The 56,924-nt window shown below is 70.8% G+C and carries 48 protein-coding genes and 3 pseudogenes (1 of these 51 only partly in view); 22 read left to right on the plus strand and 29 right to left on the minus strand.

The annotated features are described in order from the left end of the window. From ABT078_RS01755 to ABT078_RS01765, 3 genes are all read left to right on the plus strand, one after another. Positions 1-807, plus strand: partial view of a TIGR03842 family LLM class F420-dependent oxidoreductase gene (locus tag ABT078_RS01755; protein ID WP_351222659.1) — the 3' portion only. The gene continues 192 nt to the left of window position 1, outside the view; only the last 807 of its 999 coding nucleotides appear in the window; the start codon falls outside the window, past its left edge; it ends in the stop codon at positions 805-807. Positions 808-1,249: 442 nt separating this feature from the next. Beyond that, a complete protein-coding gene (locus tag ABT078_RS01760) occupies positions 1,250-2,791 on the plus strand; it encodes an NCS1 family nucleobase:cation symporter-1 (protein ID WP_351222661.1) in 1,542 nt (513 codons plus the stop codon). Positions 2,792-2,860: 69 nt separating this feature from the next. After that, on the plus strand, positions 2,861-3,613 hold the full coding sequence (locus ABT078_RS01765) for a FadR/GntR family transcriptional regulator (protein WP_351222663.1): 753 nt from the start codon (positions 2,861-2,863) through the stop codon (positions 3,611-3,613). A gap of 614 nt (positions 3,614-4,227) precedes the next feature. On the opposite strand, the gene ABT078_RS01770 is transcribed toward ABT078_RS01765, so the two are convergent. Then, positions 4,228-5,022 (minus strand): SDR family NAD(P)-dependent oxidoreductase, encoded by a 795-nt coding sequence (locus tag ABT078_RS01770; RefSeq protein WP_351222665.1) that lies wholly within the window; start codon positions 5,020-5,022, stop codon positions 4,228-4,230. 50 nt (positions 5,023-5,072) lie between these two features. Here ABT078_RS01770 and ABT078_RS01775 point away from each other — a divergent pair, with 50 nt between their 5' ends. The 3 genes from ABT078_RS01775 to ABT078_RS01785 all read left to right on the plus strand — a co-directional run bounded on the left by ABT078_RS01775 (position 5,073) and on the right by ABT078_RS01785 (position 8,429). Continuing rightward, entirely contained in the window at positions 5,073-6,506 is a 1,434-nt protein-coding gene (locus ABT078_RS01775; protein WP_351222667.1) for an amidase, read from the plus strand. Between the two features lie 5 nt (positions 6,507-6,511). Beyond that, positions 6,512-7,111: a TetR/AcrR family transcriptional regulator gene (locus tag ABT078_RS01780; RefSeq protein ID WP_351222669.1), complete on the plus strand. Its 600-nt coding sequence runs from the start codon at positions 6,512-6,514 to the stop codon at positions 7,109-7,111. 97 nt (positions 7,112-7,208) lie between these two features. Then, positions 7,209-8,429, plus strand: coding sequence for a serine hydrolase domain-containing protein (locus tag ABT078_RS01785; protein ID WP_351222671.1), 1,221 nt, complete (start codon positions 7,209-7,211; stop codon positions 8,427-8,429). Between the two features lie 384 nt (positions 8,430-8,813). On the opposite strand, the gene ABT078_RS01790 is transcribed toward ABT078_RS01785, so the two are convergent. The 3 genes from ABT078_RS01790 to ABT078_RS01800 form a co-directional block, all read right to left on the minus strand. Continuing rightward, a complete protein-coding gene (locus ABT078_RS01790) occupies positions 8,814-10,061 on the minus strand; it encodes a PP2C family protein-serine/threonine phosphatase (RefSeq protein WP_351222673.1) in 1,248 nt (415 codons plus the stop codon). Positions 10,062-11,363: 1,302 nt separating this feature from the next. Further along, positions 11,364-11,984, minus strand: a complete 621-nt coding sequence (locus ABT078_RS01795; protein WP_351222675.1) for a hypothetical protein — start codon at positions 11,982-11,984, stop codon at positions 11,364-11,366. After that, the gene (locus ABT078_RS01800) at positions 11,981-12,547 is read right to left on the minus strand and encodes a hypothetical protein (RefSeq protein ID WP_351222677.1); all 567 of its coding nucleotides are present in this window, start codon (positions 12,545-12,547) and stop codon (positions 11,981-11,983) included. The genes ABT078_RS01795 and ABT078_RS01800 overlap by 4 nt, the downstream gene beginning before the upstream one ends. 878 nt (positions 12,548-13,425) lie before the next feature. Between ABT078_RS01800 and ABT078_RS01805 the strand changes: the two are divergent. Then, positions 13,426-13,692, plus strand: a pseudogene (locus ABT078_RS01805) (Tn3 family transposase); the annotation flags it as partial. Between the two features lie 22 nt (positions 13,693-13,714). On the opposite strand, the gene ABT078_RS01810 reads toward ABT078_RS01805, so the two are convergent. Beyond that, a complete protein-coding gene (locus ABT078_RS01810) occupies positions 13,715-14,701 on the minus strand; it encodes a HEAT repeat domain-containing protein (protein ID WP_351222679.1) in 987 nt (328 codons plus the stop codon). Between the two features lie 246 nt (positions 14,702-14,947). Between ABT078_RS01810 and ABT078_RS01815 the strand changes: the two genes are divergently transcribed. The 3 genes from ABT078_RS01815 to ABT078_RS01825 all read left to right on the plus strand — a co-directional run bounded on the left by ABT078_RS01815 (position 14,948) and on the right by ABT078_RS01825 (position 18,147). Further along, positions 14,948-15,550 (plus strand): recombinase family protein, encoded by a 603-nt coding sequence (locus ABT078_RS01815; protein ID WP_351222681.1) that lies wholly within the window; start codon positions 14,948-14,950, stop codon positions 15,548-15,550. Next, positions 15,501-17,057, plus strand: coding sequence for a S1 RNA-binding domain-containing protein (locus ABT078_RS01820; protein ID WP_351222683.1), 1,557 nt, complete (start codon positions 15,501-15,503; stop codon positions 17,055-17,057). Before ABT078_RS01815 ends, ABT078_RS01820 begins: the two co-directional genes overlap by 50 nt. 160 nt (positions 17,058-17,217) lie before the next feature. Beyond that, the gene (locus ABT078_RS01825) at positions 17,218-18,147 is read left to right on the plus strand and encodes a hypothetical protein (RefSeq protein ID WP_351222685.1); all 930 of its coding nucleotides are present in this window, start codon (positions 17,218-17,220) and stop codon (positions 18,145-18,147) included. Between the two features lie 131 nt (positions 18,148-18,278). Here the strand turns inward: ABT078_RS01825 and ABT078_RS01830 are convergent, their stop codons facing one another. Beyond that, a complete protein-coding gene (locus ABT078_RS01830; RefSeq protein WP_351222687.1) occupies positions 18,279-19,808 on the minus strand; it encodes a hypothetical protein in 1,530 nt (509 codons plus the stop codon). An 891-nt stretch (positions 19,809-20,699) separates the two neighbouring features. On the opposite strand from ABT078_RS01830, the gene ABT078_RS01835 reads away from it, so the two are divergent. Both ABT078_RS01835 and ABT078_RS01840 read left to right on the plus strand, forming a co-directional pair. Further along, complete coding sequence (locus tag ABT078_RS01835; protein ID WP_351222689.1) at positions 20,700-22,484, plus strand: gamma-glutamyltransferase family protein; 1,785 nt, start codon at positions 20,700-20,702, stop codon at positions 22,482-22,484. Positions 22,485-22,591: 107 nt separating this feature from the next. After that, on the plus strand, positions 22,592-23,452 hold the full coding sequence (locus ABT078_RS01840; protein ID WP_351222691.1) for an inositol monophosphatase family protein: 861 nt from the start codon (positions 22,592-22,594) through the stop codon (positions 23,450-23,452). A 560-nt stretch (positions 23,453-24,012) separates the two neighbouring features. On the opposite strand, the gene ABT078_RS01845 is transcribed toward ABT078_RS01840, so the two are convergent. Next, the gene (locus tag ABT078_RS01845; RefSeq protein ID WP_351222693.1) at positions 24,013-24,819 is read right to left on the minus strand and encodes a nucleotidyltransferase family protein; all 807 of its coding nucleotides are present in this window, start codon (positions 24,817-24,819) and stop codon (positions 24,013-24,015) included. A gap of 86 nt (positions 24,820-24,905) precedes the next feature. Between ABT078_RS01845 and ABT078_RS01850 the strand changes: the two genes are divergently transcribed. From ABT078_RS01850 to ABT078_RS01860, 3 genes are all read left to right on the plus strand, one after another. Beyond that, complete coding sequence (locus ABT078_RS01850) at positions 24,906-26,321, plus strand: phytoene desaturase family protein (RefSeq protein WP_351222695.1); 1,416 nt, start codon at positions 24,906-24,908, stop codon at positions 26,319-26,321. Positions 26,322-26,346: 25 nt separating this feature from the next. Next, the gene (locus ABT078_RS01855) at positions 26,347-26,868 is read left to right on the plus strand and encodes an O-acetyl-ADP-ribose deacetylase (protein ID WP_351222697.1); all 522 of its coding nucleotides are present in this window, start codon (positions 26,347-26,349) and stop codon (positions 26,866-26,868) included. 107 nt (positions 26,869-26,975) lie between these two features. Further along, positions 26,976-27,227, plus strand: a complete 252-nt coding sequence (locus ABT078_RS01860) for a DUF6158 family protein (RefSeq protein ID WP_351222699.1) — start codon at positions 26,976-26,978, stop codon at positions 27,225-27,227. A 38-nt stretch (positions 27,228-27,265) separates the two neighbouring features. On the opposite strand, the gene ABT078_RS01865 is transcribed toward ABT078_RS01860, so the two are convergent. Continuing rightward, positions 27,266-27,670 carry a hypothetical protein gene (locus ABT078_RS01865; RefSeq protein ID WP_351222701.1) on the minus strand — a complete coding sequence of 135 codons (405 nt, stop codon included), beginning with the start codon at positions 27,668-27,670 and terminating at the stop codon, positions 27,266-27,268. 187 nt (positions 27,671-27,857) lie between these two features. On the opposite strand from ABT078_RS01865, the gene ABT078_RS01870 reads away from it, so the two are divergent. Next, a complete protein-coding gene (locus tag ABT078_RS01870) occupies positions 27,858-29,336 on the plus strand; it encodes an AlkA N-terminal domain-containing protein (RefSeq protein ID WP_351222703.1) in 1,479 nt (492 codons plus the stop codon). A gap of 12 nt (positions 29,337-29,348) precedes the next feature. Further along, positions 29,349-29,873 carry a methylated-DNA--[protein]-cysteine S-methyltransferase gene (locus tag ABT078_RS01875; RefSeq protein WP_351222705.1) on the plus strand — a complete coding sequence of 175 codons (525 nt, stop codon included), beginning with the start codon at positions 29,349-29,351 and terminating at the stop codon, positions 29,871-29,873. A gap of 116 nt (positions 29,874-29,989) precedes the next feature. Here ABT078_RS01875 and ABT078_RS01880 read toward each other — a convergent pair whose 3' ends face one another. The 4 genes from ABT078_RS01880 to ABT078_RS01895 are packed head-to-tail and all read right to left on the minus strand — an operon-like array spanning position 29,990 to position 32,797. Then, entirely contained in the window at positions 29,990-30,721 is a 732-nt protein-coding gene (locus ABT078_RS01880) for an SIR2 family NAD-dependent protein deacylase (RefSeq protein WP_351222707.1), read from the minus strand. Between the two features lie 41 nt (positions 30,722-30,762). Beyond that, positions 30,763-31,257 (minus strand): NUDIX domain-containing protein, encoded by a 495-nt coding sequence (locus ABT078_RS01885; protein WP_351222709.1) that lies wholly within the window; start codon positions 31,255-31,257, stop codon positions 30,763-30,765. 43 nt (positions 31,258-31,300) lie between these two features. Further along, a complete protein-coding gene (locus ABT078_RS01890) occupies positions 31,301-32,368 on the minus strand; it encodes an ADP-ribosylglycohydrolase family protein (RefSeq protein WP_351222711.1) in 1,068 nt (355 codons plus the stop codon). A gap of 24 nt (positions 32,369-32,392) precedes the next feature. Continuing rightward, entirely contained in the window at positions 32,393-32,797 is a 405-nt protein-coding gene (locus tag ABT078_RS01895; RefSeq protein WP_351222713.1) for a VOC family protein, read from the minus strand. Positions 32,798-33,064: 267 nt separating this feature from the next. Between ABT078_RS01895 and ABT078_RS01900 the strand changes: the two genes are divergently transcribed. Further along, positions 33,065-34,201 carry a glycerate kinase gene (locus tag ABT078_RS01900; protein WP_351222715.1) on the plus strand — a complete coding sequence of 379 codons (1,137 nt, stop codon included), beginning with the start codon at positions 33,065-33,067 and terminating at the stop codon, positions 34,199-34,201. Positions 34,202-34,270: 69 nt separating this feature from the next. On the opposite strand, the gene ABT078_RS01905 is transcribed toward ABT078_RS01900, so the two are convergent. From ABT078_RS01905 to ccrA, 9 genes are all read right to left on the minus strand, one after another. Further along, positions 34,271-34,807, minus strand: a complete 537-nt coding sequence (locus tag ABT078_RS01905) for an HPP family protein (RefSeq protein ID WP_351222717.1) — start codon at positions 34,805-34,807, stop codon at positions 34,271-34,273. A gap of 694 nt (positions 34,808-35,501) precedes the next feature. Beyond that, on the minus strand, positions 35,502-36,077 hold the full coding sequence (locus ABT078_RS01910; protein ID WP_351222718.1) for a CGNR zinc finger domain-containing protein: 576 nt from the start codon (positions 36,075-36,077) through the stop codon (positions 35,502-35,504). 162 nt (positions 36,078-36,239) lie between these two features. Further along, entirely contained in the window at positions 36,240-37,124 is an 885-nt protein-coding gene (gene pssA / locus ABT078_RS01915; RefSeq protein ID WP_351222720.1) for a CDP-diacylglycerol--serine O-phosphatidyltransferase, read from the minus strand. Beyond that, positions 37,111-37,767, minus strand: coding sequence for a phosphatidylserine decarboxylase (locus tag ABT078_RS01920; RefSeq protein ID WP_351222722.1), 657 nt, complete (start codon positions 37,765-37,767; stop codon positions 37,111-37,113). Before ABT078_RS01920 ends, pssA begins: the two co-directional genes overlap by 14 nt. 170 nt (positions 37,768-37,937) lie before the next feature. Then, positions 37,938-39,143: an acyl-CoA dehydrogenase family protein gene (locus ABT078_RS01925; protein WP_351222724.1), complete on the minus strand. Its 1,206-nt coding sequence runs from the start codon at positions 39,141-39,143 to the stop codon at positions 37,938-37,940. A 2-nt stretch (positions 39,144-39,145) separates the two neighbouring features. Then, positions 39,146-39,670, minus strand: a complete 525-nt coding sequence (locus ABT078_RS01930) for a MaoC family dehydratase (RefSeq protein WP_351222726.1) — start codon at positions 39,668-39,670, stop codon at positions 39,146-39,148. Between the two features lie 5 nt (positions 39,671-39,675). Then, positions 39,676-40,647: an HpcH/HpaI aldolase/citrate lyase family protein gene (locus ABT078_RS01935; RefSeq protein ID WP_351222728.1), complete on the minus strand. Its 972-nt coding sequence runs from the start codon at positions 40,645-40,647 to the stop codon at positions 39,676-39,678. Then, positions 40,644-42,665, minus strand: coding sequence for an ethylmalonyl-CoA mutase (locus tag ABT078_RS01940; protein WP_351222730.1), 2,022 nt, complete (start codon positions 42,663-42,665; stop codon positions 40,644-40,646). The genes ABT078_RS01935 and ABT078_RS01940 overlap by 4 nt, the downstream gene beginning before the upstream one ends. Positions 42,666-42,681: 16 nt before the next feature. Continuing rightward, complete coding sequence (gene ccrA / locus ABT078_RS01945) at positions 42,682-44,019, minus strand: crotonyl-CoA carboxylase/reductase (RefSeq protein ID WP_351222732.1); 1,338 nt, start codon at positions 44,017-44,019, stop codon at positions 42,682-42,684. A 430-nt stretch (positions 44,020-44,449) separates the two neighbouring features. On the opposite strand from ccrA, the gene ABT078_RS01950 reads away from it, so the two are divergent. Beyond that, positions 44,450-45,310, plus strand: coding sequence for an endonuclease/exonuclease/phosphatase family protein (locus ABT078_RS01950; protein ID WP_351222734.1), 861 nt, complete (start codon positions 44,450-44,452; stop codon positions 45,308-45,310). Between the two features lie 41 nt (positions 45,311-45,351). Here the strand turns inward: ABT078_RS01950 and ABT078_RS01955 are convergent, their stop codons facing one another. Then, positions 45,352-46,164 (minus strand): TetR family transcriptional regulator, encoded by an 813-nt coding sequence (locus ABT078_RS01955; RefSeq protein WP_351222736.1) that lies wholly within the window; start codon positions 46,162-46,164, stop codon positions 45,352-45,354. Positions 46,165-46,255: 91 nt separating this feature from the next. Further along, entirely contained in the window at positions 46,256-48,037 is a 1,782-nt protein-coding gene (locus tag ABT078_RS01960) for a 3-hydroxyacyl-CoA dehydrogenase family protein (protein ID WP_351222738.1), read from the minus strand. 333 nt (positions 48,038-48,370) lie between these two features. On the opposite strand from ABT078_RS01960, the gene ABT078_RS01965 reads away from it, so the two are divergent. Then, complete coding sequence (locus tag ABT078_RS01965) at positions 48,371-48,946, plus strand: HEAT repeat domain-containing protein (RefSeq protein ID WP_351222740.1); 576 nt, start codon at positions 48,371-48,373, stop codon at positions 48,944-48,946. Here ABT078_RS01965 and ABT078_RS42585 read toward each other — a convergent pair. The 6 genes and pseudogenes from ABT078_RS42585 to ABT078_RS01990 all read right to left on the minus strand — a co-directional run. Next, positions 48,895-49,034: pseudogene (locus ABT078_RS42585) on the minus strand (GNAT family N-acetyltransferase); the annotation flags it as partial. The gene ABT078_RS01965 and the pseudogene ABT078_RS42585 overlap by 52 nt on opposite strands. Position 49,035: 1 nt before the next feature. Further along, a pseudogene (locus ABT078_RS01970) lies at positions 49,036-49,199 on the minus strand (RidA family protein); the annotation flags it as partial. Between the two features lie 38 nt (positions 49,200-49,237). Further along, positions 49,238-50,830: an alpha/beta hydrolase gene (locus ABT078_RS01975; protein WP_351222742.1), complete on the minus strand. Its 1,593-nt coding sequence runs from the start codon at positions 50,828-50,830 to the stop codon at positions 49,238-49,240. Between the two features lie 134 nt (positions 50,831-50,964). Further along, on the minus strand, positions 50,965-51,984 hold the full coding sequence (locus tag ABT078_RS01980) for an Rv2578c family radical SAM protein (RefSeq protein ID WP_502981135.1): 1,020 nt from the start codon (positions 51,982-51,984) through the stop codon (positions 50,965-50,967). Between the two features lie 528 nt (positions 51,985-52,512). Beyond that, entirely contained in the window at positions 52,513-53,043 is a 531-nt protein-coding gene (locus ABT078_RS01985; protein ID WP_351222746.1) for a MarR family winged helix-turn-helix transcriptional regulator, read from the minus strand. Continuing rightward, positions 53,040-54,737: an FUSC family protein gene (locus ABT078_RS01990; protein ID WP_351222748.1), complete on the minus strand. Its 1,698-nt coding sequence runs from the start codon at positions 54,735-54,737 to the stop codon at positions 53,040-53,042. The genes ABT078_RS01985 and ABT078_RS01990 overlap by 4 nt, the downstream gene beginning before the upstream one ends. Before the next feature lie 208 nt (positions 54,738-54,945). On the opposite strand from ABT078_RS01990, the gene ABT078_RS01995 reads away from it, so the two are divergent. Both ABT078_RS01995 and ABT078_RS02000 read left to right on the plus strand, forming a co-directional pair. Next, positions 54,946-55,431 carry an RrF2 family transcriptional regulator gene (locus tag ABT078_RS01995; protein WP_351222750.1) on the plus strand — a complete coding sequence of 162 codons (486 nt, stop codon included), beginning with the start codon at positions 54,946-54,948 and terminating at the stop codon, positions 55,429-55,431. Positions 55,432-55,482: 51 nt separating this feature from the next. Next, on the plus strand, positions 55,483-56,700 hold the full coding sequence (locus tag ABT078_RS02000; protein ID WP_351222751.1) for an NAD(P)/FAD-dependent oxidoreductase: 1,218 nt from the start codon (positions 55,483-55,485) through the stop codon (positions 56,698-56,700). Positions 56,701-56,924 lie beyond the last annotated feature (224 nt).

Here is a 56,924-nt window from a genome sequence, read left to right on the forward strand (position 1 = left end):
AACCCCGGGACCCGGACGTGGGAGGTGACCGCATCGACCTTCGCCACGCTCAACGAGATGTTCGGCAACCGGACGGTGTGCGGCATCGGGCGCGGCGACTCCGCGATGCGCGTCGCCGGCCGCAGGCCCAACACCCTGGCGCGCCTCGGCGAGGCGATCCCCGCCATCCGTGACCTCGCGGAGGGCCGGGAGGCGGTCATTGACGGGCAGACGGTCCGCATCCCGTGGGTGCGGAACGGAAAGCTGCCCGTGTGGATGGCCGCCTACGGCCCGAAGGCCCTGGCACTCGCCGGGCAGAAGGCCGACGGGTTCATCCTGCAGCTCGCCGACCTCTACCTCACCGAGTGGATGGTCAAGGCGGTGCGCGATGCCGCGGCTCAGGCCGGCCGCGACCCGGACTCGATCACGATCTGCGTCGCGGCGCCCGCGTACGTCGGCGACGATCTGGCGCACGCGCGGGATCAGTGCCGCTGGTTCGGCGGGATGGTCGGCAACCATGTCGCCGACCTCGTCGCGCGGTACGGCGAGCACTCGGACATGGTGCCCGAGGCGCTCACGGCGTACATCAAGGAACGGCACGCCTACGACTACGGCCACCACGGGCGCGCGGGCAACCCGTCGACGGACTTCGTGCCCGACGAGATCGTGGACCACTTCTGCCTGCTCGGGCCCGTGTCCGCGCACATCGAGAAGCTGACGGCGCTGCGGGACCTGGGCGTCGATCAGTTCGCGGTGTACGCGATGCACGACGCCCGGGAGGCCGTGATCGACGCGTACGGCGAGCACGTCATCCCCGCGCTGGGCTGACCCGGGGGCCCCGCCCCGGACCCCTGCGCCCGAGGCGGGGGCTCGTCCCTCCCCGACCCCTGCGTCCCACGCCCTGTGGGCGTGGGGACCCGATTCCCGAACTGGGGGCGGGCCCCAGGACCCCGTTGCGGGCCCTGCCCCCCTGGACCCGCTTCCCCTGCGCCATTCGGGCATGGGGGAACGCCCCGCCGCCATCGTCGGCGGGGCGTGACATCGGAGCTTCCCCCGGGCCCCTGCCCCATTCGGCAGAGGGGCTCCTTCGGAGCCCGTCCGCGTGCGAGGCCGGACACCGGGCCCAGCGCCCGGTACCGGCACGTCCGTGGGCCAGGGACGGAGCCCCCGTTCGGGAAGTGGGGGTCCCCCACGCCCGCAGGGCGTAGGGGGAGGGCAAGGAGAAGGCCCGCCGCAGGCGACGCCCACACCACTCATCGAAAGGCCGCTCATGACCGGTACCGCCGCCATACCGCCGACCCCCACCCCCGATCCCACCGCCCCCCTCGACGGCCGCGTCGAGCTCGCACCCGGTGCCGTCCCCACCGGCGGCCGGTTCGTCAACGCCGACCTGCTGCCCGTCCCCGTCGCCCGTCGGCACTGGACGACGTACAACTTCGCCGCGCTCTGGGTGGGCATGGCCCACAACATCCCGTCCTGGCTGCTCGCCTCCGGGCTCGTCACGCTGGGCATGGACTGGAAGCAGGCCGTCTTCACGATCGCCCTCGCCAATGTGATCGTGCTGCTTCCGATGCTGCTCACGGGGCATGCCGGGCCCAAGTACGGCATCCCCTTCCCGGTGCTCGCCCGCGCCTCCTTCGGGCTGCGCGGCGCCAACCTCCCGGCGCTCATCAGGGCCGGCGTCGCCTGCGCCTGGTTCGGCATCCAGACCTGGATCGGCGGGCAGGGGATCTTCGTCCTGCTCGGCACGATCTTCGGCGGCTGGGCGGACGTGGCGGAGGTGGGCGGCCAGCCATGGACGCTCTGGCTCTGCTTCGTGGTCTTCTGGGTGCTCGAACTGGCCATCATCTACCGGGGGATGGAGACCCTGCGCCGCTTCGAGAACTGGGCGGCGCCCTTCGTCATCGTCGGCGCGCTGGTGCTGCTCGTGTGGATCGCGATCAAGGCGGGCGGCTTCGGCCCGCTGCTCGACCAGCCGTCCAAGCTGGGCTGGGGAGCCGACTTCTGGCCGGTCTTCTTCCCCTCCCTCATGGGCATGATCGCCTTCTGGTCCACGCTCTCGCTGAACATCCCCGACTTCACCCGATTCGGCGCCGGGCAGCGCGCCCAGGTCTGGGGCCAGACGCTCGGGCTGCCGACGACCATGACGCTCTTCGCGCTGCTGTCCGTGTTCGTCACCTCGGGATCCCAGGCGGTGTACGGGGCGCCGATCTGGGACCCGGTCCAGCTCGCCGCCAAGACCGACAACGTCTTCGGGCTGCTGTTCGCCCTGGTGACCGTGCTGATCGCGACGATCTCGGTGAACATCGCGGCGAACGTCGTCTCGCCCGCGTACGACCTCGCGAACCTCGCCCCGCGGCTCATCAACTTCCGTACGGGCGCGCTGATCACGGGAGTCGTCGGCGTCCTCATAATGCCGTGGAAGCTGACCGAGACCCCCGAGCTCTACATCTTCACGTGGCTGGGTCTGGTCGGCGGCCTCCTCGGCACGGTAGCGGGCATCCTCATCGCCGACTACTGGATCGTCCGCCGCACCCGCCTGGAGCTGGCGGAGCTCTACCAGCCGGGCGGCCGCTACTGGTACTCGTCCGGCTGGAACTGGCGGGCCGTGGCCGCCTTCGCGGTCGGCGGGGTGCTGGCCGTGGGCGGCTCCCACTCCCAGCCGGGCAAGGGGCCGTTCCCCGAGGACGGCCTGATCCCCTTCCTGAAGCCGCTCGCGGACTACGGCTGGGCGGTGGGGCTCGCGGCCGCGCTGCTGCTGTACACGCTGCTGATGAGGACGAGGAAGGACGCACAGCCCGACGCCGGCTGACCGTGCGACACCGACAGGTCCGCTCCCCCGATGGCCCGGGGGAGCGGACCTGTCGGCCTTCCGCCCTGTGTGACGGACGGTCCCGTCCGGCTCGCGGATCAGGTCGCCACGATCCTCGCGGAGGAGATCGAGTCCGGGCGGCTGGCCGCGGGCGACAAGCTGCCGACCGAGGTCGCGCTGGTCAAGCAGCTGGGCGTCAGCCGCACCGTGGTGCGCGAGGCCGTGTCGCGGCTCCGCAACGCGGGCCTGGTCGAACCGCGCCAGGGTCTCGGCGTGTTCGTCATGCCCCGGCGCACACGGCCGCTCGACCTCGAGGCCGACACCGGCGGCACCACCGACACCAAGTCCAAGGTCCTGCAGATCGTGGAGGTTCGCCGCGCCATGGAGGGCGAGGCCGCCGGCCTCGCCGCCGCCCGCGCCACGCAGGACGGCCTCGCCCGGATGCGCCAGGCCCTGGACGCGATCGACGCATCGGTCGCGTCCGGCGGTGACGGCGTGGACGAGGACCTCGCCTTCCACCGGTCCATCACCGAGTCGACCGGCAACGAGGTGATGGTCTCGACGGTGCGGTACCTGGGCGAGGTGCTGCGCAGCGGCATCCGCGTGACGCGCGCGAACGAGGCGCGACGGGGCGACTTCATCGAGGCGGTCCGGCAGGAGCACCACGCCATCCTGGCCGCCATCGAGGCAGGCGACGCCGAGGCGGCACGCACCGCCGCGCGTCTCCATCTGAAGCACGCCGCCTCTCGGCTCCAGGACGCGGACGAGGGGTTCTGGACCGAGGCCGAGGACCTCGACGTGGATCTCGAAGCCGCTCCCTGACGCGCCGACCCCATAGTCGGCGGCGTCCTCGCCGCGCCGTGGACGCTCGTGCCCTGGAAACTGCGGTGGACGCCGCCGATGCCGCCCGAGCGCAGTGCCGTCACCGCCCGCCGAACACCGGCCCGAGCGCCCGGACCAGCCGTTCCCGCAGCCGGCCCCGGTCGCCCGCGCAGGACGCGCCGTCGACCCGCCGGCCCCGGACCGCGCCGGGCCGAAGTCCGCCGGGTGCTCGCCGAGCACCCGGCGCAGCAGGCGCGGGGTGAGACGGCTCCCGGGGCACTCGGCGAGCAGGGCTGCGTCCGCGAAGCCGGCCTCGCCCAGCTGCCGGGCCGTGCGGCCGGCCGGCTGATCGCCGAGCCCGCCGCTGCCCGTGCGGGTGAGCATCGGCCGGTCGGGCGCCGCGCCCCGGTCGAGGACGCTGCGGGTCAGCTTCGGACGTGGTCGGCGGCCCATGCGCCGAGCCGCTCGTCCTCGGCCGGTGTCCGGGGCGGACGCACGGTCGGATGCGTCTCGAAGGTCCCCGGCGAATTCCCGTCCTGCGAACAGGCGGCCGACCGTGGCAAGGGCCACCGACAGTCCCACGGGCCTCCCCGGGACGGCGAGGGCGACCGGGTTCAGCGGCTGTCGCGCTGGGCGTCCACGATGCTGCGGATCGTACGGTCGGCCCCGCTCGCGCGGCGCTGGACGCGCTCGGAGAACCCGGGGAACTGCCCGCCGATCGCGGTGAGGACCTTCATCTCGGCGGGGGCGATGTTGACCTCGGCCCGGTCGCGCTCGATGGCGCGGACGACGCCTGCGACGACCTGGCGGGGCGAGACCGTGCGCAGACCGGCCGGGGCCTCGGCGCCCGTCGCCGCGAACATGCCCGCGTCGCGCACGAAGCCGGGCTGGACGACGGAGACCCCGACGCCGTGCTCGTGGAGGTCCTGCCGCAGCGCGAGCGCGAAGCCCCGCAGACCGAACTTGGTGGCGTTGTACAGGGCGGAGTACTTGGTCGCCGTCTTGCCGGAGATCGAGCCGACGAAAGCCAGATGGCCGCGGCGCGCCTCGACCATGGCGGGGGCGAGCAGGCGGGCCAGGACCGCGGGGGCACGGAGGTTGACCGCCAGGGCACGGTCGATCTGGTCCGGGGTGTAGTCGAGGAGCTCCCCGCTGGAGGGCAGGGCGGCGTTCGCGACGAGGATCTCGGTGCCGGCCGCCTCGTGGGCGAGCCGCTCGACGTCGTCGGGGTCGGCCAGGTCGGCGACGATGCCACGTGCGTCGTAGCGCGCCACGAGGGGTTCGAGGGCCTCGGCGCGTCGCCCGGTGAGGATCAACTTTGCGCCGCGCGCAGCGAGTTCGGCGGCCAGGGCCGCACCGATACCTCCGGTGACACCGGTGAGCAGAACGGTTGATCCGGTGATGCGCATCTGGTTACCCTCCAGTTCTGTTCGTTCGAACGAACAATAAGGAGCGCAGGGTGGACATGTCCACAGCAGATTTCTCGGGACTCGTGGAGCAGGCAGGGAAGTTGAGGGAGGGCCAGGTCGGCGCGCGCGAGCTCGTCGCCGCGTCGCTCGCGCGGATCGAGTCGAGCCGCACGGTGCTCAACGCCTTCCGGCACGTACGCGCCGAGGCCGCGCTCGCCGAGGCCGAGGACGCCGACCGGCGCCTTGCCGCGGGTGAGCGACTGCCCCTGCTCGGCGTCCCCCTCGCCGTCAAGGACGACACCGATGTGGCCGGGCTGCCCACGCTGTTCGGCTGCCGCGGCGAGCTCGCCCCGGCGCCCGCCGACGGCGAGGTCGTACGCCGGCTGCGCGCGGCCGGAGCCGTCATCGTCGGCAAGACCAACGCCTGCGAGCTGGGCCAGTGGCCGTTCACCGAGGGACCCGCCTTCGGAGCCACCCGCAACCCCTGGTCGCCCGGACACACACCGGGCGGCTCGTCCGGCGGCTCGGCGGCCGCCGTCGCCGCCGGGCTCGTGCCCGCCGCGCTCGGCTCCGACGGAGCAGGCTCCATCCGGATCCCCGCCGCCTGGACCCACCTCGTCGGCATCAAGCCCCAGCGCGGCCGGGTCTCGCTCCACCCGCACACCGACGCCTTCCACGGCCTCGCCGTCAACGGCCCCCTCGCCCGCACCGTCGCCGACGCCGCCCTCCTCCTCGACGTCGTCCAGGGAGCGCATCCGGAGGACCTCCACCGGCCCGACGCCATCGACGCCTCCGCCGCCGCCCGTCGCGATCCCGGCCGGCTGCGCATCGCCCTCGCCTGGCGGCCCCCGCTCACCCTCACCGGAGCCAGGCCCCACCCGGACGTACGCCGCGCCGTGACCGAGCTCGCCGAGGCACTCGCCCGCCTCGGCCACCACGTCGAGGAGGCCAGGCCGCGTTACGGCCTCATCGGCCTCGGCTTCGTCCCCCGCGGCACGGCAGGCGTCGCCGAGATCGCCGCCCTGCACCCCGAGCCCACACTGCTCGACCCGCGTACGCGCACCGCCATGCGCAACGGCCGCCTCCTCGGCGGCCGGATCGTGCGTGCCGCCCGCGCCCGCGAGGCCCGCCAGCACCTGCGCATCGGCGCCATCTTCGACACGTACGACGTCGTCCTCACCCCGACCACCGCCGCGCCCCCGCCCGCCATCGGCACCTTCGACGGACTCAGCACCTGGCGCACCAACGCCACGATGGCCGCCGCCTGTCCGTACGCCTGGCCCTGGAACGTCCTCGGCTGGCCCGGCGTCAGCGTGCCCGCCGGGTTCACCGCCGACGGACTGCCCGTCGGCGCACAGCTCCTCGGCCCCGCGGGCGGTGAGGAGCGGCTGATCTCCCTGGCAGCGCAGCTCGAGGCCGACCGCCGCTGGTACGAGAAGTGCCCCGACCCCCTGATCACCTGGAGCGCGCCGGTGGAACAATGACGCGCATGTCCAGCGAGCCCGCCGCGCCCGTCATATCCCCGCCCGTCACCTCCACGCCCCCGACCCGGCAGCGCATCATCGGTGCCGTCCTGCGCATCATCGGCCGGGACGGCATCGCCGCGGTCACCAACCGGCGGATCGCCAAAGAGGCCGGGGTCTCGCTCGGTTCGGTCACCTACCACTTCACCAGCCAGCACGAGCTGCTGCGGGAATCGCTGCTCCACTTCGTCCGCGAGGAGACCCGGCGGCTGACCGAACTCGCCGACGCGGGCCGCGCCGAGGGCGTCGACATCGACGGCGCGGCCGCCCTCGCGGCCCAGGTCGCGGACGGAACCACCTTCGACAGCGAACACATCGCGCCCTTCGAGCTGTACGTCCAGGCGGGCCGCGACGAACGGCTGCGCGAGGCCGCGGCGGAGTGTTTCGCGGCGTACGACCGCCTCGCCGTACAGATCCTCACGGCCCTCGGCGTCCCGGACGCCGACCGCCTCGCCGCGACCACCGTCGCCCTCGTCACGGGCCTCCAACTCCGCCGCCTGGCGACGGGTTCCCCGGCGGAGGACCTCACGGACGCACTGCTGCTCCTGGTGCGCGGGGCCGGCTGAGCACAGGTCCGGCCGGCGGCGGCCAGGCTGCCCGAACGGGTCAGCGCCGGGCCCCGTCGCGCCGCCGCACGTGCACCCGCGACGTACGTTCTGCTCCATGGCACGCCTCCCCTCCGCAACCGCGGCCGTGGCACTCACCGCCGCGGGGCTGCTGACCGTCACGGCGTGCACCGCCGCGCCGACCTCCGCCCCGCAGGCGGCGGCGCTGCCGACACCCTCGCCCAGCGGCCCGGTCCGCGCGCTGACGCCCGCCGTCTCGGCGCAGCTCGACAAGGCAATCACCCGGACGCTGCGTCAGGCCGGCGTCCCCGGCGTCATCGTGGGGCTGTGGATCCCGGGCAAGGGCAGCTACGTCCGCGCGTTCGGCGTCGCCGACAAGAGGAGCGGCACCGCCATGTCGGACGGGCTGCGCATGCGGATCGGCAGCGAGACCAAGACCTTCACCGTGACCGCCTTGCTGCAGTTGGTGGACGCGGGGAAGACCGGTCTCGACGACCCGGTGTCGGACTACGTCCGGGGCGTCCCGGGCGGCGACCGGATCACTCTGCGCCAGCTCGCCGAGATGCGCAGCGGTCTCTACTCCTACACCGAGGATCCCGACTTCGAGAAGGCCTTTCTTGCGGACCCCGACCGGCCGTTCACGCCACAGCAACTGCTCGACTACGCCTTCAGGCACCCGCCGAACGCCGAGCCCGGCAAGACGTTCGAATACTCCAACACGAACGCGATCCTGCTCGGCCTGGTCGTGGAGAAGGTGAGCGGCGAGCGCCTTGCCGACTACCTGAAGAAGCACGTCCTCGAACCGAGCGGCCTGGACCACACGCTCCTCCCCGAAGGGGCCGAGTTCCCGGAGCCGCACGCACATGGCTACACCGAGCAGACAGCGGACGGCGAGGTCGCGGACGCCACGAACTGGAATCCGTCCTGGGGCTGGGCCGCCGGGGCGATGATCTCGGACCTGTCCGACCTCCGTGCGTGGGCGCGTATCGTCGCGACGGGCACCCTGCTCAAGCCCGCCACCCAGGCACAGCGACTGCGCACCCTTCCCACCGGCTATCCCGGTACCGGATACGGCCTCGGCATCTTCACCAACCACGGCTGGATCGGGCACAACGGTTCACTGCCCGGCTATCAGTCCGTGGTGGTCCATCTGCCCTCGGCGCAGGCGACGCTGGTCACGCTCAGCAACACGGACACCGCATACCAGGGCAGCGACCCCAGCACGCTCTTCGCCAAGGCCATCACCTCTCTCGTGACCCCCGGCAACGTCTACGACCTGCCGCCCGCACCGCCCGCCCCGGTGTCCCCTTCGGGCTGACGGGAACCCGCCACGCCCTGACGCCATCCCCATCGGAGGCCAACCGAGGGCGGGGCGGGCGACGGACGGGACGGCGAGGGCCACGGCACCGGCCGCGGCCGTAGGTGCGGCCGACCGCTCCAGATCGAGATCGGTGCTCATGGTCCGACCGTACGGAGGCACAGGTCGGGCCATGACGGGGCAGGCAACCGGATCGGGGGTTCGGTTCTTCCGAACCCGTGCGTGCGGGTGGGCCCGGGCGGACGTGCGAGCCGGCAGACGACTGCCGAGGGCATCCGCGCGGGGGCGGGCGCCCCATGCAGGAGTCGTACGGATCCGAGGCGCGAGCGGGCGGCCCGACAGCTCGTCGTCCGGGTGTGCCGGCGGGCACGGCCGACGACGCCGTCAGAGGCGGACGACGACCAGGGCGATGTCGTCGCGAGCGCCGGCGCTGACGCCGAGAGTGGCCAGCGCGACGTCCGCGAGGTGCTCAGGGCCGAGGCCGTTGTGCTGGGCGAGGGTGTCGGTCAGGCGGGCGAGGCCGACGTCGACGTCCTCGCCGCGGCGTTCGATCAGGCCGTCGCTGTAGAGCACGAGGGTGTCTCCGGGGGTGTAGCTCACACCGGCCTCGGGACGGGGGACGTGATCGGGACGGGCACCCAGCGGTGGGTCGGTCGCGTGGTCCAGGAGCTCGTAGGTGGCATCGCTGTGCAGCAGGATGGGCGGCGGGTGGCCGGCGCAGCTGTAGGAGATCCGGCGGGAACGGGTGTCGACCATCGCCAGGACCGCGGTCGTGGCGAGCGCGCCGTCGACCGAGCGGGCGTACAGGCCGAGTACCTCGAGCGCCTTGGCCGGACCGCCCGAGGTGCGGGCGGCGGCGCTCAGCGCACTGCGGAGCATGCCCATCACGGTGGCGGCTTCGAGCCCGTGGCCCACGACGTCGCCGACCGCCACGGCGAAGCGACCGGCCGACAGGTTCACCACGTCGTACCAGTCCCCGCACACGTTCAGCGATCCGATGGCGGGCAGGTAGCGCACCGCGATGTTGGGGTGTCGTGCCAGGTCCGGTGAGTGGAGCATGGCCTCCTGGAGCGTGAGGGCCACCTGTCGTTCACGGGCGTGGGCCTGGCGCAGCTCCTCGTTCAGCCGCTGCAGCTCCCTCGACCTCGCGTACAGCTCGGCTTCCATCGCCTCTTCCCGCTCGCTCAGCTCGCTGCCCCGGCCCCGGTCGCGGATTCGGCGGGAACGGACGAATGCCGTCACGTCCTCCACGCGGTGGATGATCCACGCCACCGTCCCGTCCGGCCCGAACACGGGAGTGTTGATCGGAGACCACCACCGCTCCTCGAACGTCCCCGGCCGTGCCACGACGGGGATGTCGTACTGCTGCATGGCCATCGTGTCCGGCACGCGGGAGGTGAGGACCCGGTGCAGCGAGGCACTCAGATTCCGCACGCCGTCGGCCCCGGGGTCTGCCGGGTTGTCCGGGAAGGCGTCGAAGATGTACTGCCCGACCAGATCGTCGAAGGTCCGATTGGTGGCCTGGAGATAGGCATCGTTGACGTCGACGATCACCAGGTCGGCGTCGAGGACCAGGTAAGGGGTCGGCGTGGCCGCGAAGAGCGCCGCGTAATCGATCTCCGGTGTCTCCATTGCGCTCCCTGAGGACCCCTGGCCTGCGGATCTGCCCCAGCTCAAATCTATGAGGCATCCAGGGGTCGTGCCTGTCCTCGCTCTCCGGGCCGCCCCGGCTGCTCCGGTTGTCCTCCGGAGCAGGTCGGCGCGCTGCCCGGCCTGTGGCGTGTGGCGGAGGATTGTTCATCGGGCATGTCGGGCGTCGGTGCGTCAACGGCGTCACACGGTGTGGTGGAGCCCGATCGGGGCCGTCGGTGCCCATGGTCGTGAGGGCCGGTCCGTCCATCGGTACGGATCAGGATGTACGGCTGCCCGCTCGGCCCTTTCAGGCCACGCCTGGTGCCCGCGGATAGTGCACGGGGCAAGGATGACGACGGCCAACCGCCGAGGCGGAGCCCTCCCCTTGCGCCCGACCCCTGGTGAATCGTGCAGTGCCGCGACGGGCGTTGAGCATTCCGATCGGCCGGGAGCCCACGCCGCAGCGAGTCAGCCTCCGAGGGCCTTGCCGACCTACGCCGCCGCCGGTCGGCGTCTTGCGCCTCCCGCGTACGCTGCCTTGATGGAGCAGCCACAGATGTTCACCACCCGACCGACCCTCCAGGGCACCTTCGGCATGGGGGCCCCGGGGTCGGGTCGCTGACCTGCGCTTCTGTTACCCGTTGAGTCCATGACCTGCGGAAACGTGTCTTTCACCGTCTTTCGGCGGGGTACCGGCTTATGCCGCTCGAACTCCCCAGAGCCTCCCCCAACGACGAGAAACTCCCCAGCCGCTCCCCAGGGTGAGCGGCTGGGAAGGACGCAGCAGAAGGCCGCTCGCCTGCGGCTTCGGGGTGTCGTGGAGTGGCCCAAGGACGGAGCCCGTGGGGCCACGGCAGAACCAGATGGCCACGGCGGACTTGCCGGTAGGCCAGTGATGAAGCCGCCAGCAGGTTCTTGGTCTGCTGGTGGTACAACCTGGATTGCGGTCTGACCAGGCAGAACGAGCGTCGGTTCCGCGGCAGGCGGAGGGTTGGTCCGTGTATGGTCCGGATCTTGGTTCAGAACGGGGGAGCAGGCGCAGCAGCCCGAGACGGCGGCAGAATGGCGGCCGCCTCGTCTGTTGGCTTGACGGTTGATCGCAACATCCCCGGCGTCGGGCACGGGGACTGAACCGCTGGCTTGTATGGGGGTAGCGGGACGCGGTCGGGTGGGCCGCTCGTAGCGTGCCGTAGGGTGCCGGGCCGGGTGACTCGTGGACCGTCTGCTGCCACGGTTCCAGGGTCGGTCTGCGCAGCGTCGCTGAGGGCTGACTGTGACCGCTCCCGCAGGTCATTGCGCCCGTCAGCGCGTCCCAACCCACACGCCCGCAAGGAAAAGAACGGCAGGTACGGCGACGTACTTGATGAGTCGCCGACGGGCGGTTCCGTCAGGGGCGAACCCCTTCGCAACGACGACGTCCGGCAGGGCGGAAGTCGCCGTGAGCCCGTGCACCCGAGGCCACTGGTTATCCATGAGGACCGTTAGGAAGATCGTGTGGCGACTGGGCACGAGCCCTCGGCCGAGCTTCAGCGACGTCCCATCGACTGTCACTGGTGGAAGCGCTCGCCCTCCGGGTTGGCCGCTTACGTCCAACAGTGCGACGACCCCATCCCCCAGAGCTAGTGAGAACGACTGGTCGTCCGGTATGACGATGTCCTTCCGCCCGAGGTTGGTCAGCTCGATGCGAAGGACGTGCCCGTTCCTCAGGGTGCGCGAGCCGTGCGTGACGGAGAAGTTTTCCCGGGCAATCCCCCCAGTGGCGAGGAGAGGTGTGGGCTTCATGAGTCCGTACAGAAGCCGGTGGCGCGGATGCACCGCTCTCCATGCCGCTCGCGCCCCGATGAGGGTACCGACGAAGGCCAGAATGCCCACGGCGACGACCCACAAGTTCTCGTTGTCCAGCCAAGATGCTGCACTCGTCATGTCGGGATTAAAGCGCTCACACGCCTCGCAGGTAGCAAAACTGCCGAGCCAACTTGTAGACGTGCAGCGCCTCCGCCGGCACCGCACAGGAATGGTCGACGCTCAGGCTGAGGTCTGGGCGGGAGCGCAGGCTTCGGCCGAGGAGCCACCCCGTCAATACTCCTGACGGTAGGTATGGCCAGGGGAAGGTCGGCTCCTGTGTCGAGCCTGTAAGCCTCCTGGGCTTTCTGGCTAGCCTGACGATCGCCGATCTTCATCAGGTGCGACCGCGCGTGGTTTGGGGAACGGGCTTGGCGTTCCTGCTCCTCGGGGGCGGGAGCGGGGAACGGCGCGTCGGTCTCGATGTCCTCGTGGACGTACTGCTCCGTGGCCTGCTCCTTGGCGAGACTGACAGCCAAGCCAGTCGCGAAGACCACGGTGGCGATGATGGCCTTCTTGTTGTTCTTGAAGAGGCCCTTCACCTTCTCGGTGACGGAGGTGGTCTGGCCGTCCTCGGAGGTGGACTGGCTGGGCCCGGTGGCGGTCTGGTTGTTGACCTCGGGGGTCTCGGCGGGGTCATCCAACCGCACAGACCTACCGGACCCGCGCCTCGCCTGTCAGGCAATTGCCCGACATTGCCCAATCAAGTTCAGTAGCGCTCGCCAGGCTGAAGTACGTCTGTACGTCTCCGCGGCTTCCTGATGACCGACCTCCGGGCGGCTCTGCGACCGCGAACCTGGGGAGTAACGGCGGCGCTCGCCACCCTGACGAACGCCGGGCAGGCGGGCACGGGACGACCCTCGACGACGAGGCTTGTTACCTCCTCCCCTACTCGGTAGCGATCCGGGAGGGCCGGAGCCCGAGCCCGCGGGCGCCCGCACCAGGTCCCCCGCTTCGTGGTGGGGTGAGTACCTCCCGGACATCCGGCAGTGGGAGGACGTGACCGGCCGCGCCGCTCCCGCGCCTACCGAGGTGGGCCGCAAGGGCGGCCTCCGGGTGACGGTCGAGTGGGTTGAGTGGCGGATCTGACCGGCGCGAGAGGTTGCCGACGGACTGGCCGCGCATTCGGCTTCGCGTCCTTCGGCGGGACGGACACCGCTGCACTCACCGTGATGAGTACGGGGAGCGTTGCGAGGAGCCCGCTACGGACGTGGATCACATCGTGCCTGGTGATGACCATCGAGAGACCAACCTTCGAGCACTCTGCGGGTTTCATCACCAGGCGAAGTCGGCTCGCGAGGGCGGCCTCGCACAGGCCGCCCGGGGGCGCCGGATCAGTCAGCGTTCCGAAACTCATCCCGGCCTGACTTAGCAGGGCCCACGGATCGTGTCCGTGAGCCCCCACACTAGGCGTGATTCTTCTTGAACCAGAACCGGACACTGAAGCCGGTCGAGCCCATCAGGAAGAACATGACTTCCTGGCTGAAGTTCCACTTGGCCCCAAGGGCCGTGATGGTCAGCAAGCTTGCTCGCCCTGCACCTCCTCCAGTCGGCCCTGGTCCACGTCAACACGCTCCTGGTCCAAGAGGTCCTGGCCGAGCCCAAGTGGGCGGACAAGCTCACCGAGGCAGACCGGCGCGGCCTCTCACCGCTTTTCTGGACCCACGTGAATCCCTACGGCAGGTTCGAGCTCGACATGAACCGCCACCTGCACCTCGGCCCGCTCCTCCCACGGCAGCGAACGACCCAGGACGGTGCCGTTTCCTCCGGCACGGCACCGGTTGGATGAGCGACGCCCCTCCGGTCCCGGATCACTGGTGCCCGCAGGACGTCCATCCAGCACGGCCGAGAAGGTCTGCTGCAGCCATCCGAACGTTCGGGTTCTCGTCCTGCAGAAGCTCGCGGGCTGCCGACCCGTAGGTGGTCTGGTCGTCGCTGACCTGGAGCAGGTAGACCAGGGCTCGACGTCGAACCCAGTGGTCCGGATCCTTGAGCGCCGATGCCAGCACCTGGGCGGCGTCGCTGTCGAGCTCGGCCAGGGTCCGTGCCGCGTCCATCCTCACTCCCCGGTCGGGGTCGTCGGCCAGGGCCTGGACCAGCGCGTCCCGGGCACGATCGGTAAGGGGCTGACGCCCGCCCAGGGTGTAGGCCGCGACTCGTCGTTCGCCAGGGGAACCCGAGGCGGTCAGGATGTCGATGAGCTCCTCGGAACTGCCGCGCCTCTGGTCGCGAAAGCCGGGGACGAGCTCACCCTCCGGCAGCGTGTCGAGCCAATGCTCGTACCAGGTCAGGAAGTCTGGCTGGGGATGGAAGACCGGAGGTGCGGCAAGGTCTCCGAGGTTGGCATCGAGGAGTCGGCCTCGGGCGGGGCCCGAGATGACCAGCAGCGTCATCTCCAGGCAGCCGCGATGGACGACAGTGTGAGTCCCGGCGTACGAGTTGTCCTGCACGTCGCGGAGCCGCGCCCAATCAGCGGCGACGGAGTCAGTCGGCTCCAGCGCGAAGACGCGCCCAAGTTGCTGACTGGCGGTGGGGATGTCGTGGGCGGACCAACGCGTCAGAGAGAGTAGTCCGTAGTCGGGTCCAACGCCCCCGTTGCCGATCTCGCGCAGGAACGTGCGATAGCTACGGGGAAGACAGATGCCGTGAGCTGCCTCGTAGGCGACCACTCGTTCTTCGCTGAGGGGGGCGCCCAAGCGCTGACCGCCAGGCGCCCGCACGAAGGTCCGCGGGCGAGGAACGGGTTCCGTACAGGCAGCGGCCAGTTTGGATCGGATGCGGGCGACGATGTCGTCCATGGGTGCTTCTTCCAAGGGGCGGCGTCACCTTATGGGAAGCCGCGTTCGCCGACATCCTATGCAAGGGAACTCCCCGGGCAAGATCCAACCGTCCTTTCGCGGCCCCTTGGTCGTGTCCGTTTGAGGAACCCCCAACGAACAATCGTGATCTCGCTCGGCGGGAGAGATCGACCTGCGCTGATGGTGTCTCATTTAGGGTGTCCGGTGATCTGTACGCTGAGCGGGGGCTTACCGTACGCTCCGGGCGTGAGTGAACGCGTCGGCTACGCGAGATGCAGTCTGGACAAGCAGGACCTCACCGCCCAGCGCGAGATCCTGCTCAGCCTGGACGTCCCGGAGGACCGGATCTACCTGGACCACGGACTGACCGGAACCAACCGCGACCGGCCCGGCCTGGCCCAGGCCCTGGCGGCGGTGCGCGCCGACGACACCCTCGTCGTCCCCAAGCTCGCCCGACTCGCACGCTCGGTACCCGACGCCCGCGACATCGGCGACTCGCTGACCGCCCGCGGCGTCAAGCTCTCGCTCGGCGGCACCCTCTACGACCCCGCCGACCCGATGGGCAAGATGTTCTTCAACATCCTGGCCACTTTCGCCGAGTTCGAGGTCGACCTCCTGCGCATGCGGACCCGCGAAGGCATGGCGGTGGCGCGGGCCAAGGGCAAGCTCAAGGGGAAGCAGCCCAAGCTCACCGCCCGCCAGCAGGCCCACTTGGTCCAGCAGCACCAGTCCGGCGAGCACACCATCGCCGACCTCGCTGAGCTCTTCTCCGTCAGCCGTGCCACCGTCTACCGCGTCCTTGAACGCCACCAGAACACACCTGCGCCTTCGACCTCCGGCGGGCAGTGACGTGCTGCCCTACGTCTACCAGGTCACCAAGTACGACCCCGCCGACCGCGATCAGCACGGCCACTACGCCGGCGCCGAGCCCGCGACCAGCGACCACGGACCGGTCGAAGCCGCCTACCTGCAGGCCATCGCCGCCTTCGCCGAGGACACCGGCGTCGATCAGCTGGCCATCCGCGAGCCGCAGATCGGCGGCTTCGCCCACTTCGGCCTGGAGCCACCAGTCGACGGCTACGGCCTGGCCGACCTGTTCCCGGCTGGCCTCGCCGGGTTCCACGACGGTGCGCTGGTGCCGGTCGCCGTCGGCCTGGAGCTCGTCCGGGCCATGCTCCGCGACAACGGCGCCTGGTGCCGCTTGGAGGTCGAGGGATCGTTCGCGGTGCACGTCGGCTGGGACCAGTACCTCTACGTGGGCAGCAGCCGGCCTTGCGAAGCGGCGCTGACCCGCGCCCGCGCGCTCGGGCTGTTCCCGGAACGCTTGGACGCATCGCCGTACGACTTCGTCCCCGACGACCCACAGCACGTCCAACGCCCGGCCGACGCCGACTTCTGGGCCCACCTGCACTGGGCCGTCGGCGCCCACCGCGCCACATTCCTGGAGGAGACCTACGCCGGGAACGCCTCCCGGTGGCACCGCCTCACCCGCGACAACTTCGAGGCGGTGCGCTCCCAGCTGACCCCTCGTTCCCAGCTGGCAGTGTGGCCGGACCTGTTCACCGACGTCGACACGGCCATGGCCTCGCTGCCCGACGAAGACCTGGTGGAAATCATCTGGGAGGACGAGGACGGGCGGATCACCAGCACAGTCGCGGACGAGACCCAGTTCGAGGCAGTGACCTCCCGGATCGCCAGCGCGTCTTCTGCCGCCGTCGTATCGCTGACTTCCGACGAGCGGCACCCGCTGTTCACCGCCGTCTTGCCCGACAGCGACGGTGTTCTCCGCGCTCGCTGGCATACCGAGCCAACGCCCAGTGACCGGGACTGGGCGTTCCTGAAGACCCTGCGGCGCGGCCAGGTCGTCACCGGCACGGTGACGACTATCGCCAGCTTCGGCGTCACGTTTGTGGACATCGGCGGTTTCACCGCGATGATCAACATTCCGGAGCTGTCCTGGCGTCCCTTCAGCCACCCATCCGACGTCGTCAGCGTCGGCCAGGAAATCACAGCCCAGGTCCTCGACGTCGACATGGCTCGGGAGCGGGTGCCGCTGTCACTCCGAGCAGTCCAAGAAGACCCGTGGCCCCAGGTAGCGCAGCGGATCGGACAGGTGGTCACCGGACCGGTCACCAAGATCGTGCCGTTCGGCGTCTTCGTCCGCATCGAAGATCGAGAGGACGGCTTCCAAGGGCTCGTGCGCACCAGCGAGCTGGATGAATCGCCTGGAGACGTCGTCGTGGTCGGCGACGCCCTTACCGTGAAGATCATCGAAGTCGATCTCGCACGGCGTCGCATCGCCTTGTCGCAGACGCAGGCCCGTACGACCCGCCAAGAGGGAGATCATCATTCCTGACGAAACGGCCGCCCTCACGCGCACGGAGCAGGAGTCCGAGCCCGGTTCTGAGTCTGATGAGTTGGCCCTGCACCTGGTCTCGTTGTCCCATCCTGAGGCAACCGTCAGGAGGAACGCTGTGGGCGGCCTCCAGTCGCACGGACAAGGAGATTCCCGGGCCGTGACAGCCCTGCTTCCCCTCCTCCGCGACCTCGACGTCCGGACCGGGAGCCGGGCCCGGTTCGTCCTGACCTCCTGGGGCCAGTCCATCGTGCCGTTGCTGCAGGAGATCCGCCGCGCGGGGCCCGGGCGGCTGCGTGCTGCAGCCCTGACCGTCCTCGCAGAGATTGCCGGCGAGGACGGCCTGTCCGCCCCAGACCGGGCAGCCGTCGAACGCCTGATCCGCATCAAGCTTCTCGCCGACCGCCCCGAACCGCTGTCGGGCTGCTGGATCCACTGGATCGCAGTGCCTACCGGAGATCAGCGGGGAATCATGGATCTCCTCGGCCTGACCCGGCCGCGGCCAGTCACCTTCGCGCTGGCCAACGATGTCGTGGACGCCGACAGCCATGACGGCCCGACAGATGGCCCCGGGTGCTTCGCCCGAGTATTCGTCAGCCCCGAGCTCGACGGCTGGACCTTCGTGGCCGGCCGGTGGTGCGACCCGATCGACGACGAACGCGCCGACGCAGTGCTCCGGGCCTGCGAGAGGCTCAGTACCCGATACGGCCAGGCACAGGCGTACTACTACGGCGCCCAGGGGGACGGATCGGCATGGGTCATCGCCGAGAACGGTGTCGTCATCCGTCGCTACAGCGAGACCGGCGACGGCGAGGACCACATGCTGACCATCGGCGACCCCCTGCCGTACGAGCGGGACCGGCGCGTCCAACTGGGACTGTCTCCCGAATGGGACGCGGCCCACGTCTCGGAAGACGAGGAAGACGAGTGGAAGTGGGCGGTGTTCGATATGGCTCCGGCTCTCGCCCAGGCCATCGGCCTCAGTCCCCTGACCATCGGCTCCGACCTGCCCATGCGCGGAACAGGGGTGCTGGCCATCACCACGTACGGAACCGCCAACGGTGTGCCACCGGGTGCCTACAGGATCTGATTAGCCACGACGCCGCGGCCCGGTGGCGCGCCCCCTCACCGGGGGCTCAGGGAACTCGCGGGGTAGCGCACACTCTGCAGCCCAGATCGCCGCACGCCGAACCTGAGGCAGCGCCAGCTTCTGCGCGGTTCCTACTGGCCCTCCGACTCCTCTGTCACCGCATTAGCCAGCACGCGGAGATCATCGGTTGGGCGCGTGAGTGTGCCCAGCAGGGCGGCACCTGCCGCCAGTGCTGCGCCGGCGGTTGCTGCCAGTCCTGTCGCTGCTGCGGCGCGCGCGACAAGGAAGTGCTCCTCAGCAGCCCTATGGCCCAGCTGGAGGCCGCGCCAGGCAACGGTGTGGTGCTCCTGCTCAGGGAGGTTCAGGTCCAGCGCGAGTTGGTCGGTAGGGGGCGTTGGCGGAGGACCGTCGAGATCCGCGACGGCACGCTGCAACGACTGCCAGGCCGCTTCGACATCGCCGGCCCGTCGTTGCAGTGACGCGAGGCTGAGCATCGAGGCCCCACGTTGCTGCGGGTCGTCTTGGAGGCAGGCGTGCAGCTTCTGCGCGCGTGCAGCCTGGGTGAAGTCCCCGAGCCTCTTGAGCTGTCCGGCGAGGTACCCGAGAAGGGGTGCGTCACGTGGTCCCGCGTCGTCCAGCAGTCGTAGCTGGATGCTGCGAGCCAGCTCGATTCGGCCTTGGCGACGGGCCAGCTCGGCCCAGGTGAGATCATCCTCGTCCGCCGGGTCCTGACCATGGTTGGAGACATCGAACTCGGTCGCCCACGCGCTCAAGTCCTGTGCCACCTCCGGGAAGTCGCCCAGTCCGTAGTAGACGTCCGAGTTGGCCATGCGCAGTGACTGCATCAGCTCGTGGTCCTCGGCGTGCCCGTGCAGTCCCACCAGAACCGCGGCCAGACGTAGCTCTTCGGTGTGGCCGAGTTGGGCCTCGGCTCGGAGCAGAGCCCGTAGGAGTGGGAGGTCGGTTGTCTGACGGTCGTACTGGGCCGTTCGCAGCAAGGTTGCGCGGCGTGCCGGATCGTACGCGACCTCGTTCCAGCGAGTGCTGTCCGAGCGGAGCATGAGAAGGTCTGCTTGCCCTGGAGCGAGGACGGTTTGCCAAAGTGGTGGGCGCGGGAGCTGGTCGAGCAGGGCGTAAGCGCACCCCTCGTCCGCATTGAGGAGCATGAAGTCCGGCTCAGTGCGGAGCAGTGACTGGTGCAGCCGCCGGATCAGTTCCAGCTGCGGGAGCTGGCGAAGTCCAAGCCCGGCCAGGAGCCGGCTGCGATCCTGATCGAGCTGCGAGGCGTAGGAGCTACGGATGCTTTCCTCGGTCCGGGCGATCACAGCCGCCAGCTCGGCACTGTCGGCCTGGAGGTCGAGGCCTGTGTAGTCCTGCCAGCCGGGCAGCCCGATCAGTACTTCAAGGGCCTCGTCCACGCTGTCGCCGACCAGGCCGGCTTCGCCATCGGAGCTGGCATAGAGAACTTCACCGTTCGAGCACAGGAAGTAGCTCCCACCAGTGTCGTCTCCAGCCACCACCCGCATAGCCGTCCCGGACGCCAGCCGCACTGCCTCACAGTGCTCGGCGCGATCAAGGTCGAAGTCGAACGGGAATGCCGCGAGATCAGCCAGCTCCGAGTGCTGACGCAGGAGCTCCAAAGCGCGATCACGGCGAGTCATGGCAGGACCGTAACAGCCATAAATGCCCTCGATGACAGCAAGGGTGCCGAGTGCGCGCCGACGAGTAGCCAGTTCTCCCGACTACGTAGAGCTACTTGTCACTTCGCGGCAGCTTCGGGAGTACAGGGGCGAGGCAGGTCGCGCACAGGGGGCTTCCGGATGACCGATGATCGCCCGCAGTTGTGGTGTGGGCCCGATTGATTTGGCCGACCCGCTTCCGACGTCCAGGTACGGGGGACTGGCAAAGAAGCCGAGTTGAGGAGGCGGCGCGGGCGCACTACGGCTGTGAATGCGCTTCCGCTGCTTTTCGCCATTCATCGGCAGAGCGCCGCCTGGTGTGACCGTTGCTGTTTCTACAGCTAGGAGGCGGCCGGTCGCGTACCTCGTGGAGGGCTGGCGGGGAGGCTGCGGTCAACGGTCTGGCAGCTGAGAAGGGCGTTCGCCCAGTTGAGCCGCCTCAGGCTCGTCGCGACGGCTTCGCGCCGTGCGGTGTAGCTGTCGGCTCACCTGGAAGCTCAGGTGCACGTGCTTGGAAGACGCCAGCTCCGATGACCCTTTCTGCCTCCGGACCAGTCTTTCGGTCGCGCGTGCACGGAACATCGCGAGTGGGCAACGAACGCAGCGTCGGCTTCGTGGAGGTGGCCCGTGCGTCAGGCAGTTCTGCCGCTTACCTTGGGATCCATTCGGCCTGGTGAGAAGGGTGATGTCGGTCAGTGGCGCGCATCTACTCTGCGTGCGGCAGCGGCCGACGTCGGCAGCCTGACCCGGGCGGAGGAGGCAACGGGTCTACGTGGAGTAGAAGGTCTCGCACTCGTTCTCCCCAGATACTCCCCCGCGGCCCATCTTGCTGTTGGATAGGCCGACCGACGTACGCAAAAACCGAGGTCAGACATGCAGTTCACGACTCGCCCCACCCTGAGTGGCACCTTCGGCATGGTGTCCTCGACCCACTGGCTGGCCTCCCAGTCCGCCATGGCCGTCCTCGAGGACGGCGGGAACGCCTTCGACGCCGCCGTCGCCGCCGGCTTCGTGCTGCATGTGGTCGAACCACACCTCAACGGACCCGCCGGTGAGGTTCCGATCATCCTCGCCCCCGCGGGCGGCGAGGTGCAGGTGTTGTGCGGGCAGGGACCGGCCCCCGCGGGCGCCACGATCGAGCACTACCGGGCGCTCGGCCTCGATCTCGTTCCCGGCACCGGACCGCTGGCCGCGGCCGTGCCCGGCGCGTTCGACGCGTGGATGGTGCTGCTCCGGGACCACGGGACCAGGACGCCCGCCGAGGTGCTCAAGTACGCCATCGGGTACGCCGAGCACGGGCACCCGGCAGTCGAGCGGCTGGGCCGGACCGTCGAGACGGTACGCACACTCTTCGAGACGGAGTGGACCTCGTCCGCGGACGTGTACCTGCCGGACGGCAGGGCTCCGCGGCCGGGCGGGTTGTTCCGCAACCCGGCCCTGGCCGCGACCTGGCGGCGCCTCCTCGAGGAGGCGGGCGACGGGGATCGGACCGAGCAGATCGAGCGGGCGCGGGCGGTCTGGCGTGGGGGGTTCGTCGCCGAGGCGCTCGTGCGCCAGGCGGGCGTCCCGACCATGGACACCAGCGGCACCCGGCACACCGGCACCCTCACGAGGGCCGATCTGGCGGGCTGGTCGGCGACGTACGAGCCGCCGGTGACCTACGACTGGCGCGGCTGGACGCTGTGCAAGGCGGGCGGCTGGAGCCAGGGCCCGGCGTTCCTGCAGCAGTTGGCGCTGTTGCCGCCGCAGCCGCCGGCGTACGGCACGGCCGAGTACGTCCATCTCCTCGTCGAGGGCTGCAAGCTGGCCATGGCCGACCGGGAGGCCTGGTACGGCGATGCCGCCGATGTGCCCGTCGCGGCGCTGCTGTCGGAGCCGTACAACGCGCAGCGGCGGGCGCTGATCGGCCAGAAGGCGTCGTACGGGCTGCGGCCCGGCGCTCCGGAGGGCCGGGAGCCCGCGCTCGGCGCGCACGCCCTCGCGGTGGCGGCGGGGGAGTCCGGCTTCGGTGCGCCGGGTGCCTCGGCGGCCGGGGCCGGGGAGCCGACCATGGCCGAGGACGGGGGCACGCGGGGAGACACCTGCCACGTCGACGTCGTCGACCGCTGGGGCAACATGGTCGCGGCCACGCCGAGCGGTGGCTGGCTCCAGGCCAACCCGGTCGTTCCGGAGCTGGGCTTCCCCCTGGGCACGCGGCTGCAGATGGCGTGGCTGGACCCGGGCCTGCCGAACTCGCTCACGCCGGGGCGGCGCCCCCGGACCACGCTGACGCCGTCGCTCGCGCTGCGGGACGGGGTGCCGGTGATGGCGTTCGGCACACCGGGCGGCGACCAGCAGGACCAGTGGCAGGTGCACTTCTTCCTGGCGGTGGCGCTGGGCGGGCTGGCCCTGCAGGAGGCGATCGACGCGCCGAACTGGCACAACGACGCCTTCCCCTCGTCGTTCCACCCGCGCGGGATGCGTCCCGGCTCGGTGACCGTCGAGTCGCGGATCGACCCCGAGGTGGTCGAGGAGCTGCGCCGGCGGGGGCACGACGTCACGGTGGGCGGGGCATGGTCGGAGGGCCGGCTGTGCGCGGTGGCACGGGACCCGGAAACCGGTGTGCTGTCGGCGGCGGCGAACCCGCGCGGCATGCAGGGTTATGCGGTAGGCCGCTGAGCGGACACCCGGTGTTCGTCTTGGATGCACCTGGAGTCCACCGGGTGTCCGTCGTACGGTCACCGGGCGTCGGCGGGGATGTCAGCCCGGCGTGCTTTGCTGGACGCATGACCGAAGAGTTTCTGTCCGGGACGACCGGGAACCCCTGGGAGTCCGGCAACCTAGCCCTGGTCGAGGAGGCGGTCCGCAAGGCGGCCGCCGTCGAGATCATGCCGCGCTTCCGGCAGCTCGCCGCGCACGAGATCGTCGAGAAGAACGGCCCGCACGACCTGGTGACGGTCGCCGACCGCAGCGCGGAGGAGCACCTCACCGCGTCGCTCACGGCGCTGCTCCCCGGCTCCGTGGTGGTGGGCGAGGAGGCGGTCCACGCGGACCCTGCGGTGTACGACGCGCTGCAGGGCGACGCTCCGGTCTGGATCGTCGACCCGGTCGACGGCACGCGGCAGTTCGTGCACGGCGACCCCGGCTTCTGCACGCTCGTCGCGCTCGCCCGCCACGGCGAGGTGCTCGCGTCCTGGACCTACGCCCCGGTGCTGGACGAAATGGCGACCGCCGTGCGCGGGCACGGGGCGCGGGTGGACGGCGTGCCGATACGGTCGGGCTCGCCCGAACCCGGCGGGGTGCTCGAAGTGGCCATGTCCCACCCGGACTTCACCACCCCCGAACAGAAGCAGGCCCTCCTGGCCCTCCGCGCCGACGGCATCCACGGCCGCCCGTGCGGCTCCGCCGGGCTGGAATACCTCGCCGTCGCCCGTGGTGAGATCGACGCGGTCGCCTTCTCCTGGGAGAACGCCTGGGACCACGCGGCGGGCCTCCTCCTCGTCCACGAGGCGGGCGGCACCGACCTCACCCTCACCGGCGAGCCCTTCCGTATCACCGGCGACAACGCCCTCCCCTTCACCGCTGCACGGGACGAGACGACGGCGCGCACGCTTCACGAGCTGCTGCGCGGGCCGCAGCACGCGTAACAGCTCCTGCCCGGGGCGGCTCCGCCGGCCCCGGGCGCCTGCACGTTTCCCGGCGCGCCCTCGAGCGGCGGACGGGCTGGGTGGTCGTAGGTCTCCCGTACCGGCGACCGGGCCGGGTGCCGGTCCTCATGCGTCGGACGGGCTTGAAGCGCGCTGCCGTCGTAGCGGGCCGTGGGCCCGTGTGTTCGTCATCGAGCGCCGGAGGGGCGGGGTGTCGGTCCCCATGCGTCGGACGGGCTTGATGCGTGTCGCGTATCGCCGGGTGGGCCGGGTGTCGGTCCCCGTGCGTCGGACGGGCTCGAAGCGTGCCGGTGCCGTCCTGGCGAGCCAGGTGCCCGGCTTCGACGCCGGACCGGTTCCGAAGGGGCCCCATGACCCACGACCGAAGGGCGTAGGGGGCTCGGGGCGGAGTCCCGAGGCGCGGGGGTTCGGGGGGCGGAGCCCTTCGCGAACGGGGGTCCGGGGGCTTGTCCCCCATATCGGGAAGGGGCGGGGAAAGCCTGCCGCAGGCCCCCGGACCGCGCGCCGGGGCCGGCGGGCAAGGGCACGGGTACGGTCCGTCAGGTCAGGCGGGCACGGGTCTCCCGGACCAGGTCCCCCGCCGCGCCGACCGCGGCCGCGTCGAGGGTGCGCACCGCCGCCGTCACGCGGGACGCGAAGTCCGGCGGGGCGGACGGGAGGGAGGCCGCGCTCGCAAGAGCACCCTTCTCGTTGAGGAGCCACACGCGGTGGTGGGCGTGCAGTGACTGCGTGAGGATGCCGAAGGCGCGGGAGAGGCACAGCGAGGCGTGCAGCGCATCCCCGGGCCCCACCCCCGTGCCCACGGACTTCGCCGCAGCCGCCACCGAGAACTCCGCCTCCCACGCGGCCTCGACCAGCGCCTTCCGCAGCGGCTCCGGGTACGTCGCCGTCTGCGCCCGCAGGGCCGCCAGCTCGCCCGACGGGTCGTTGAGGACCCGGCACAGCGCGATCTCGCCGGCGTACGCGGGGGACCAGAAGCCCAGCGGGTGGCCCGCCTGGACGCCCACCTCGTAGCGCCCCGCCCGGCAGTCCGCCCAGACGCGCTCCACGCGGTCCAGGTCGCGGAGGATCCAGTCCACCCGGGCCCCGTCCACGGACAGCCATGCGCCGCCGTTCACCCACGGGCCCCACCCGCCGGGCCCGGCCACCTCCACCGGGGCGCCGGTCAGCTCGCCGGCCAGCGAGGCCAGACCGGCCACGTCCAACGAGCCCCGGTAGTAGACGCCCAGATCCCAGTCGGAGTCCGGCCGGTGCGCCCCGCGCGCCCGGCTGCCGCCGAGTGCGACGGCGCGCACACCGTGTGTGCCCACGAGTCGGGCAGCCATCGCTTCGATCAGGTCGTTCATGGCTGCGGACGCTACCCCCGGCCGTGTTGTCCGTGCCGCCGAATATCCTGGGTTCCTTGGCCATCGGCTGACGAAGGAGTCCGAAGGTGCCGTCGATGCTCGATGCCGTCGTCGTGGGGGCGGGACCCAACGGGCTGACCGCAGCTGCCGAGTTGGCCCGCCGGGGCTTCTCGGTCGCCGTGTTCGAGGCCCTGGACACCGTCGGCGGCGGCGCCAGGACCGAGGAGCTCACCCTCCCCGGCTTCCGCCACGACCCCTGCTCCGCTGTACATCCCCTGGGCGCGGGCTCGCCCGCCTTCAAGGCCATGCCGCTGGCGCGGTACGGGCTGGAGTGGCTGCACGCCCCGCTCCCCATGGCCCACCCCTTCGACGACGGCACCGCCGCCGTGCTGTCCCGCTCGGTGGCGGAGACCGCCGCCTCGTTCGGGCCCCGGGACGCGGGGGCGTACCGACGCCTCGTCGCCCCCTACCTCGGCAAGTGGGACACCCTCGCGCGGGACTTCATGTCCCTTCCGCTGACCGCGCTGCCCCGCGACCCCGTCACCCTCGCCCGCTTCGGCCTCGCCGGGCTGCCCCCGTCCACCTGGCTGCTCCGCCGCTTCCGCGACGACCGGGCGCGTGCCCTGTTCGCCGGGCTCGTCGCCCACGTCATCGCCCCGCTGGACGGCATCGGCACCGGCGCGGTCGGGCTCGTCTTCGCGCTCGCCGCGCACGCCGGTGGCTGGCCGCTGCCCCGCGGCGGCTCGCAGTCGATCTCCGACGCCCTCGCCGCGTATGTGCGGGACCTGGGCGGCACCATCCACACCGGCACCGAGATCAAGCGCCTCGACGACCTGCCGCCCGCCCGGGCCTACGTCTTCGACACCTCCCCGACCGCCCTGGCCCGGATCGCGGGCCTTGGCCGCGTGTACGACGGCTATCGCTACGGGGCGGGTGTCTTCAAGATCGACTATGCCCTGGACGGCCCCGTCCCGTGGACCGCCGACGAGCCCCGCCGCGCCGGCACCGTTCAGATCGGCCCCAGCAGCCGCGAGATCGGTGTGGCCCTCCGGCAGGCCTCCGGGGGCCGCGTCCCCGGCACGCCATTCTTGATCACCGCGCAGCCCAGCCTCGTCGACCCGTCCCGCGCGCCGGCGGGCAAGCACGTCTTCTGGGCGTACGGCCACGTCCCGCACCGCTGGGAGGGCGACCTCACCGACGCGATCGAGCGCCAGATCGAGCGCTTCGCCCCCGGCTTCCGCGACCGTGTCCTCGCCCGCGCCACGGCCGGCCCGCCGGAACTGGCCGCGCGCAACGCCAACTACGTGGGCGGGGACATCGCTTGCGGCGCCGCGCGCGGACTCCAGCTGCTGCTGCGCCCGAAGCTCTCCCTCTTCCCGTACTCGACCCCGCACCCGGCGGTCTTCCTGTGCTCGTCCGCGACCCCGCCCGGCCCGGGTGTGCACGGGATGTCGGGGCACAACGCCGCGAAGGCGGTGTGGCGGCACCTCCGCGGGCGATGAGCGCGCCGGGCAGGATGATGGGCGTATGACCACGAGTCCTGCCATCACGCTCGTCCAGGGCGACATCACCGAGCAGCACGTCGACGTCGTCGTCAACGCAGCGAACTCCTCACTCCTCGGCGGCGGCGGTGTCGACGGCGCGATCCACCGCCGGGGTGGGCCCGAGATCCTGGAGGAGTGCCGGAAACTGCGGGCCTCGTACTACGGCAAGGGCCTGCCGACCGGGCAGGCCGTCGCCACCACTGCGGGAAGGCTGCCGGCCCGGTGGGTCGTCCACACCGTCGGCCCCGTCCACAGCGCGACCGAGGACCGCTCCGCGCTGCTCGCCTCGTGCTACCGCGAGTCGCTGCGCGTCGCCGACGGGCTGGGCGCGCGTACGGTCGCCTTCCCCGCCATCTCCACCGGCGTCTACGGCTGGCCCATGGACGACGGCGCCCGCATCGCCGTCGAGACCGTGCGGGGCGCGGAGACGTCGGCGGTGGAGGAGGTGCGGTTCGTCCTCTTCGACGCGCGTGCGTACGCGGCGTTCGCCGCGCAGACGGAGTGATCCGGCCCGGACCGCGCGCCACGGCCCGAGTCCCCTCGATACTGGTATTCCGGTGTTCCGGCAGTGGAGCCCCGACGTCAGGATGCCTCGACCCGGAGGTGTGAGCCATGACCGAGAAGGACCGCGGAGTGGCGCCGGAGCAGCTGCAGGACGGACTGCTGCTCAAGGAGCTGGAGGCGATCCACCGCACGCGCCACGAGACCCTGCTCTTCGGGTCCGACGAGGCGCTGAGGACGCACACCGCTCGTATGGAGGCATTGGAGGGCGAGTACGTACGGCGTCATCCGCGGCGCGCCCAGTCGGCGGGCCGGACCAGGGCAGGGGCGCGGGCCCGCATCGCCGAGGAGTGCGAGGAGTAAGGGGCGCCGCCGGGCGGGCCCCGCGCTGCTTGTGCCTGCTACTCGCAGATGAGCTTGAAGGAGGTCGCACCCGGGCGGGCGCGGAACGTCACCTCGTGCCCCGCGTCGTCGGTGAAGACCGCCTCCGTCCCGGACACCAGGGTCATCGTGCCGTGCTGGGTGGGGTTGTCCCAGCCCTCGGGCGGGTTTCCCGAGCCGTCGGAGAGGGGGGTCTCCGCCTCGAAGTACGTGGAGCCGATGCGGGCCTCGTCGATTCCGCAGTGCGTGTAGAGGTCGAAGGGCATCGTCCGCCCGGACCCCGCGGGTGGCCGGGACGCCGCCGGCCGGGCCTCGGCCGCGCCCCCGCCATTGGCCGCGCGGCCGTCATCGGCCGCTGCGCAGCCCGTGAGCGCGCCGGCAGCCAGCGCGAGGACCAGGACCATCCGACCGGCTGTCTCCGTCATGGCCCTTCGACGCACAGGCCGAGCGGTTGGTTCCGGAGACGGGGACCGGGAGGTCATCGCGGGCATCGGCGTACGGCGCTCTTGCCATCCAGGGCGCGAGGAAGGCGCTGGCCGAGGAAGGCTGATGTCGTTTTTTCGCCAGCGTCCACCGCCGCCGATGCCCGATGCTTGATCCATGCATCCCGCCATGCACACCGACACCGAGCGCTGCGTACGGGCCGTCCGGTCCAAGGACGCCCGCTTCGACGGCTGGTTCTTCACCGCGGTTCTGACGACCGGGATCTACTGCCGCCCCAGCTGCCCCGTCGTACCGCCCAAGGCCGAGAACATGACGTTCTACCCCAGTGCGGCCGCCTGCCAGCAGGCCGGCTTCCGGGCGTGCAAGCGCTGCCGGCCCGACACCAGCCCCGGATCCCCCGAGTGGAACGCCCGTGCCGACGCCGTCGCCCGCGCCATGCGGCTCATCCAGGACGGGGTCGTCGACCGAGAGGGTGTCCCCGGGCTGGCAGCAAGGCTCGGGTACTCGGCCCGGCAGATCGAACGCCAGCTGCTCGCCGAGGTCGGCGCAGGACCACTCGCCCTGGCGCGCGCGCAACGCGCCCAGACCGCCCGGCTGCTCATCGAGACGACCGACCTGCCCATGGCCGAGGTGGCCTTCGCGGCCGGCTTCTTCTCGATCCGCACCTTCAACGACACCGTCCGCGAGGTCTTCGCGCTCTCTCCGAGCGAGCTGCGCACCCGCGCCGCCCGGCAGGCGACGAAGCCCGCACCGGGGACCCCGGGAGTGCTCGCCCTGCGCCTCCCGTTCCGCGCGCCGCTCAACCCCGACAACCTCTTCGGGCATCTTGCCGCGACCGGGGTGCCCGGCGTGGAGGAGTGGCGGGACGGCACGTACCGCCGCACCCTCACCCTTCCGCACGGCCATGGCATCGTGTCGCTCGCCCCCCGCCCCGACCACATCGCCTGCCGGCTCTCGCTCACCGACGCCCGCGACCTCACCCTCGCCATCAGCCGCTGCCGCCGGATGCTCGACCTCGACGCCGACCCCGTGGCCGTCGACGACCAGCTGCGCGCCGACCCGCTGCTCGCGCCCCTCGTCGACAAGGCGCCGGGCAGACGGGTGCCGCGGACCGTCGACGCCGCGGAGTTCGCGGTACGAGCTGTTCTCGGCCAGCAGGTCTCCACCGCGGCGGCCCGCACCCACGCGGCCCGGCTCGTCACCGCGCACGGCATACCCGTCGACGACCTCGAAGGCGGCCTCACGCACCTCTTCCCGACGCCGGAGGCACTGGCCGGGGTCGATCCGGACACCCTCGCCTTCCCGCGCAGCCGCCGCACCACCCTCACGACTCTGTTCGCCGCCCTCGCCGACGGCACACTCCGGCTCGGCGCCGACAGCGCCTGGGACGAGGCCCGCGCGCGGCTCGCCGAGCTGCCCGGCTTCGGCCCCTGGACCATCGAGGTCATCGCGATGCGCGCGCTCGGCGACCCCGACGCGTTCCTTCCGACCGACCTCGGGGTCCGCCGTGCCGCGTCCGACCTCGGCCTGCCCGCCACACCTGCGGCGCTCACGGCCCGCGCCGCGGCCTGGCGGCCCTGGCGTGCGTACGCCGTCCAGTACCTCTGGGCCACCGGCGACCACCCCATCAACCACCTGCCTGTCTGAGGAAACCCGACCATGACCCTGACCACGACCACGACCACGACCGGAACGAGAACCCACACGGTCGTCGACAGCCCGTACGGCCCGCTCACCCTCGTCGCCACCGACTCCGTCCTGAGCGGCCTCTACATGACCGGGCAACGCCACCGCCCCGCCGAGGAGACCTTCGGCGAGCCCGACCCGCGCGCCTTCAGAGAGGTGATCCGCCAGCTCGACGCCTACTTCGCGGGCGGGTTGACGGACTTCGACATGCCGCTGCACCTGGAGGGCACGCCGTTCCAGCGCAGTGTCTGGGAGCAGCTGTGCCTGATCCCGTACGGCGAGACCCGCACCTACGGCGAACTCGCCGACGCCCTCGGCAAGCCGGGCGCGTCCCGCGCGGTCGGTCTCGCGAACGGCAAGAACCCGGTCGGGATCATCGTGCCCTGCCACCGGGTGATCGGTTCCACGGGCGGCCTGACCGGTTACGGCGGCGGCCTGGACCGCAAGCAGCGGCTGCTGGCCTTCGAGAGCGGCACGCCGGAGGACGCCCTCTTCTAGAGCCTTCTGGACCGCGGGCACCGGCTCCCCTCGGCCGGTACCGGGGCGCACCTCCGGCCCGTCCGGGAGGCCGGGGCCCACCGAACGGGCCCCACGACCGCGGGGTCGCGCCGGACCTAGACGGCCTCGGTGATCCGCTCCAGGAGACCCGGCAGGGCCGTGCCGATCGGCTCTCGGATGATCTCCGCCGCGCGGTCGTCGTACGGCGTCGGCTCGGCGTTCACGACGATCAGCCGCGCCCCGTTGTCCGCGGCGATGCCCGCCAGCGATGCGGCAGGCTGCACCTGCAGGCTCGACCCCACCGCGATGAAGACCTCGCACGCCTTCGCGATGCCCATCGCCTCACCCAGCACCACGGGGTCCAGGCGCTGCCCGAACATCACCGTCGCCGACTTCAGGATCCCGCCGCACGTCCGGCACGACGGATCGCCCTCTCCCTCGGCGACCCGGACGAGCGCGTCCTTCATGGGGGAGCGCGCATGGCAGCGCGTGCACTCCACCTGGCGTGCGGTGCCGTGCAGTTCGAGGACCTTGCGCTCGGGCATCCCGGCCCGCTGGTGCAGCCCGTCGACGTTCTGCGTGATGACGCGCACCGCGACCCCGTTGCGCGCCTGCTCCAGCGCGGCCACCGCACGGTGTGCCGCGTTCGGCTCGGCCCGCAGCGACGGGCTTTCGCTGCGCATGCGCCACGACCGGCGCCTGATCTCGGGGTCTGCCATGTAGTGGTCGTACGTGACGAGCTTCTCGGCCTCCGGATCGCGCCGCCACAGGCCGTTCGGCCCGCGGTAGTCGGGAATGCCGGAGTCCGTGGAGATCCCGGCACCGCTGAGGATCGCGACGAGAGTCATGCCGCGAGCGTACGCAGCGGAGGCCCGCCGCTGCGAGGCGATTAGCCGCCCGCCGGGTGCCCGTCCACCAGCTCCGCCGGACCCGTGCCCGCCGTGAGCGCGTCGAGGGCGGCCAGGACCCGGGAGCCCAGCGTGCCGAGGAGATACGTCGTGATCTCGTCGCGGGCCACCAGCTTCCAGGAGATCAGCTCCTCCTCCTGCAGTCTGATCGCCGTGAAGTCCTCGCCGTCGAGCACCCCGCCGTCGTAGACGTACGCCACGATCGGCGGGCGCGTCGCGCCCCGCACCCAGTCGACCGCGAGCAGTCGGCCCGGCTCGACGTCCAGGCCGATCTCCTCGAGGGTCTCGCGCCGGGCGGCCTCGCGCGGGGTCTCGCCGGCGTCGGACTCGATCGTCCCGCCCGGGAGGGCCCAGCCCTCGCGGTAGTTGGGCTCGACGAGCAGCACCCGCCCTTCCGTGTCCCGGAAGAGCGTGGCGGCGCCGGAGAGGACACGGGGGAGGCCGGCGATGTACGTGGCGTAGTCCGAGGTGGTCACCGGTGCAGCCTAATCGCCTGTCGGCCGTGCCCGGGACGCCGTGTCAGATGGACGCCAACCGGGCGGTGCGGTCCGCCAGTTCGCCGATCCTCGCGCCGTCGAAGCCGAACACCGCGCTGCGCACGCGGTCCTCCAGCGGCCGGGTCCACTGGGGCGGGATGCCGGACGCGCCGCGGAGCACCCCGGCGACCGAGCCCGCGGTCGCGCCGTTGGAGTCCGTGTCGAGGCCGCCTCGGACGGTGAGGGCGATGGTGGCGGTGAAGTCCCCTGCGCCGTACAGCAGTCCGGCCGTGATGACGGCGGCGTTGGGGACGGTGTGGATCCAGCCCAGCCGCCCGGTCTCCTCCTCCAGCGCGGTGAGGGTGTCCGACCAGGGCAGGCCGCTGTCGTACAGGGCCGTCGTGCGGCGGACCGTACGCGCGAGGCGGCTGCTCGCCGGAATACGGTCGAGGGCCGCGTCGATGGCTTCGCGCGCGTCAGCCGCGGTGAACGCCGCCGCGACCATCGCGGCCGCCCACATCGCCCCGTACACGCCGTTGCCGGTGTGGGACAGGACGGCGTCCCGGCGGGCGAGGGACGCGGCGCGCTGCGGGTCGCCGGGGGAGGCCCAGCCGAAGACGTCCGCGCGGATGAGCGCGCCGATCCATTCCTGGTACGGGTTGTCGTACGTGGCCGTGAGCGGCGGTTTCAGGCCGGCTGTGAGATTGCGGTACGCCGCACGTTCCGCGGTGAACGTCTGCAGATACGGGAGCCTCAGCAGCCACAGCTCGCCGACCTGTTCGGTGGTGAAGCCGAAGCCATGGGTCTCGAGCAGATGCAGTCCGAGGATCGCGTAGTCCACGTCGTCGTCACGGCAACTGCCGTGGATCCGGCCGCGGACGCACTGCCGCCACTCCGGGCGCAGCTCGAATTCCGCTTCGGGCGTGCCCGGTGGGGGCTCGGGGAGGTAGTCGGTGAGCGGGAGTGCGCCGGTGAGCCGGAGGTAGCGGTCGATACGGTCGCGTGTCCAGTAGTCCCCGCGCTCGACGGGCTTCCCGAGCATGTTGCCGGCGATCCGGCCGAGCCAGCCGCCGAGGATCCGGTCGGCCGTCCGCGTGCCTTGATGCGTCATGAGTCGGGTGTACCCGGTTCCGGCTCAGGAATCGGGGAGGTTTGCCCGCAGAATCTCCAGATAGTGCGCGTTGTACATGATCCCGAGGATGTTTCCGAAGGGATCGACGACGGATGCGGTGACGAAGCCCGGGCCGTGCTCCTTCGGCGCCTCGTGCTCCTTCGCACCCAGGGAGCGCAGCCTCTTGAGGGTGTCCGCCAGGTCGTCGACGTGCCAGTAGGTGATCGAGCCGCCGACGTCGGACGTGTGCCCGGCCGGGGCGTAGCGGCTGTCGATGATGCCCAGTTCGTGCTGGTGGTCGCCGATCCGGAACTCGATGTAGCCGGGCTTGTCGAAGTACGGGGGGAGTCCGAGCAGCTCCGTGTACCAGTCCCTCGCCGCGTCCAGGTCGGACGCCCAGAAGCTGATGGTGGTGAGTCCGCGCAGCATGGTGTGTTCCCTTTCCCTCGTCGGGTTCGGTTCCGAAGGTAGGGATGGAATAGGTCGGCTTCTGTCCTCATGGCGCGGAACGCCTCCCTCGCGGGGCGGGCGGGTCGCCGCCGTCGGCGCGGAATGATCGATCAGCTCGTCCGTTCCGTGGTCGCCCCGCCCCACTACGGTGCGAAATACCGCCTTATCAGGGGGTGGCACGCCGTCTGGGGCTGCGGATAGGGTCGGGGCGGCGCGACTGCCTGTTCGAAAGCAAGGGATAGCAAGGTGGCGGACGGAGCAGTTACTGCCGCGCGAGTGCTCGTGGCGGCGGACAAGTTCAAGGGCTCGCTCACGGCCGTGCAGGTCGCGGAGCGGGTGACGGCCGGGCTGCGGCGGGTCGTCCCGGGCCTTCCCGTGGAGACCCTGCCCGTCGCCGACGGCGGCGACGGCACGGTCGCGGCGGCAATCGCCGCGGGGTTCGAGCGCCGTGAGGTGCGGGTGACCGGGCCGACCGGTGAGCCCGTGACGGCTGCGTTCGCGCTGCGCGACACCACTGCGGTGGTGGAGATGGCGGAGGCGTCGGGCCTGCAGCATCTTCCCGCGGGGGTCTTCGCTCCGCTCACGGCGACGACGTACGGCTCGGGCGAGGTGCTGAGCGCCGCGCTGGACGCGGGAGCGCGGACGATCGTGTTCGGCGTCGGGGGCAGCGCGACCACGGACGGCGGGGCAGGGATGCTCTCCGCGCTGGGGGCACACTTCCTGGACGCGGACGGCAAGCCCGTCGGCCCGGGCGGCGGCGCGCTGATCGACGTCGCTACCGCGGATCTGTCGGGACTGGACGCCCGCCTCGAGGACGTCGACCTGGTCCTCGCCAGCGACGTGGACAACCCGCTGACCGGACCGAAGGGTGCGCCCGCCGTCTTCGGCCCGCAGAAGGGCGCGTCGCCCGAGGACGTTGCCGCGCTGGACGCGGCGCTGGCCCACTACGCCTCCGTCCTCGGCCCCGAGCAGGCCGCGCTGCCCGGCGCGGGCGCCGCGGGCGGCATCGGCTACGGCGCGCTGGTCGTGCTCGGTGCGCGCTTCCGCCCCGGCATCGAGGTCATGCTCGACATCCTCGGCTTCGCCCCGGCGCTGTCCCGGGCGACGCTCATCATCACCGGCGAGGGCTCCCTGGACGAACAGACCCTGCACGGCAAGGCCCCGGCGGGCGTCGCCGCAGCGGCCCGTGCGGAGGGCAAGGAAGTCGTCGCGGTCTGCGGCCGCCTCGCGCTCCCGCCCGAGGCGCTCGGCAAGGCGGGCATCCGCCGGGCGTACGCCCTCCTGGACCTGGAGCCGGACCCCGCGGTCTGCATGGCGCAGGCGGGTCCGCTGCTGGAGCGCCTCGCGGAGAACATCGCACGGGACTTCCTCGCCGGAAGCTGACCCTCGGCCCTCGATCCAGCGGCCGCGTGCCCCCGCCGGTAAGCGCCCGGCTGGGGCACGCGCGTGTCCCTACCACCAGTAGCTGGGATACCGGGGCGTCTTCCCGCTGCGCCCCACGACGATGCCCACGGCGACGATGACCGCAGTGGCCAGCAGCAGAAGCAGCAGGAAGCTTGCCGGAGCGGGCTCGGTGAGCACCACGATGACCGACGTCGCGGCGGCGGGTGAGTGCGGCGCACGGGCCAGCCCCATCGCGCCGATGGCGAGACCGCCGGCCACCGCGGCGGTCCACAGGGAACTGCCGCCCATCGCAAGGGCGATGAAACCGACGACGGTGGAGATGAGCTGGCCGCCCACGACGCTGCGGGGCTGGGCGAGCGGCAGCGCCGGGGCGGCGAAGACGAGAGCGGCACTGGCGGCGAGCGGCGGGATGAGCACCGTCTGGTGGAGTGCGGCGCCGATCGCGACCAGGAGGACCAGCGCCACCAGGCTGCCCAGGGTGGCGACCGAGATGGCGGACTTCGCCGCGCGTGAGGGGGCCTTGCCGGCCCAGGCGGTGGCGACGCGTCTGGCGGCGGTGTGCTCGGTCGTCGAGGTGTCGGTCACGGATGTTCCCTCCCGCAGAGCTGCCCGGAACTGGTGGGAGAACCATACTGTATGCAGTATGCATTGGTCCCATGTGAGTCGTCGATTGCGGCAGGTGGGGCGATGGGCGACAGCAGGAACGCCTAGGCGCGGCGGGTCGGCCGTCGACCAACTCCCCGTGTCTGGGGAGCCGTTGCTGCTGGAGTCGGTGAACGCGGCGTATGCCGGGGCGGAGCGCGTGGCTCCGCCGTGTACTGCGCGAGCCGGCCGCGGCCCGGACGCAGGACCGCGCCCCGGACCCGGCGGACGGCGCGGTGGCCGATACGACGGCCAGGGCTGCCGCCCAGTGGCAGGAGCTGGGCGCCGGGCCGTTTTACGAGGCCGGGCCGAGATGGCTGGAGAGTGATCTCCTTCGGGGGCGCCCCGCACGGCCGCCTCCGCGGCGACGACAGCGCCTCAGGAGCGACGCGCCCCTCGCCCTGACGGCCGGCGGTCACCGGGGCAGGCTCTGGGTGGCGTGCCACATGCGCCGGGACAGGTCACCTTCCCTGAAGGCGTGGACCTCGTCGAGCGCGGTTCCGGCTCCCGCTCTTCCGCCAGGGTCCGGCGGTCCGGTCCTCCCGGCGCCCCTGTGTGAGTCAGCCTGGAGGGCCCCGGTGCTCGGTCGATGACGGCAGGCGCCGCACAACCGGTACCCGGCCAGTGCCAGGGCCTGTCAGGCCGGGCGGTTGCGTGCGTAGTGGCGCTGAGCCTTGGCGCGGTTGCCACAACCCGCCATGGAGCACCAGCGCCGGGTGCCGTTCTTGGACACGTCGAAGAAGTGCAGCAGGCACTCGTGGTTCGCGCACGGGCGGATCCGGTCGGGTCGGTCGGCGAGCAGGCGCAGCCAGTTCTCGGCCGCTGACCAGGCCGGCAGCCAGGACGGCTCGTCCACCTCGGCGTCGTCCTCCGGTCGCCCGTCGGAGCCGAGCAGGTGGCGGACACGTCCGTGCGCCAGCACCGCATTGAGCGCGTCGACGGCCTCCGCCGAGGGCTGCGCGGGCGAGGCGACGAGCGCATCGAGCGCTGCCCGGGCCTGGAGGAGCCGATCCAGCGTGTCGCGGCCGGCCGGAACGGGACGGCCGCCGAGTGCCTCGTGCACGAGAGGGCTGCCCAGCCATGCGGACAGGCCGTCGACGGAGTCCAGCAGGTCGTGGCGGCCGTCCGTGTCGATCCAGCGAGTGTTGAGGAGATCGACGGAGAGCGGCTCGCCGGTCAGCGGGCGGGGGTCGGCCTCGATGGTGGGCGGCACAGGAAGTTCCCTCCTTCGCGGTGGGCAGGGCGCACAGGTCGCAGTGTGTCCACCATAACCGGTCATGCCGTGATCAGCAGTTGACGCTCCGAGTACGACGAAGGGCCCGGGTGCCGTGCACCCGGGCCCTTCGTCGTCGTACGGATGTGGCCGCGTCGGCCGTTACGGCAGCTGCGCCGAAGCCCGCGCCTCACGTCGGTTGTCCCGGAACGTATTCACCCGCCGCGCCGTGGCGAACAGCGGGATCGTCGCCGCCAGCACGATCTGCAGCGCGCAGCCGGTCTGGAGCAGCATCTGACCGCCCGGCGCGTCGAACGCCCACGCCGCGAGCAGTCCCATCGCCGCCACGATCCAGCTGAGCATCGCCACCGCGAGGACACCGCGCGGCTTCGGGTACTCGACCCGGCTCACCATCAGCCAGGCCGTGCCGATGATCGCGAGGAGCGTCGGGATGAACGGCAGCTCGAGCAGCACGATCGAGACGACCGTCAGCGCGCCGAAGGGGCTCGGCATGCCCTGGAACATGCCGTCCTTCATCGTCACGCACGAGAATCTGGCCAGTCGCAGCACGACCGCGAGCAGCACCACGATCGCGGCGACCGCCGAGACCTTCTGGTGGGCGTCGTCGGCGACCATCCCGTACACGAGGACGAAGTACGCCGGGGCCAGCCCGAAGCTGATCAGGTCGGACAGGTTGTCCAGCTCCGCGCCCATCGGCGAGCTGCGCAGCTTGCGTGCCACGAGCCCGTCGCAGAGGTCGAAGACCGCCGCGCAGAGCATGAGGATCACGGCGGTGGCGGCGGAGTGCCGGGCCATGCCGCTCTCGCCGCTGCCGACGAGATGGGGGATCAGGATCCCGGTGGTGGTGAAGTACACCGCCATGAATCCACACGTCGCGTTACCGAGCGTGAGGGTGTCCGCTATCGAGAGCCGGAGGGAGAGGGGCATCTCCTCGGCTTCGTCGGCGGCCCCGGGCGCGGACGCGGACTCGGAGCCCTCGGCATCCGAAGCCCAGCCCGTCTGTGTCTCGGGATCAATCACGGTCAATGCGAGTCACCCCCGCAGTCGTGGCCTGGCCGACCTCGACAGCGACCTCGACACCTGCGGGAAGGTAGATGTCGACCCGCGAGCCGAAGCGGATCAGGCCGATGCGCTCACCCTGCTCGACCTTGGTGCCCTGCGGGATGTAGGGAACGATGCGACGGGCGACGGCGCCCGCGATCTGCACCATCTCGATGTCACCGAGCTCGGTGTCGAAGTGCCAGACAACGCGCTCGTTGTTCTCGCTCTCCTTGTTGAACGCCGGGACGAATCCGCCGGGCACGTGCTCGACGGACGTCACCGTGCCGGCGAGCGGAGCGCGGTTGACGTGGACGTTCAGCGGGCTCATGAAGATGGCGACACGGGTGCGCCCGTCCTTCCACGGCATGATGCTCTGCACCACACCGTCGGCCGGAGAGATGACCCGGCCCTGGGCGATCTCGCGCTCGGGGTCGCGGAAGAACCACAGCATGCCCGCCGCGAGTGCGGTGGCGGGCACGGCGATGGCCGCGGCGCGCTTCGACCGGCGCGCACGCGCCAGGCTCAGGGCCGCGGTCGCGACGGTCGGCAGGAGCCACGGCGATGCTCCGCGCGCGAGGCGTACGCCGAGCAGGCTGTCGCGAGGTGCAGAGGTTTGGCTGTGGGGCATGGATGACCTTCGTAGCGGATGATGCCGCGCTGGCAACAGGGGGACGGCGGCTTTCCGGCGATGCTATCGGTTGCGGACCGCAACTGGGCAAGCCGGAACTCGAGTCGGCGGCCGGAAGGCGATGACAGGGTGTGATCTTCTTCGCGGCCGAACCGACTCAAAAGCGACGATCAGCCCTGGAACCGGTACTCCTCGAGGAGCCGACGACCAATGATCATTTTCTGGATCTCGGCGGTACCTTCGCCGATCAGCAGCATCGGAGCCTCGCGGTAGAGGCGCTCGATCTCGTACTCCTTGGAGAAGCCGTAACCGCCGTGGATGCGGAAGGCGTCCTCGACGACTTCCTTGCAGTACTCGGATGCGAGGTACTTCGCCATCCCTGCCTCCAGGTCGTTTCGCTCCCCGGAGTCCTTTTTGCGTGCCGCGTTGACCATCATGGCATGGGCCGCCTCGACCTTGGTAGCCATCTCGGCGAGCTTGAACTGAATGGCCTGGTGCTGCGCGATCGGCTTCCCGAAAGTGTGCCGCTGCTGGGCGTAAGAGACGCCCAGCTCGAAGGCCCGCTGGGCGACGCCACAGCCGCGCGCCGCGACGTTCACGCGGCCGACCTCCACTCCGTCCATCATTTGGTAAAACCCTCGGCCCGTGGTGCCGCCGAGAACCCGATTGGCCGGAATGCGCAGTCCGTCCATGATGAGCTCGGTCGTGTCGACGCCCTTGTAGCCCATCTTGTCGATCTTCCCCGGGATGGTGAGGCCGGGCCGGACCTCTCCGAAGCCGGGCTCCTTCTCGATCAGGAAGGTCGTCATCGACTTGTGCCGAGCGGTGCCCTCGGGGTGTCCTTCGTCACTCCGGACGAGCACCGCGACGAGGGTCGACGTGCCGCCGTTCGTCAGCCACATCTTCTGGCCGTTCAGGACGTACTCGTCGCCGTCCTTCACCGCCTTCGACGTGATAGCCGACACGTCCGAGCCGAGGCCCGGCTCGGACATCGAGAACGCGCCACGCACCTCGCCGGCCGCCATCCGGGGCAGGAAGTAGTCCTTCTGCTCCTGGGTGCCGTGCTGCTTCAGCATGTACGCCACGATGAAGTGCGTGTTGATGATGCCCGAGACGGACATCCAGCCACGCGCGATCTCCTCGACGCACAGCGCGTACGTGAGCAGGGACTCGCCCAGGCCTCCGTACTCCTCCGGGATCATCAGGCCGAAGAGCCCGAGCTCCTTGAGGCCGTCGACGATCTGCTGCGGGTACTCGTCGCGGTGTTCCAGCTCCGTCGCGACCGGAAGGATCTCCTTGTCGACAAAGTCCCGGACGGTCGACAGGATCTCCTGCTGGATGTCGGTCAGACCAGCGGTCTGGGCGAGTCGGGCCATGACTACTTCTCCGCCTTCTTCGAGGGCTCGATCAGCTCCGGGCGGCCCGGCTGCTCGCCGCCGCGCTCCTTGATGTACGTCTCGGTGGGGACCATCACCTTGCGGCGGAACACGCACACGAGCGTGCCGTCCTGCTTGTAGCCCTTGGTCTCGACGTAGACGATCCCGCGGTCCGACTTGGACCGGGACGGCGTCTTGTCGAGGACCGTCGTCTCGCCGTAGATCGTGTCGCCGTGGAAGGTCGGCGCCACGTGCCGCAGCGACTCGATCTCCAGATTGGCGATGGCCTTGCCGGAGACGTCCGGCACGGACATGCCGAGCAGCAGCGAGTAGATGTAGTTGCCCACGACGACGTTCTTCCCGAAATCTGTCGTCTTCTCCGCATAGTTGGTGTCCATGTGGAGCGGGTGATGGTTCATCGTCAGGAGACAGAAGAGGTGGTCGTCGTACTCCGTGACCGTCTTCCCGGGCCAGTGCTTGTAGACCGCCCCGACCTCGAACTCCTCGTACGTGCGTCCGAACTGCATGGTGCTCAGGCCTCCGGGGCTTCGAACTTCGAGGTGCGGGTCATACCGGCGGCGCGGCCCTTGCCGGAGATGACCAGGGCCATCTTGCGGCTGGCCTCGTCGATCATCTCGTCACCGAGCATCGCGGAGCCCTTCTTCCCGCCGGCCTCGGACGTGTAGTACTCGTACGCGTCCAGGATCAGCTCGGCGTGGTCGAAGTCCTCCTGGGAGGGCGAGAAGAGCTCGTTGGCCGCGGAGACCTGGTCCGGGTGGAGCACCCACTTGCCGTCGAAGCCGAGGGCGGCGGCCCGCTGGGCGACGGCACGGTAGCCCTCCTGGTTGCGGATCTGCAGGTAGGGGCCGTCGATCGCCTGGAGGTTGTTGGCGCGGGCGGCCATCAGGATCTTCATCAGGATGTAGTGGTAGGCGTCGGCGTCGTAGCCGGGCGGCTGCTCGCCGACGACCAGGGACTTCATGTTGATGGAGGCCATGAAGTCGGCCGGGCCGAAGATGATCGTCTCGACGCGCTGCGAGGCCGTGGCGATCGCGTTGACGTTGTTGAGGCCCTGGGCGTTCTCGATCTGCGCCTCGATGCCGATCTTGCCGACCTCGAAGCCCATGGTCTTCTCGATCTGGGTCAGCAGGAGGTCGAGGGCGACGACCTGCTCGGCGTCCTGGACCTTCGGCAGCATGATGCAGTCGAGGTTCTGGCCCGCGCCCTCGACGACGGTCACGACGTCCCGGTACGTCCAGTGGGTCGTCCAGTCGTTGACCCGCACGACGCGCGTCTTGCCCGTCCAGTCGCCCTCGTTGAGGAACTTGACGATGGTGTGCCGCGCCTCGGGCTTGGCCAGCGGCGCGCACGCGTCCTCCAGGTCGAGGAAGACCTGGTCGGCCGGCAGCCCCTGGGCCTTCTCCAGGAAGCGCGGGTTCGAACCGGGGACCGCGAGGCAGGAGCGGCGCGGGCGCAGCCGGTTCACGGGGGACGGCGTGGTCATGCGGGGACCTCCAGAGGGTCGAGCTTGTTCGCTTTGCGGATCTCGTCGACGATACGGCCGATGATCTCCGTGATGCCGAAGTCCTTCGGGGTGAAGACGGCGGCCACACCCGCACGCTTCAGGTCCTCGGCGTCGCTGTTCGGGATGATCCCGCCCACGATCACCGGGATGTCGGACGCGCCCGCCTCACGCAGGCGCGACAGTACGTCAGGCACCAGCTCGGCGTGCGAGCCGGACAGGATCGACAGGCCCACGCAGTGCACGTCCTCCGCGAGGGCGGCGTTGACGATCTGCTCGGGCGTGAGCCGGATGCCCTGGTAGACCACCTCGAAGCCCGCGTCGCGTGCCCGTACGGCGATCTGCTCGGCACCGTTGGAGTGCCCGTCCAGGCCGGGCTTGCCGACCAGCAGCCGCAGCCGGCCCGAGGCCAGCTCGTCGGCGGTACGGGCCACCTTCTCGCGTACGAGAGCCATCGGGGTGCCTTCCTCGGCGGTCACCGCGACCGGCGCGGACGAGACGCCCGTGGGAGCACGGAACTCGCCGAAGACGTCCCGCAGCGCCCACGCCCACTCGCCGGTGGTGACACCCGCGCGGGCGCACTCGACGGTGGCAGCCATCAGATTGCCGTCACCGGCCGCCGTGGCCTTCAGGACGGCCAGCGCCTCCTGGGCGCGGCCCTCCTCGCGGTTGTCACGCCACTCGTGGAGCTTGGCGACGACACGCGCCTCGTTCGCCGGGTCGACCGTCATGATCGCGGTGTCGAGGTCCGCGGTGAGCGGGTTGGGCTCGGTGGTCTCGAAGATGTTGACGCCGACGATCTTCTCGTCACCGGCCTCGATCCGGGCGCGCCGCTCGGCGTGCGAGGACACCAGCTGCGACTTCAGATAGCCGGACTCGACGGCGGCCATCGCGCCGCCCATCTCCTGGATGCGGTCGATCTCGGCGAGCGACTCCTCGACCAGGGCGTCCACCTTGGCCTCGACGACGTGCGAGCCCGCGAAGATGTCCTCGTACTCCAGGAGATCGCTCTCGTGCGCGAGAACCTGCTGGATGCGCAGCGACCACTGCTGGTCCCAGGGCCGGGGCAGACCCAGTGCCTCGTTCCACGCCGGGAGCTGTACGGCGCGGGCGCGGGCGTCCTTCGACAGGGTCACGGCCAGCATCTCGAGGACGATGCGCTGGACGTTGTTCTCCGGCTGGGCCTCGGTCAGGCCGAGGGAGTTGACCTGGACTCCGTAGCGGAAGCGGCGCTGCTTGTCGTTCTCGATGCCGTAGCGCTCGCGGGTCACCTTGTCCCAGATGCGGCCGAAGGCGCGCATCTTGCACATCTCCTCGATGAAGCGGACGCCCGCGTTCACGAAGAAGGAGATACGGGCGACGACATCGCCGAACTTCTCCGCCGGCACCTGCCCCGAGTCACGGACCGCGTCCAGGACGGCGATCGCCGTGGACATCGCGTAGGCGATCTCCTGGACCGGCGTGGCCCCGGCTTCCTGCAGGTGGTAGCTGCAGATGTTGATCGGGTTCCACTTGGGGATGTTCGCCACGGTGTAGGTGATCATGTCGGTCGTCAGGCGCAGCGACGGCCCGGGCGGGAAGACGTGCGTCCCGCGCGACAGGTACTCCTTGACGATGTCGTTCTGCGTCGTCCCCTGGAGCTTGGTGATGGCCTCCTTGTCGAGACCTTGCTCCTCGGCGACCACCTGGTAGAGCGCCAGCAGCCACATCGCGGTGGCGTTGATGGTCATCGAGGTGTTCATCTGCTCCAGGGGGATGTCCTGGAACAGCCGGCGCATGTCACCGAGGTGCGAGACCGGGACCCCGACCCGGCCGACCTCGCCGCGGGCGAGGATGTGGTCGGGGTCGTAGCCGGTCTGCGTGGGCAGGTCGAAGGCGACCGAGAGGCCGGTCTGACCCTTGGCCAGGTTGCGCCGGTACAGCTCGTTGGACGCCTCTGCCGTGGAGTGACCGGCGTACGTGCGCATGAGCCACGGCCGGTCCTTCTGACGCTCTGTCATCTGACGGACCTCTGACTCAGACGTTCCGGAAGCGGTTGATCGCGTCGAGGTGCTTGGCGCGCATCTCCTCGTCACGCACGCCCATGCCCTCGCGCGGCGCGAGCGCGAGCACACCGACCTTGCCCTGGTGCACGTTGCGGTGCACGTCGTGCGCGGCCTGGCCGGTCTCCTCCAGGGAGTAGACCTTCGACAGGGTGGGGTGGATCTTGCCCTTGGCGATCAGGCGGTTGGCCTCCCACGCCTCGCGGTAGTTCGCGAAGTGCGAACCGATGATCCGCTTCAGCGACATCCACAGGTAGCGGTTGTCGTACTCGTGGTTGTAGCCCGACGTGGAGGCGCAGGTGACGATGGTGCCGCCCTTGCGCGTGACGTACACGGAGGCGCCGAAGGTCTCGCGGCCCGGGTGCTCGAAGACGATGTCGACGTCCTCGCCGCCCGTGAGCTCGCGGATGCGCTTGCCGAAGCGCTTCCACTCCTTCGGGTCCTGGGTGTGCTCGTCCTTCCAGAACTTGTAGTCCTCGGCGTTCCGGTCGATGATCGCCTCGGCGCCCATGGCCCGGCAGATGTCGGCCTTCTGGTCGCTGGAGACGACACAGATCGGGTTGGCGCCGCCGGCCAGCGCGAACTGGGTGGCGTACGAGCCGAGCCCGCCGCTCGCGCCCCAGATCAGGACGTTGTCACCCTGCTTCATCCCGGCGCCGTTGCGGGAGACCAGCTGGCGGTACGCGGTGGAGTTGACGAGACCCGGGGCCGCCGCCTCCTCCCAGCTCAGGTGCTTGGGCTTGGGCATGAGCTGGTTCGACTTGACCAGGGCTATCTCCGCCAGGCCGCCGAAGTTGGTCTCGAAGCCCCAGATGCGCTGCTCGGGGTCGAGCATCGTGTCGTTGTGGCCGTCCGAGCTCTCCAGCTCGACGGAGAGGCAGTGTGCGACGACCTCGTCACCGGGGTGCCAGGCGTTGACGCCGGGGCCGGTGCGCAGGACGACGCCCGCGAGGTCGGAGCCGATGATGTGGTACGGCAGGTCGTGGCGCTTGGTGAGCTCGGAGAGCTTTCCGTAGCGCTCCAGGAAGCCGAAGGTCGAGAGCGGCTCGAAGATCGAGGTCCAGACCGAGTTGTAGTTGACCGAGCTGGCCATGACCGCGACCAGCGCCTCGCCGGGGCCGAGCTCCGGGACGGGCACGTCGTCGAGGTGGAGTGACTTGCGCGGGTCCTTCTCGCGCGTGGTCAGGCCCGAGAACATCTCGGTCTCGTCCTTGTGCACGGTCACCGCACGGTACGACTCGGGGAGGGGAAGTGCGGCGAAGTCGGCGGACGTCGTGTCCGGCGACTGAATTGCGTCCAGGATTTCCTTCACGGTGTTGCCTCCGGCGAAGAGCGTTCGACTTCGGGAACGCTGAGGGGAACGTCGGGGAAGTGCTGCTGTGGAGGTGCCGTCGGTTCGGCGTGGGTGGTGCTGTGGCAGCGCTTTTGTGGGCGCGGGAGGTTGCCTGTGACGCAGGCGTCCGGGCGCGCGAGCCGGGAGGCTTGCGGGGACAGCCGACGTACGACAGTTGTCTGCACGCCGGCCGCCCGGACAACATCAACGTATGGCACCGCGTGCCAGGCCGCAAGACACTGGGTGCCAACAATTTCACTCAGATGCAATCTGGCCGTCACAGATGAGCGATGATCGATCGCGCGTTCCGATGTGGATCAGAAAGGTTCACGCCGTGGATGCCGGAGATTCGGAAGCGCGGTTCATGATCGCCCGGAAGATCACCCCTCGAAGAGAGCAGGGAACAACGTTGTCATCGACTCTTTCGTCACCGTCTCGTCGGACGCTGCTGGCCGCGGGCGTCGCCGGCGCCGCCACCGCACTGCTGGGCGCCGGGCCGGCCGCCGCCGCGGCCCCCAAGCCGACCGCCGGCGTGCGTGTCCTGACCTACAACATCCACCACGGAGCGAGCGGTGCCGAGGTCTTCGACCTGGAGCGCGTTGCCACGGTGATCGAGGCGGTGCGCCCCGACATCGTCGGTCTGCAGGAGGTGGACCGCCACTGGTCCGCGCGCAGCCAGTGGCTCGACCTTCCGGAGTGGTTCTCGGAGCGGCTGGGGATGCGCTACGTGTACGGCGCCAACCTCGACCTCGATCCGCTGGTGCCCGGCGATCCGCGCCGGCAGTACGGCACCGCGATCCTGACCCCTTGGCCGGTCAAGTCCTCGAGCAACATCCTGCTGCCCAAGCTGGGCACGCACGAGCAGCGCGGTCTGCTCCAGGCGGAGATCGTGGTCAACGGCTCCCGGGTGCGGTTCGCCAACACCCACCTGCAGCACAACGACGCCTTCGAGCGCCGGCTGCAGACAGCCAGGATCCGTGAGCTGCTCGGCGACGACGCCGACCGCACGATCCTCGTCGGCGACCTGAACGCCCTCCCCGGCACCCCCGAGATGCTGACCATGACCGGGTTCCTGAAGGACGCGTGGACCGAGGTGGGCTCGGGTGACGGGTACACCCACGACTCCGAGCACCCGCACGCCCGTATCGACTACGTGATGCACTCGTCCGACGTCCGGGCGGAGAGCGCGGCCGTGATCACGAGCGACCCGCTGGCCTCCGACCACCTCCCGGTCGCCGCCGACCTGCGGGTCGACAAGGGTCGCCACTGACCCCGGAGCCGTACCGGTCCGTCCGCGGCACGGTACGGCGGTCAGCTCCGTCCGTGCAGCGCCTGCTCGATCGTGCGCATGACCTCCGGCAGCGGCGCATCCGTGCGGGCAACGGCCACCAGGACCTCGCCGGTCGACTGCACCTGGGCGGCCGGGCCACGGCCGGGGGCGGGGGTGCGGCCGGCGCCGATGCCGGTACCGAAGGTGTCGCGGACGATGTCGAAGGCGTGGTCCAGCTGCGCCTCCACGTCACCCTGGCCGCCCGCCCGCAGCCAGCGCCGCAGCACATGGTTGTGCGCGGTGACGACCGCGGACGCGGCCACCTCCGCGAGCAGCGGGTCGTCGTTGCCGTCGTGGTGGTCGCGCTCGTCGAAGTGGCCCAGCAGATAGCGCGTGAACAGTCGCTCGTAGCGGGCCACCGAGGCGATCTCGCGCTCCCGCAGCGTGGGCACCTCGCGGGTGAGGCGGTAGCGCTCGACCGAGACCGCCGGCGAGGACGCGTACATCTTCATGACTTCCTTGATGCCGCGGCACACGGTGTCGAGCGGATGCTCGTGCGCGGGGGCGGCGTTCAGCACCGCCTCGGCGCGGACCAGCGTGTCGTCGTGGTCCGGGAAGATCGCCTCTTCCTTGGAGCGGAAGTGCCGGAAGAAGGTCCGGCGCGCGACTCCCGCAGCCGCCGCGATCTCGTCGACCGTCGTCGCCTCGTACCCCTTGGTCGCGAAGAGTTCCATCGCGGCCGCGGCCAGTTCCCGGCGCATCTTGAGCCGTTGAGCGGCTGCGCGGCTGCCTGCGGCGCTCTCCGGGGCCTCGGAGGCGGCGCTGGCACGGGGTGACTTGGGGGGCTGGGGCATGACCTGAACGTACTGCATCTGTGCAGGAGAGCGCGCCTCTGGGGGAGGGCCGCCCGAAGAACGGAGCAGCCCTCCCCAGGGCCCCTGCGGCTCAGCGACGGGCATATTCGCGGAAGCCGCGCCCCGTCTTGCGGCCGAGGCAGCCGGCGGCCACCAGGTGCTCGAGCAGAGGAGCGGGAGCCAGGCCCGGGTCGCGGAACTCGCGGTGGAGCACCTTCTCGATGGCGAGCGAGACGTCGAGTCCGACGACGTCGAGCAGTTCGAAGGGCCCCATCGGGTAGCCGCCGCCGAGCTTCATCGCGGCGTCGATGTCGTCGAGCGAGGCGTAGTGCTCCTGGACCATCTTGATCGCGTTGTTGAGGTACGGGAACAGCAGCGCGTTGACGATGAAGCCGGCGCGGTCGCCGCAGTCCACCGGGTGCTTCCTGATCTTCGTGGTGACCTCACGGACCGTGGCGTGGACGTCGTCCGCGGTCAGGACCGTACGGACCACCTCGACGAGCTTCATCGCCGGGGCGGGGTTGAAGAAGTGCATGCCGATGACGTCCTGCGGGCGCGAGGTGGCGCGGGCGCAGGCGACGACGGGCAGCGAGGAGGTGGTGGTGGCGAGCACCGCGCCCGGCTTGCAGACCTTGTCGAGCGTGGCGAACAGCTGCTGCTTGATGTCCAGGTCCTCCGCGACGGCCTCCACGGCCAGGTCGACCTCGGAGAAGGCGTCGAGCGAGTCGGCCGGGGTGATCCGGGCCAGCGTCTCCTCGCGGGCCTCGGCGGTCATCCTGCCCTTGTCGACAGAGCGCGAAAGAGACTTGGTGATGCGGGACTTGGCCGTCTCGGCCTTCTCCTGGCTGCGGGCGGCGAGGACCACGTCGTACCCGGCCTTGGCGAAGACCTCGGCGATGCCGCTCGCCATCGTGCCGGACCCGGCGACACCCACCACGCGGACCGGACGGCCGCCGGTGATCTGTGCGGCCTCGAGCGGCGTCAGCGCGTCGCGCACCACCGTGCCGCTGTCCGGCGCCTCGTACGTGTAGAAGCCGCGGCCCGACTTGCGGCCGGTCAGGCCCGCCTCGCTGAGCTGCTTCAGGATCGGGGCGGGCGCGTGCAGCCGGTCCCCGGACTCGGCGTACATGGCGTCGAGGACGGTACGGGCGGTGTCGATGCCGATCAGGTCGAGCAGCGCGAGCGGGCCCATCGGGAGGCCGCAACCGAGCTTCATCGCGGCGTCGATGTCCTCGCGTGACGCGTACTTCGCCTCGTACATCGCGGCGGCCTGGTTGAGGTAGCCGAAGAGCAGTCCGTCCGCGACGAAGCCCGGCCGGTCGCCGACCGCGACGGGCTCCTTGCCCAGGTCACGGGCGAGCGCGGTGACGGCCTCCACCGCCTGCGGGGAGGTCAGCACCGAGGAGACCACCTCGACGAGCTTCATCGCCGGGGCCGGGTTGAAGAAGTGCAGGCCCAGGACGCGCTCGGGGTGCGCCGAGTCGGCGGCGAGGCGGGTGACGGACAGGGCGTTGGTGCCGGTCGCCAGGATCGCGTCCGGGCGGAGGATGGAGTCCAGCTCCCGGAAGACCTGCTGCTTGGTCTCGTACGACTCGGGCACGACCTCGATCACGAGGTCCGCGTCCGCGGCCGCCTGCAGGTCGGAGAAGGTGCGGAAGCGTGCGAGGACGTTCCGGCGCTCCTCCTCGGTGATGCGCTCGCGTTCGACGGCGCGCGCAGTGGCGGCTTCGAGGGCGGTGACGGCGTGGTGGGCGGCGGCGTCGGTGATGTCGATGCCGATGACCTCGTGGCCGGCGCGGGCGAGGACCTCGGCGATGCCGGTGCCCATCGTGCCGAGGCCGACGACGGCGATGGTGGAGAGAGGGGTGTCCATCACGGGACTCCAGGAATGAGTGACGACTGAGGGAGGGCGCGCGTGCGCAAGGGGCGCGGAGGTGCGCGGAGGTGCGTGTCGCGGTGAGGCGCGCGGCGATGCGCGCCCTGGGGCCGACGGACTCTGTCCCGGAGTCGCGTCGTACAGAACTGCCGAACCGACAAGCTCCCCCATAGCCATACGGCAGGGGAGGTGCTCCGGGCGGCTGCGTCACCAGGCCGTCAAGAGCTGCGGGTGTGACCCGCTCACATGAGGTTAACCCGTGAGTAATGAGCGCGCCAGCCCTGTGCGGATGTGATCTGCGCCGCGTGCCGCTCCTCTACGCTGCTGGGCATGGACGCGGATCTGCTCGACCTCGCCCGCCGCACCGAAGCGGAGCTGACCGGTCCGGCCGACGAGGAGCTGCACCGGCGGCTGACCGCCACCGTGGACCTCGACGCGCTGGCCGCGGTGCTGACCGAGGGCGAGCGTCCCTTGTGGGCGCGCGAGATCGCCGCCTTCCGCCTCGGCTGTGCCAGGGACCACCGCGCCTTCGAATCGCTCGTGCTGCTCCTCAACCACCGCGATCCCGAGCGCTGCGTCTCCGCCTCCTACGCCCTGACCCGCCTCGGCGACCCCCGCACCCCCCGCGCGGCCGCCGCCCTCGCCACCAATGAGCTGCGCGTCGCCTACGCCCTGCTCCCGGTCCGTCTCCTCACCCGGCTCCGCGCCCCCGAATCGGCCCCGGCTCTGATCACCACCCTGCAGCGGCGGCTGGCGCCGGGCGACCCTCACTGGCGCGTCGCCCTCGCCTGCGTCGAAGGCCTCGGCGCGCTCGCCGACGAACGCGCCCGCCCGGTTCTGGAGTCGGCCCTCGCTCACCCCCGGCTGTCCGCAGCCGCCTCCGCGGCGCTCAGCCGCCTCACGTAGCGGACCTCGGGCACCGCGACCCCGCCCACATCGAACGGCTCCTCGGCACTGTCCGGTGCGAACCCGCCTTCCCGTAGAAGCGGCGCGCCGCCGACCAGCTCGCCGTTCTCGTCCAGGGCGATCTGACCGGATATCGCAATGAACCTGCCGTGCCCATGACCACATGGGTGTAGCCGGTGCCGGGAACGACGCCGTCAGGGGCGTGGACGTGGCTGAGGTGCGAAGGCCGGTCCGACGGCAGGTGCGAAGTCATGTCCCGCATTCTGGCGCACACCACTGACGGCGCCCCGCTCAGCGTGAGTGCCCGAGAGCCCGGTGCAGCGCCGCCCCGGTGCGGGCCTGGTCCCGCGTGCCGGCACGGGGCGCGGCCTTCAGGGGCTTCGGCTCCGGCGTGCGTGCGCAGACGGCGTCCGCCTCCCCGGTCGTGCTCGACGAGGGCACCCTGCCGGTGGCCAGATAGTCCGTCAGATAGCGGTCCAGGCACCTGTTCCCACCCAGGGTGATCCCGTGGTTTCCGCCGCCCTGCTCGACGACCAGACGGGAACCGTGCAACTGGTGGTGGACGGCGACGCCTCCCTCGTACGGCGTCGCCGCGTCGTCCGTCGCCTGGAAGACGAGCACCGGGGGGAGGGCGACGTTCGAGACGTCCGTCGGGCGGAGCGGCGGGACGGGCCAGGTGGCGCACGGTGCGTTGTACCAGGCGTTGTTCCAGGTGGAGAAGGGCGCCTTGGCGTGGAGCGCCCAGTTGTCGCTGCGCCAGAGCGACCAGGCCCTCGGCCACTCGGAGTCGCGGCACTGCACCGCCGTGTAGACGGAATAGCCGTTGTCGCGCTCACTGTCGGGCGCGCCGAAGTTCTCGTACGCCTTCACCAGCGGAGCCGCGTCCTTGCGCGTCACGTACGCAGCGAACGCGTCGGCCAGGTGCGGCCAGTAGCCGTCGTAGTAGCCGCCCGGCAGGAACGTGTCCTCCAGTTCGCCGGGGCCGACCTTCCCGCCCGCCGGGGTCCGGCCCAGCGCATCCCGCATCGTGTACCACGCCGCCTCGACCTCGGCCGGGTCGCTGCCGAGCCGGTACGTCGCGTGGTGCCTGGCCACCCATGCGGCGAAGGCCTTGTGGCGGGCGTCGAAGGCGAGGTCCTGGGCGAGGTTGGCGTCGTACCAGACACCGTTCGGGTCCACCGCGGAGTCGAACACCGCGCGCCGCACCCGGTGCGGGAAGTGCTTGGCGTACACGGCACCCAGATACGTGCCGTAGGAGTACCCCAGGTAGGAGATCTGCGGGGCGCCGAGTGCCTGGCGGATGACGTCCATGTCCTTGGCCGTGCTCACGGTGTTCATATGGGGCAGCACGTCCCCGTACTTGGCGGCGCAGGCCTGGGTGAACGCCGCCGCCCGCGCCAGATTCGCATCCTCCGCCTGTTGCGCGTGCGGCACCGAGTCGGGTCGTACGGGCGCGAAGTGGCCGGGTTTGCAGTCGAGCGCCGGCCGGGAGGAGCCCACACCGCGCGGGTCGAAGCCGATGACGTCGTACTGCGCGGCGACCTTCGGGGGCAGCGAGGCCGCGACGAACCCGGCCAGTTCCACTCCGCTCCCACCCGGGCCGCCCGGGTTGACGAGCAGGGGCCCCTGGAAGGTCCTGGCGGTGTGCCGTACGCGGGACAGCGCGAGCGTGATCTGCCGCCCGCCAGGCTGCGCATGGTCGAGCGGCACCTTCAACGCGGAGCATTCGAGCCTGGGATGCTCGTCCGTGGCACAGCTCCGCCAGGTCAGGGGGCTTGCGGGCCGTGGTTCCGCCGGTCCTGCGGTCGCCGCGGCCGGCACGCCCGCGAGCAGTCCGGTCACCGCCGCTCCGACGGCGACCAGCACTCCTGTGCGTCTGTACATACGGCCTCCCGTGGTGGCGGGGGCGCGGCCCGGAGCGGCTCGGCCCCGGCGGCAGCGTTCCCGGATTCCCTCCCGGAAGGACACGTTCGGTACAGACTTGACCCGTTTGCTCCCCAAGCTGCGCCGTCGGCTGCTCAGAGCAGGGTGAGCTGCGTGGCTCCCGGCTCCGCGAGAGCCGGCTGCACGGGCGCCGGGATCCGCCGCGGCGTACCGCGCTGGGCCGGGCCGATGCCGAACTCCGTGGCGAGTTCGTGCACATGACGGGTGATGCGCCGCTGGTACCACTTGGGCGCGTAGGCCCCCTCCGCGTACAGCCGCTCGTACCGCCGCACCAGGTGCGGATGCTCCCGGCCCAGCCACGCCATGAACCACTCGCGCGCCCCGGGCCGCAGATGCAGCACGAGCGGTGTCACGGAGGTCGCCCCGGCTGCCGCGATCGCCCGTACGGTCGCCCGCAGGTGGTCGGGGTGGTCGCTCAGGAAGGGGATGACCGGTGCCATGAGCACCCCGCAGCCGATGTCGTGCTCGGTCAGGGTCCGTACGACGTCGAGGCGCCGCTCCGGTGACGGCGTCCCGGGCTCCACGGTCCGCCACAGCTCGCGGTCCGTGAACCCGACCGAAACGGAGATGCCCACCTCGGTGACCGCGGCGGCCTGGCGCAGCAGGTCCAGGTCGCGCAGGATGAGCGTCCCCTTGGTGAGGATCGAGAAGGGGTTCGCGTAGTCGCGCAGGGCGCCGATGATCCCCGGCATCAGCCGGTAGCGGCCCTCCGCCCGCTGGTAGCAGTCGACGTTCGTGCCCATCGCTATGTGCGCCCCCTGCCAGCGGCTCGAGCCCAGCTGGCGGCGCAGCAGCTCGGGCGCGTTGACCTTGACCACGATCTGGGTGTCGAAGTCCAGACCCGTGTCGAGGTCCAGATAGCTGTGGGTCTTGCGGGCGAAGCAGTACACGCAGGCATGCGTGCAGCCGCGGTACGGATTGACGGTCCACTCGAACGGCATCCGTGACGCCCCGGGCACCCGGTTCAGGATCGAACGTGCGCGCACCTCATGGAAGGTGATCCCGCGGAACTCCGGGGTGTCCGAGTCGTCGTCAACGGTGTATGAGAGGCCTAGCTGACCTGGTGCTCCTTCGCTCAAGCCGTCCCAGCGCATGGGCCCTCCGTAGGTGTAGGCGTTCGCACTTAGAATAGAACACCTGTTCCCATGTGGGGTCAAGCTTGTTCCAGGCATGAAGAAGGCCCCTCGACCGAAGTCGGGGGCCTTGACTCACGTGGCCGCTTGGAGGAGCAGCCGCGACCGCCGGCATGTCGGTCACGCCTCTCCGCTGTCGGCCTCCGGTCGCTTCAGCACGCACGTCCCCTTGTTGGGCAGGGTTGCGACAAGGCCCGCCCCCGAAGCTCCTTGACGGCCCGTCTGACCGTGTTCAGGGCTACGCCGTGATGCGCTGCCGGCTCGCGCTCAGGGGAGCGTTGTGGCCGCTGAAGCGTCAACGACCCAGCGGCGGAGGGGCGCTACCGCCGCCTGGAGATCCGGGAGTTGGCCGGACAGCGCAGGGCGCTTCAGGTCCGCGTCCGGCGCGGTGAAGACTCGGTGGTCCTGCGGCTCGTCATCGCACGAACGGGACAGGGCCCGGGTGGGAGTGACTCTCCGGCCCGGGCCCTGTGCCCCGGCCGGGGGGCTTCAGGGCCGGGGGCCGCCGAGCGCGCCTTCGAGCATGGTGAGGAAGGAACGCAGGAGCGCGCTCAGGCGAGCCTGCCCGGCCGGGTCGAGGCCGGACAGGATGTCCCGTTCGTACGACAGCTGGGCGGGGAGGACGGCGTCGACCAGATCGCGGCCCGCCTCGGTGAGGCGGATATGGGCCATGCGGCGGTCGCGGGCGTCGCCGCGCCGCTCCACCAGGCCGCGTTCGGTCAGGGACTTGATCCGTTTGGTGACGGCTGCTCCGGAGGAGAAGGTCTCGCGGGCGAGTTCCCCGGGGGTCAGTTCGTGGCCGGTGCGGCGCAACGCGCCCAGCAGCTCGAATTCGGGGCGGGTGAGTCCTGCGCGGCGCAGCGGGGCGTCCTCGGCCTGCTGGAGCAGGGCGGCAGAGCGGTTGATCCGGCCGATGATCTCCATCGGGCCGGTGTCGATGTCCGGATGGACCGCCTGCCATTGGCGGACCACCGCGGCCAGGGTGTCGCCTGTCACCGCCTGGCCGTTCCCTGTCGTCATGCCCGTGCGCCCTCCACGTTCAGTCTCTCCCCGGAATGCAGTCCCTGCCGTCGTATCGTCGCGGCGAGCGTACGGTGTCCGGCGCGCTCGGTGCGAACGAGGCGCTCCTCGGGCAACGCGCGCTGCCACCATTCGCCGGCGGCGGCGTCGGCGCCGGCCCGCAGCTCGACGAGGGCGGCGGTGAGCCGGCGGCGAGCGGTCTCCAGGGTGCGCGGATCGGGGCGGTCCGCTGCGAGGACGCTCTCGGCGCGGTCACGGGCCGCGTCGGTTGTGTCGAGGGCCCGCTGGAGCTGGTCCCCGACGCGCCGGTTGGTGACGGCCAGGGCAGCGACGATGCCGACGGCGGCACCGGTGAGCGTGTCCACGACGCGGTCCAGGATCAGCTCCCCGGGCTGCTGGAAGTGGGCGAGCTCGGTGATCATCAGCGCCATCGGGGTCACGAAGACGCTGCAGAGCCAGTAGTTGCGGGCGGCGAGTGCCTCGGCGACGAAGTTGCAGGCGAGGCAGCACACCACGAGCGCGGCCTGGTTGAGGTGGGCGAGCGGCGCAATGAGCGCGAACACCAGGACACCGGCGAGGTTGCCCACCACGCGCTGCACTCCGCGGCTCCATGACAGCGTCATATTGGCCTGGTACAGCGATGCGGCGGTGACCAGGGCCCAGAAGGGGAGGCCGATGCCGAGGGCGAGTGAGACGTAGCCGGCGAGGGCGCAGCCGACGGCGGTACGCAGGGCGATGGGCAGCAGCGGGGAGCCCGGCCCGATCAGCCGCCACAACGGACGCCCGTGGGCCTCGAGTCCGGCCCGCACGCCGAGGAGCTCGTCCGCGTCGCCGCGGTCGAGACCGACGGGGTGCGGGACGGGCCGGTTACCGCGCAGCTCGTGGGCCCAGGCCCGCAGCTGTGCGGGGTCGGTGGCCGCGGGGGCGGCGAGGGTGACCTCGGCGCGTACGACGAGCCGTTCGAGGGAATGACGGACCGGGTTCCGGGCGCCGGCGGACAGCAGGCACTGCCAGGCGGCGTGCACGGCGCCGGCCGCCCCGGCGCGGGCCCGCTCATGGTCGGGTCCGGTGCCCCGGGTGGCGGCGTAGGCGGCAACCGCGTTCAGGGCGCGGGCCGTGGCACGGCGCTCGGGGCCATGGGGGCGTACGAGGACGGGTGCCATGCCGACCAGCCAGGCGACGGCGCCCGCGCCGGCCGCCAGCGCGAGATGCCCGGGGACCTGGCCCAGCGTCTGGGGTGTGAAGAGACTCGCCGAACTGATGAAGGTGAAGATTATGTTGCCGGGCGGGCCGATGCGGCTGGCGTCGCACAGGGCCTTCTGGGCCGCCGCGAGCAGGGCGCCGACCGTGACGAGCACGACGGCGGAGTGCGTGAGCGACGCGGTGACCAGGGCGACGGCAACGCCCGCCAGCATCCCGAGGACGACCCTTGCCAGGGTCCGGGCCCGGGCGGCGTACGGGACGTTGTGGGCGAAGAGGGCGCAGAGCGACCCGGCCATCGTGTACAGCACCAGGTCGAGCCGGCCGAGAAGGAGCAGGGTCACGTTGGGCATGGCGGTGGACACCACCACGCTCGTCGACGGTTTGAACCAGATGTCGGACGGTGCGCCCAGGCGGAGTGCGCCGGCCAGGGGGAGGCGGCGGATTCGGTGGGTCTGAGATGTGGGGGTGGGTGCGCTACTGCTCCTGCTCATAGCCACAAAGGTTAACAGGTGTTTTACTGAGAAAATAATCTTCTGACTCAACACCACCCCCGGTGTACCCGAGCGACCCCTCGACCGGAGCTGATCGATGCCGTCTGGCCGGGTCCGCTGAACAAGGCCAGAGTCGGGAAACCGGGTGACGCCTCGAATGTTCGTGGATCGCTTGACGATCGGAACCTGGACATTTATTGTCTAGGTCATGCGAACGGGTAAGGGTGTCGAATGGGCGGTGCACACACTGCTCAATCTGGCATGGCTGGGAGGCGGTGAGCCGGTGCCCACCGCACAGCTGGCCGCCGGCCACGAGCTGTCGCCGTCCTACCTGAACAAGCAACTGCAGCTGCTGGTCAAGGCCGGTCTGCTGGAATCCGCTCCGGGTGCGACGGGCGGCTTCCGGCTGGCCCGCCCCCTGGACACGATGTCGATGCTGGACGTGGTCCTCGCAATCGAGGGCGACGAGCCCCTTTTCCGCTGCAGCGAGATCCGCCAGTGCGGCACCATCGGCCAACGATGCCCGGACGGTGACTTCACCCGGCCGTGCTCGGTCAAGATCGCCATGGGGCGGGCCGAGGTGGCCTGGCGGAAGGCTTTGGCCGAGCAGAGTCTCGCCGACGTGCAGGCCAGGTCCGAGACGTACGTCCCCGCCATGGCGAAGCGTGTTCGCCAGGCACTCGGGCGCGACTGATCCCTTTTTCCGCGCGGTGTGACCGCGCATTTCTTCAGGAGGTGAATCTGGATGAAAAATATCCTGATTATCGGTGGTGGGTTCGCCGGCGTGTGGAGCGCCGCCGGCGCTGTACGCGCGGCACGCGCCCACGGTGTGCCGCAGTCGGAACTGCAGGTCACGCTGGTCAGCAGCGGCGACGACCTGGTGATGCGTCCACGGCTCTACGAGGCCGATCCGGAGCGGATGCGGGTCTCGCTGGACCGGGTGCTCGGTCCGATCGGGGTGCGGCGGATCGCCGCGACCGTCACCGGCATCGACACCGGCGCCCGCACGGTGACCGCGGTCGACCGAAGCGGCCGGAACACGGAACTGAGCTACGACCGTCTGGTGCTGGCCGCGGGCAGCCAGCTCGTACGCCCGTCGATCCCGGGCTCCGAGTTGATCTTCGACGTGGACACCCTGGGCGCCGCCACGTCCCTCGACCACCACATCCGTCGCCTGCCCGAGCGCCCGGCTGCGCCCGGACGCTTCACCGCGGTCGTCATCGGAGCAGGCTTCACCGGCCTGGAGATAGCCACGGAACTTGTCGCCCGACTGCGGGAAGCGGCCGGCGACGCGGACGACGTACGCGTCGTCCTGGTGGAGCGCGCCGACGCTGTGGGTCCCGAGCTGGGCGAAGGTCCGCGCCCGGAGATCAGCTCCGCCCTGAGTGATCTCGGAGTCGACCTTCGCCTGGGCAAGACGGTCGAGCGGGTCACCGAAAGCGAGGTCGAGCTCTCCGACGGTGAGCGCCTTCCGGCCTCCACCGTGATCTGGACAGCCGGCATGGCCGCCAGCCCGCTCACCCGGCACATCCCTGGCGAGCGCGACCGGCTCGGCCGACTGCACGTGGACGAGTACCTCCGCGTCCAGGGGGCACCCGAAGTGTTCGCCACAGGTGACACCGCAGCGGCCGCCGCCGACGCGGACCACAAGGTGATGCAGAGCTGCCAGCACGCCACCCCCCTCGGCAAGTTCGCCGGCCACAACGTCGCCGCCGACATCCTGGGACTGGACCTGGCAGTCTTCACCCCGGCCGAGTACGTCACCTGCCTGGACCTCGGACCCGCCGGCGCGGTCGTCACGACAGGCTGGGAACGAACCGTCCAGAAGACCGGAGACAAGGGCAAGGAACTCAAGCGCCAGATCAACGCCGAATGGATCTACCCCCCGGTCGACGACGCCGATGCCATCCTCGAACTCGCCGACCACCAGGCAACCTTCTCCAACGAGATGTTCTACGCCTGACCGGCACCCCGACCGAAACGACGCCGCCCCGCTCGACGAAGCCGAAAACAGCACACCTGCACGGCTGCACATCGACAACTCGATGCGGCCCGTCGAGGCCTCCTGCACGGGCAGAGCAAGCGCGCCTCCTGCTTCCGTCCAGTCGGGACGCGTAGTTCCGCCCGTCTGAGGTCGCAGGGCTCAGCGAGAAGCTGAAGCTCCACGTCATCGAAGGGGCCGCGGAT

Source organism: Streptomyces sp. NPDC002133 (genome assembly GCF_040296405.1).
Taxonomy (GTDB): domain Bacteria; phylum Actinomycetota; class Actinomycetes; order Streptomycetales; family Streptomycetaceae; genus Streptomyces.

Excerpts from the sequence above, each read along its gene's own strand:
- ABT078_RS01870 (WP_351222703.1), top strand. The coding sequence starts at position 27,858 with ATGCACACCGACACCGAGCGCTGCGTACGGGCCGTCCGGTCCAAGGAC.
- ABT078_RS01760 (WP_351222661.1), top strand. The coding sequence starts at position 1,250 with ATGACCGGTACCGCCGCCATACCGCCGACCCCCACCCCCGATCCCACC.
- ABT078_RS01845 (WP_351222693.1), bottom strand. The coding sequence starts at position 24,819 with ATGAACGACCTGATCGAAGCGATGGCTGCCCGACTCGTGGGCACACAC.
- ABT078_RS01780 (WP_351222669.1), top strand. The coding sequence starts at position 6,512 with ATGTCCAGCGAGCCCGCCGCGCCCGTCATATCCCCGCCCGTCACCTCC.
- ABT078_RS01955 (WP_351222736.1), bottom strand. The coding sequence starts at position 46,164 with ATGCCCCAGCCCCCCAAGTCACCCCGTGCCAGCGCCGCCTCCGAGGCC.
- ABT078_RS01975 (WP_351222742.1), bottom strand. The coding sequence starts at position 50,830 with ATGTACAGACGCACAGGAGTGCTGGTCGCCGTCGGAGCGGCGGTGACC.
- ABT078_RS01990 (WP_351222748.1), bottom strand. The coding sequence starts at position 54,737 with ATGAGCAGGAGCAGTAGCGCACCCACCCCCACATCTCAGACCCACCGA.
- ABT078_RS01925 (WP_351222724.1), bottom strand. The coding sequence starts at position 39,143 with ATGGCCCGACTCGCCCAGACCGCTGGTCTGACCGACATCCAGCAGGAG.
- ABT078_RS01930 (WP_351222726.1), bottom strand. The coding sequence starts at position 39,670 with ATGCAGTTCGGACGCACGTACGAGGAGTTCGAGGTCGGGGCGGTCTAC.
- ABT078_RS01875 (WP_351222705.1), top strand. The coding sequence starts at position 29,349 with ATGACCCTGACCACGACCACGACCACGACCGGAACGAGAACCCACACG.
- ABT078_RS01860 (WP_351222699.1), top strand. The coding sequence starts at position 26,976 with ATGACCGAGAAGGACCGCGGAGTGGCGCCGGAGCAGCTGCAGGACGGA.
- ABT078_RS01830 (WP_351222687.1), bottom strand. The coding sequence starts at position 19,808 with ATGACTCGCCGTGATCGCGCTTTGGAGCTCCTGCGTCAGCACTCGGAG.
- ABT078_RS01940 (WP_351222730.1), bottom strand. The coding sequence starts at position 42,665 with ATGACAGAGCGTCAGAAGGACCGGCCGTGGCTCATGCGCACGTACGCC.
- ABT078_RS01855 (WP_351222697.1), top strand. The coding sequence starts at position 26,347 with ATGACCACGAGTCCTGCCATCACGCTCGTCCAGGGCGACATCACCGAG.
- ABT078_RS01980 (WP_502981135.1), bottom strand. The coding sequence starts at position 51,984 with ATGCGCTGGGACGGCTTGAGCGAAGGAGCACCAGGTCAGCTAGGCCTC.
- ABT078_RS01995 (WP_351222750.1), top strand. The coding sequence starts at position 54,946 with ATGCGAACGGGTAAGGGTGTCGAATGGGCGGTGCACACACTGCTCAAT.
- ABT078_RS01790 (WP_351222673.1), bottom strand. The coding sequence starts at position 10,061 with ATGGAGACACCGGAGATCGATTACGCGGCGCTCTTCGCGGCCACGCCG.
- ABT078_RS01835 (WP_351222689.1), top strand. The coding sequence starts at position 20,700 with ATGCAGTTCACGACTCGCCCCACCCTGAGTGGCACCTTCGGCATGGTG.
- ABT078_RS01795 (WP_351222675.1), bottom strand. The coding sequence starts at position 11,984 with ATGACGAGTGCAGCATCTTGGCTGGACAACGAGAACTTGTGGGTCGTC.
- ABT078_RS01890 (WP_351222711.1), bottom strand. The coding sequence starts at position 32,368 with ATGACGCATCAAGGCACGCGGACGGCCGACCGGATCCTCGGCGGCTGG.
- ABT078_RS02000 (WP_351222751.1), top strand. The coding sequence starts at position 55,483 with ATGAAAAATATCCTGATTATCGGTGGTGGGTTCGCCGGCGTGTGGAGC.
- ABT078_RS01840 (WP_351222691.1), top strand. The coding sequence starts at position 22,592 with ATGACCGAAGAGTTTCTGTCCGGGACGACCGGGAACCCCTGGGAGTCC.
- ABT078_RS01880 (WP_351222707.1), bottom strand. The coding sequence starts at position 30,721 with ATGACTCTCGTCGCGATCCTCAGCGGTGCCGGGATCTCCACGGACTCC.
- ABT078_RS01960 (WP_351222738.1), bottom strand. The coding sequence starts at position 48,037 with ATGGACACCCCTCTCTCCACCATCGCCGTCGTCGGCCTCGGCACGATG.
- ABT078_RS01935 (WP_351222728.1), bottom strand. The coding sequence starts at position 40,647 with ATGACCACGCCGTCCCCCGTGAACCGGCTGCGCCCGCGCCGCTCCTGC.
- ABT078_RS01985 (WP_351222746.1), bottom strand. The coding sequence starts at position 53,043 with ATGACGACAGGGAACGGCCAGGCGGTGACAGGCGACACCCTGGCCGCG.
- ABT078_RS01785 (WP_351222671.1), top strand. The coding sequence starts at position 7,209 with ATGGCACGCCTCCCCTCCGCAACCGCGGCCGTGGCACTCACCGCCGCG.
- ABT078_RS01895 (WP_351222713.1), bottom strand. The coding sequence starts at position 32,797 with ATGCTGCGCGGACTCACCACCATCAGCTTCTGGGCGTCCGACCTGGAC.
- ABT078_RS01965 (WP_351222740.1), top strand. The coding sequence starts at position 48,371 with ATGGACGCGGATCTGCTCGACCTCGCCCGCCGCACCGAAGCGGAGCTG.
- ABT078_RS01920 (WP_351222722.1), bottom strand. The coding sequence starts at position 37,767 with ATGCCCCACAGCCAAACCTCTGCACCTCGCGACAGCCTGCTCGGCGTA.
- ABT078_RS01770 (WP_351222665.1), bottom strand. The coding sequence starts at position 5,022 with ATGCGCATCACCGGATCAACCGTTCTGCTCACCGGTGTCACCGGAGGT.
- ABT078_RS01810 (WP_351222679.1), bottom strand. The coding sequence starts at position 14,701 with ATGGACGACATCGTCGCCCGCATCCGATCCAAACTGGCCGCTGCCTGT.
- ABT078_RS01865 (WP_351222701.1), bottom strand. The coding sequence starts at position 27,670 with ATGACGGAGACAGCCGGTCGGATGGTCCTGGTCCTCGCGCTGGCTGCC.